This is a genomic window from Roseateles sp. GW821-FHT09G09, assembly GCF_059415965.1.
The window spans coordinates 962,545-1,019,721 of record NZ_JBWKOG010000001.1; the positions used below are offsets into that span (position 1 = coordinate 962,545).

Annotated in this window: 48 protein-coding genes (2 of these 48 cut by a window edge); 24 read left to right on the plus strand and 24 right to left on the minus strand. The window is 69.0% G+C overall.

Annotation, left to right across the window (positions count from 1 at the left end):
• From AC07O8_RS04185 to AC07O8_RS04195, 3 genes are all read left to right on the plus strand, one after another.
• On the plus strand, positions 1-327 hold the 3' portion of the coding sequence (locus AC07O8_RS04185; RefSeq protein ID WP_495046824.1) for an SET domain-containing protein. The gene continues 219 nt to the left of window position 1, outside the view; 327 of the gene's 546 nt are visible here — the last part of the coding sequence; its start codon lies beyond the left edge, outside the window; the stop codon is at positions 325-327.
• A 155-nt stretch (positions 328-482) separates the two neighbouring features.
• Positions 483-1,334 carry a biotin--[acetyl-CoA-carboxylase] ligase gene (locus AC07O8_RS04190; RefSeq protein ID WP_495046825.1) on the plus strand — a complete coding sequence of 284 codons (852 nt, stop codon included), beginning with the start codon at positions 483-485 and terminating at the stop codon, positions 1,332-1,334.
• A 6-nt stretch (positions 1,335-1,340) separates the two neighbouring features.
• Positions 1,341-2,033: a hypothetical protein gene (locus tag AC07O8_RS04195; RefSeq protein WP_495046826.1), complete on the plus strand. Its 693-nt coding sequence runs from the start codon at positions 1,341-1,343 to the stop codon at positions 2,031-2,033.
• Positions 2,034-2,338: 305 nt separating this feature from the next.
• Here AC07O8_RS04195 and AC07O8_RS04200 read toward each other — a convergent pair whose 3' ends face one another.
• The 5 genes from AC07O8_RS04200 to tkt form a co-directional block, all read right to left on the minus strand.
• Positions 2,339-4,123, minus strand: coding sequence for a S8 family peptidase (locus AC07O8_RS04200; RefSeq protein WP_495046827.1), 1,785 nt, complete (start codon positions 4,121-4,123; stop codon positions 2,339-2,341).
• A gap of 218 nt (positions 4,124-4,341) precedes the next feature.
• Positions 4,342-5,340 carry a type I glyceraldehyde-3-phosphate dehydrogenase gene (gene gap, locus AC07O8_RS04205; protein ID WP_495046828.1) on the minus strand — a complete coding sequence of 333 codons (999 nt, stop codon included), beginning with the start codon at positions 5,338-5,340 and terminating at the stop codon, positions 4,342-4,344.
• Positions 5,341-5,599: 259 nt separating this feature from the next.
• Complete coding sequence (locus AC07O8_RS04210; protein WP_495046829.1) at positions 5,600-6,682, minus strand: hypothetical protein; 1,083 nt, start codon at positions 6,680-6,682, stop codon at positions 5,600-5,602.
• Between the two features lie 8 nt (positions 6,683-6,690).
• Positions 6,691-7,701, minus strand: a complete 1,011-nt coding sequence (locus AC07O8_RS04215; RefSeq protein WP_495046830.1) for a hypothetical protein — start codon at positions 7,699-7,701, stop codon at positions 6,691-6,693.
• Positions 7,702-7,952: 251 nt separating this feature from the next.
• Positions 7,953-10,013, minus strand: coding sequence for a transketolase (gene tkt, locus AC07O8_RS04220; RefSeq protein ID WP_495046831.1), 2,061 nt, complete (start codon positions 10,011-10,013; stop codon positions 7,953-7,955).
• A 150-nt stretch (positions 10,014-10,163) separates the two neighbouring features.
• On the opposite strand from tkt, the gene murU reads away from it, so the two are divergent.
• Positions 10,164-10,856, plus strand: a complete 693-nt coding sequence (gene murU / locus AC07O8_RS04225) for an N-acetylmuramate alpha-1-phosphate uridylyltransferase MurU (protein ID WP_495046832.1) — start codon at positions 10,164-10,166, stop codon at positions 10,854-10,856.
• A gap of 47 nt (positions 10,857-10,903) precedes the next feature.
• Here murU and AC07O8_RS04230 read toward each other — a convergent pair whose 3' ends face one another.
• On the minus strand, positions 10,904-11,224 hold the full coding sequence (locus AC07O8_RS04230; RefSeq protein ID WP_495046833.1) for a hypothetical protein: 321 nt from the start codon (positions 11,222-11,224) through the stop codon (positions 10,904-10,906).
• A gap of 657 nt (positions 11,225-11,881) precedes the next feature.
• On the opposite strand from AC07O8_RS04230, the gene AC07O8_RS04235 reads away from it, so the two are divergent.
• Together AC07O8_RS04235 and AC07O8_RS04240 are read left to right on the plus strand one after the other, a co-directional pair.
• Positions 11,882-12,253 (plus strand): hypothetical protein, encoded by a 372-nt coding sequence (locus tag AC07O8_RS04235; protein WP_495046834.1) that lies wholly within the window; start codon positions 11,882-11,884, stop codon positions 12,251-12,253.
• Positions 12,254-12,590: 337 nt separating this feature from the next.
• Complete coding sequence (locus AC07O8_RS04240) at positions 12,591-13,772, plus strand: ATP-binding protein (RefSeq protein WP_495046835.1); 1,182 nt, start codon at positions 12,591-12,593, stop codon at positions 13,770-13,772.
• 90 nt (positions 13,773-13,862) lie between these two features.
• Here the strand turns inward: AC07O8_RS04240 and AC07O8_RS04245 are convergent, their stop codons facing one another.
• From AC07O8_RS04245 to AC07O8_RS04260, 4 genes are all read right to left on the minus strand, one after another.
• Entirely contained in the window at positions 13,863-14,999 is a 1,137-nt protein-coding gene (locus AC07O8_RS04245) for a YbdK family carboxylate-amine ligase (RefSeq protein WP_495046836.1), read from the minus strand.
• Positions 14,996-16,237 carry a cation:proton antiporter gene (locus tag AC07O8_RS04250; RefSeq protein ID WP_495046837.1) on the minus strand — a complete coding sequence of 414 codons (1,242 nt, stop codon included), beginning with the start codon at positions 16,235-16,237 and terminating at the stop codon, positions 14,996-14,998. The genes AC07O8_RS04245 and AC07O8_RS04250 overlap by 4 nt, the downstream gene beginning before the upstream one ends.
• 256 nt (positions 16,238-16,493) lie before the next feature.
• Positions 16,494-19,967: a two-component regulator propeller domain-containing protein gene (locus AC07O8_RS04255; RefSeq protein ID WP_495046838.1), complete on the minus strand. Its 3,474-nt coding sequence runs from the start codon at positions 19,965-19,967 to the stop codon at positions 16,494-16,496.
• Between the two features lie 325 nt (positions 19,968-20,292).
• Entirely contained in the window at positions 20,293-21,273 is a 981-nt protein-coding gene (locus tag AC07O8_RS04260; protein ID WP_495046839.1) for a potassium channel beta subunit family protein, read from the minus strand.
• Between the two features lie 288 nt (positions 21,274-21,561).
• On the opposite strand from AC07O8_RS04260, the gene AC07O8_RS04265 reads away from it, so the two are divergent.
• From AC07O8_RS04265 to AC07O8_RS04275, 3 genes are all read left to right on the plus strand, one after another.
• Positions 21,562-23,337, plus strand: a complete 1,776-nt coding sequence (locus tag AC07O8_RS04265; protein WP_495046840.1) for an alkaline phosphatase D family protein — start codon at positions 21,562-21,564, stop codon at positions 23,335-23,337.
• Positions 23,338-23,752: 415 nt separating this feature from the next.
• Positions 23,753-25,027, plus strand: coding sequence for an FAD-dependent monooxygenase (locus AC07O8_RS04270; RefSeq protein WP_495046841.1), 1,275 nt, complete (start codon positions 23,753-23,755; stop codon positions 25,025-25,027).
• 25 nt (positions 25,028-25,052) lie between these two features.
• A complete protein-coding gene (locus tag AC07O8_RS04275) occupies positions 25,053-26,294 on the plus strand; it encodes an MFS transporter (RefSeq protein ID WP_495046842.1) in 1,242 nt (413 codons plus the stop codon).
• A gap of 20 nt (positions 26,295-26,314) precedes the next feature.
• Here AC07O8_RS04275 and AC07O8_RS04280 read toward each other — a convergent pair whose 3' ends face one another.
• A complete protein-coding gene (locus AC07O8_RS04280; protein ID WP_495046843.1) occupies positions 26,315-26,530 on the minus strand; it encodes a hypothetical protein in 216 nt (71 codons plus the stop codon).
• Between the two features lie 210 nt (positions 26,531-26,740).
• Between AC07O8_RS04280 and AC07O8_RS04285 the strand changes: the two genes are divergently transcribed.
• The 6 genes from AC07O8_RS04285 to AC07O8_RS04310 all read left to right on the plus strand — a co-directional run bounded on the left by AC07O8_RS04285 (position 26,741) and on the right by AC07O8_RS04310 (position 34,136).
• On the plus strand, positions 26,741-27,733 hold the full coding sequence (locus AC07O8_RS04285) for a Fic family protein (protein WP_495046844.1): 993 nt from the start codon (positions 26,741-26,743) through the stop codon (positions 27,731-27,733).
• A 238-nt stretch (positions 27,734-27,971) separates the two neighbouring features.
• Positions 27,972-29,204, plus strand: a complete 1,233-nt coding sequence (locus AC07O8_RS04290; RefSeq protein ID WP_297523857.1) for an ABC transporter substrate-binding protein — start codon at positions 27,972-27,974, stop codon at positions 29,202-29,204.
• Between the two features lie 97 nt (positions 29,205-29,301).
• The gene (locus tag AC07O8_RS04295; RefSeq protein WP_297523856.1) at positions 29,302-30,177 is read left to right on the plus strand and encodes a branched-chain amino acid ABC transporter permease; all 876 of its coding nucleotides are present in this window, start codon (positions 29,302-29,304) and stop codon (positions 30,175-30,177) included.
• 5 nt (positions 30,178-30,182) lie between these two features.
• Positions 30,183-32,138 (plus strand): branched-chain amino acid ABC transporter ATP-binding protein/permease, encoded by a 1,956-nt coding sequence (locus AC07O8_RS04300; protein ID WP_495046845.1) that lies wholly within the window; start codon positions 30,183-30,185, stop codon positions 32,136-32,138.
• Positions 32,139-32,184: 46 nt separating this feature from the next.
• A complete protein-coding gene (locus AC07O8_RS04305; protein WP_495046846.1) occupies positions 32,185-32,907 on the plus strand; it encodes an ABC transporter ATP-binding protein in 723 nt (240 codons plus the stop codon).
• Between the two features lie 161 nt (positions 32,908-33,068).
• A complete protein-coding gene (locus AC07O8_RS04310) occupies positions 33,069-34,136 on the plus strand; it encodes a histidine kinase (RefSeq protein ID WP_495046847.1) in 1,068 nt (355 codons plus the stop codon).
• A 44-nt stretch (positions 34,137-34,180) separates the two neighbouring features.
• Here the strand turns inward: AC07O8_RS04310 and AC07O8_RS04315 are convergent, their stop codons facing one another.
• Positions 34,181-34,951 carry an SDR family NAD(P)-dependent oxidoreductase gene (locus AC07O8_RS04315; RefSeq protein WP_495046848.1) on the minus strand — a complete coding sequence of 257 codons (771 nt, stop codon included), beginning with the start codon at positions 34,949-34,951 and terminating at the stop codon, positions 34,181-34,183.
• Positions 34,952-35,118: 167 nt separating this feature from the next.
• On the opposite strand from AC07O8_RS04315, the gene AC07O8_RS04320 reads away from it, so the two are divergent.
• The 5 genes from AC07O8_RS04320 to AC07O8_RS04340 all read left to right on the plus strand — a co-directional run bounded on the left by AC07O8_RS04320 (position 35,119) and on the right by AC07O8_RS04340 (position 38,807).
• On the plus strand, positions 35,119-36,099 hold the full coding sequence (locus tag AC07O8_RS04320) for a LysR family transcriptional regulator (RefSeq protein WP_495046973.1): 981 nt from the start codon (positions 35,119-35,121) through the stop codon (positions 36,097-36,099).
• A 31-nt stretch (positions 36,100-36,130) separates the two neighbouring features.
• A complete protein-coding gene (locus AC07O8_RS04325; protein WP_495046849.1) occupies positions 36,131-37,744 on the plus strand; it encodes a diguanylate cyclase in 1,614 nt (537 codons plus the stop codon).
• 51 nt (positions 37,745-37,795) lie between these two features.
• Positions 37,796-38,200, plus strand: a complete 405-nt coding sequence (locus tag AC07O8_RS04330) for a hypothetical protein (RefSeq protein ID WP_495046850.1) — start codon at positions 37,796-37,798, stop codon at positions 38,198-38,200.
• A gap of 12 nt (positions 38,201-38,212) precedes the next feature.
• The gene (locus AC07O8_RS04335) at positions 38,213-38,461 is read left to right on the plus strand and encodes a hypothetical protein (protein WP_495046851.1); all 249 of its coding nucleotides are present in this window, start codon (positions 38,213-38,215) and stop codon (positions 38,459-38,461) included.
• A 196-nt stretch (positions 38,462-38,657) separates the two neighbouring features.
• Positions 38,658-38,807, plus strand: a complete 150-nt coding sequence (locus AC07O8_RS04340; RefSeq protein WP_495046852.1) for a hypothetical protein — start codon at positions 38,658-38,660, stop codon at positions 38,805-38,807.
• A 318-nt stretch (positions 38,808-39,125) separates the two neighbouring features.
• Here the strand turns inward: AC07O8_RS04340 and AC07O8_RS04345 are convergent, their stop codons facing one another.
• From AC07O8_RS04345 to AC07O8_RS04355, 3 genes are all read right to left on the minus strand, one after another.
• Positions 39,126-40,418, minus strand: coding sequence for an RNA polymerase sigma factor (locus AC07O8_RS04345; RefSeq protein ID WP_495046853.1), 1,293 nt, complete (start codon positions 40,416-40,418; stop codon positions 39,126-39,128).
• A gap of 30 nt (positions 40,419-40,448) precedes the next feature.
• Complete coding sequence (locus AC07O8_RS04350) at positions 40,449-40,859, minus strand: VOC family protein (protein WP_495046854.1); 411 nt, start codon at positions 40,857-40,859, stop codon at positions 40,449-40,451.
• Positions 40,860-40,968: 109 nt separating this feature from the next.
• The gene (locus AC07O8_RS04355) at positions 40,969-41,334 is read right to left on the minus strand and encodes a YciI family protein (RefSeq protein WP_495046855.1); all 366 of its coding nucleotides are present in this window, start codon (positions 41,332-41,334) and stop codon (positions 40,969-40,971) included.
• A 187-nt stretch (positions 41,335-41,521) separates the two neighbouring features.
• On the opposite strand from AC07O8_RS04355, the gene AC07O8_RS04360 reads away from it, so the two are divergent.
• The 3 genes from AC07O8_RS04360 (at position 41,522) to AC07O8_RS04370 (ending at position 45,168) form a co-directional block, all read left to right on the plus strand.
• Positions 41,522-42,661, plus strand: coding sequence for a sensor histidine kinase (locus AC07O8_RS04360; RefSeq protein WP_495046856.1), 1,140 nt, complete (start codon positions 41,522-41,524; stop codon positions 42,659-42,661).
• 59 nt (positions 42,662-42,720) lie between these two features.
• Entirely contained in the window at positions 42,721-43,530 is an 810-nt protein-coding gene (locus AC07O8_RS04365) for a LytR/AlgR family response regulator transcription factor (protein WP_495046857.1), read from the plus strand.
• Positions 43,531-43,674: 144 nt separating this feature from the next.
• Positions 43,675-45,168 (plus strand): hypothetical protein, encoded by a 1,494-nt coding sequence (locus tag AC07O8_RS04370; RefSeq protein WP_495046858.1) that lies wholly within the window; start codon positions 43,675-43,677, stop codon positions 45,166-45,168.
• A gap of 39 nt (positions 45,169-45,207) precedes the next feature.
• On the opposite strand, the gene AC07O8_RS04375 is transcribed toward AC07O8_RS04370, so the two are convergent.
• The gene (locus tag AC07O8_RS04375) at positions 45,208-46,455 is read right to left on the minus strand and encodes a nucleoside recognition domain-containing protein (protein WP_495046859.1); all 1,248 of its coding nucleotides are present in this window, start codon (positions 46,453-46,455) and stop codon (positions 45,208-45,210) included.
• 238 nt (positions 46,456-46,693) lie between these two features.
• Between AC07O8_RS04375 and AC07O8_RS04380 the strand changes: the two genes are divergently transcribed.
• Positions 46,694-48,226, plus strand: a complete 1,533-nt coding sequence (locus tag AC07O8_RS04380; protein ID WP_495046860.1) for a hypothetical protein — start codon at positions 46,694-46,696, stop codon at positions 48,224-48,226.
• Here the strand turns inward: AC07O8_RS04380 and AC07O8_RS04385 are convergent.
• From AC07O8_RS04385 to AC07O8_RS04420, 8 genes are all read right to left on the minus strand, one after another.
• Positions 48,168-49,160 (minus strand): HD domain-containing phosphohydrolase, encoded by a 993-nt coding sequence (locus AC07O8_RS04385; protein ID WP_495046861.1) that lies wholly within the window; start codon positions 49,158-49,160, stop codon positions 48,168-48,170. The genes AC07O8_RS04380 and AC07O8_RS04385 overlap by 59 nt on opposite strands.
• Positions 49,161-49,164: 4 nt before the next feature.
• Entirely contained in the window at positions 49,165-52,248 is a 3,084-nt protein-coding gene (locus tag AC07O8_RS04390; RefSeq protein WP_495046862.1) for an MHYT domain-containing protein, read from the minus strand.
• Between the two features lie 193 nt (positions 52,249-52,441).
• Positions 52,442-53,224, minus strand: coding sequence for a MetQ/NlpA family ABC transporter substrate-binding protein (locus AC07O8_RS04395; protein ID WP_495046863.1), 783 nt, complete (start codon positions 53,222-53,224; stop codon positions 52,442-52,444).
• Positions 53,225-53,298: 74 nt separating this feature from the next.
• On the minus strand, positions 53,299-53,985 hold the full coding sequence (locus tag AC07O8_RS04400; RefSeq protein ID WP_495046864.1) for a methionine ABC transporter permease: 687 nt from the start codon (positions 53,983-53,985) through the stop codon (positions 53,299-53,301).
• Complete coding sequence (locus AC07O8_RS04405; RefSeq protein WP_495046865.1) at positions 53,982-54,989, minus strand: methionine ABC transporter ATP-binding protein; 1,008 nt, start codon at positions 54,987-54,989, stop codon at positions 53,982-53,984. Before AC07O8_RS04405 ends, AC07O8_RS04400 begins: the two co-directional genes overlap by 4 nt.
• A 355-nt stretch (positions 54,990-55,344) precedes the next feature.
• Positions 55,345-55,932, minus strand: coding sequence for a hypothetical protein (locus AC07O8_RS04410; RefSeq protein ID WP_495046866.1), 588 nt, complete (start codon positions 55,930-55,932; stop codon positions 55,345-55,347).
• A gap of 89 nt (positions 55,933-56,021) precedes the next feature.
• Positions 56,022-56,909 (minus strand): carbon-nitrogen hydrolase family protein, encoded by an 888-nt coding sequence (locus tag AC07O8_RS04415; protein WP_495046867.1) that lies wholly within the window; start codon positions 56,907-56,909, stop codon positions 56,022-56,024.
• A protein-coding gene (locus AC07O8_RS04420) for a YhdP family protein (RefSeq protein WP_495046868.1) crosses the window boundary here: on the minus strand, positions 56,906-57,177 show its 3' end. It continues 3,997 nt past the right edge of the window; the window shows 272 of its 4,269 coding nt (coding positions 3,998-4,269); its start codon lies off the right edge, out of view — the gene reads right to left on this strand; it ends in the stop codon at positions 56,906-56,908. Before AC07O8_RS04420 ends, AC07O8_RS04415 begins: the two co-directional genes overlap by 4 nt.

Below are 57,177 nucleotides of genomic sequence, written 5' to 3' on the forward strand. Positions count from 1 at the left end.
CGTCGCCATCCGCACGATCCGTCGCAACCGGACCATACCTTCTACTTTCACCTTGAGACCGGCGGGGTCATCGACGCGGCCGTCGGCGGCAACCAGGCGCGCTGGATCAACCACGCCTGCAGCCCCAACTGCGAGGCCCAGGAGGTCGACGGCCGGGTGTTCATCCATGCGTTGACGGACATTTCCCCTGGCGAGGAGCTGTTCTACGACTATGGTCTGGTGATCGACGAACGCTATACGCCCAAGCTGAAGAAGCGGTTCGAATGCCGGTGCGGCACGCCGGGATGCCGGGGCACCATGCTGGCGCCCAAGGAGCGCAAGCGCTGAACGGCGGGGGGGACCCTGTCAGGTCCTACAGCCACCGATTCATGGTGCGGGCCCCCGGACGGGGGCCATCTCCCTCTAGACTCCGGCCATTCACGACCACCGGGCCGACCCGCCCGGGAAGACCAAGACGAGATCGCAGGATCACATTCGCGGCGATGCAAGAACATCAGAACTGGGGCGCAGAGGCCCTGTGGCAAGACCTGGAGCCGTTGCTGCCGGGGCTCAGCATCGAGGTGCTGGCGCGGGTCGAATCGACCAACGCCACGCTGATCGAGCGCGTGCGCCGCGACGAAGGCACCGTGGCCGCGGGACGTGCCGGCGATCGACCCTACGGGCGCCGTCAGCATGACCTGCATCCTTGCCTGCTGATCGCGGAACACCAGACCCACGGCCGCGGCCGGCAGGGCCGGGCGTGGCACAGCACGGCCGGCGCGTCGCTGACCTTCTCGCTGTCGATGCCGGTGGAGGTCGCGGACTGGTCCGGCCTGTCGCTGGTCGTCGGCGCGGCGATCGCCGAGGCGCTCGACCCCGAGGGCAGCCGCCTCGGCCTGAAGTGGCCCAACGACCTGTGGCTGGACGAACGCAAGCTGGGCGGCATCCTGATCGAGACCGTGCCGGCCGGGAGTTCGCGCATGGCGGTGGTCGGCGTGGGCCTGAACGTGTCGGACCGCGCGAAGGTCGCGGAGTCGCAGCTCAACACCGGCTTCGCCTGCCTGCAGGAACTGATTCCCGATGTGACGCCGCCGCAGGCGCTGGCACGGCTGGCGCCGGTGCTGGTGAAGGCGCTGGCGGCATTCCCGCAGACCGGATTCGGCGCCTGGCGCGAGCGTTTCGCGCGGCGTGACCTGCTGCAGGGCAAGGCGATCACCGCCGGCGTCCTGGAAGGCACGGGCGCGGGCGTCAGCGATCGCGGCGAACTGCTGATCGACACCCCGCAGGGCCGCCAGACGGTCAGCGGCGGCGAGGTCAGCGTGCGACTCGGCGGCACATCCGCCGGACAGGGGTAAGCCACGATGCTGCGCGCCGCGGTCGTCCTGCTCTTCGTCGTCAACGTGCTGGTGTTCGCTTGGAACAAGGGGTGGATCGCCGGCGTGGCGCCCGCCACGCCGCGGCTGGACCAGCAGGTCAACCCGGAGCGGCTGTCGCTGCTCAACCAGAAGGCCGTCACGCAGCTCGCGGCGCGGTCCTGCCTGGAACTGGGGCCGCTGATCGGCGATGAGCTGCTCAAGCGCGCCAACGCGGCGCTGACGAACGCCGGGATCCCGGCGGCGTCGATCGAGACCACGGCCGTCAACACCGGCGGCGTGTGGGCGCTGGCCACCATCAAGATGCCGAGCAAGGACTTCCGCGAACGCAAGGAAGACACCTACCGCAGCGCCAAGATCGCGTTCGAACCCTTGCAGGGCTTCCCCGACGAACAGCCGACGCTGGTGCTCAGCAAGCACGACAGCGAGGCCGCGGCGCTGGCGGCGCTCGACGGGATGACCAAGCGCAACTACAAGGGCCTGCGCGTGATGCGGCTGCAGGAGCCGCTGCAGCAGACGACGCTGCGCGTGGCCCGCCTGGATGGCACGCAATCCGGAAAACTGAACGCGCTGGCCAATCCGCCTTGGGGCGAGAAGCGCAAGGACTGCTCGGTGGAGGCGCCGGCGGCGTCATCCGCCGCCAGCGCCGCGAACGGCTCAGGCTCGGGCGCGAGCCGCTGACGACAAGACCTGACCCTTCCTCCCCGCTTCTGCCGCTTCTTCCGCTTGCAGGAGCGCTCCGCCCTTCTTACTCCCTCTCCCGCCTGCGGGAGAGGGCAGGGGTGAGGGCCAGCGGCCGAGGAAGTACTGAAGCCTTGTCGCTTCTCCCCGCTGGCGGGAGACCGCCCACCTGACCCGTTCGGGGCGTTGGCCGCCGAGGCATGAGGCCCCGGAGGCAAGCTCCGAAACCTCACGCCTCACCGTCCCCAACCAGTTCCGTACTGCCCCGGTTTTGCTACCGAGGACTTCTTCAGGTTCTGGCTCGATTACTCCGAGCGGCTCTTGACCAGACGCGGCTTCGGCCAACGCAACGCCACGATCGCCAGCACCAGCGCGGCCAGCCAGAAGCCGCTCATCGCACCACCACCGCCGCCACCCGACGAGGTGTTAGTGGGCGTGGTCGGCGTCGTGGGCGTCGTCGGCGTGGTGACAGGCGTCACCGCCGCCACCGCCGCATTCGCATCCAGCATGCCGGCACCGCAGGTGGCCGTCGTGCAGTTGCACTCGAGTTGCGGCTGCGTGCTGTTGCCGGCCACGCACTGCGCGACGCCGGCAGCAGGCGCCGGGAACGCACGCGCCGACGACTGCAGCGCCGCCTTGATCCGCGTCGGCGTCAGCGTCGGATCCACCTGCAGCATCAGCGCGATCGTGCCGCTGACCAGCGGCGTCGAGAAGCTCGTGCCGGTGCCGCTGAAGTTGAAGGCGTTGTTGTTCGCGACCGGGGTCGTGGTGCCGCTGTTGCTGGTGGACAGGATCGGATACAGGCAGGGGCTGCCGGGCGTCGTGTTGACGCAGTTGCCACCCGGCGCGCTGATCGTCACCTGCGGGCCGAGGTTGGAGAAGCCGACCTTGGTCCCCGCATGGCGCACACCGGCGACCGCGATCACGTTGGCGCAGTTGGCCGGCGTGCCGACGGCGATGCCGCCCTCCTTGGTCGGGTCGTCGTTCTCGACGCCGTTGCCGGCCGCCACGACGACGGAAACGCCGTTGTTGTACGCCGCGGTGATCGCGTCCTGGTAGGTCGGGGTGCAAGCCCCGTCGCCGCCCAGGCTCATGTTGATGACCTTGGCCGGGTTGCTGTTGGTGGGCAGGCCGGGCACGGCGACACCCGCCGCCCAGCGCATGCCCGCGGCGATGTCGGACGCCCAGCCGCCGCACTTGCCCAGCACGCGCACCGGCAGGATCTTGGCGCCGTAGGCCAGGCCGGCCATGCCTTGCCCGTTGTTGGTGAGCGCCGCGATCAGGCCCGACACGCGCGTGCCGTGCCAGGAACTGGAGCCGATGTCGTCGGCGGTGCAGCCGCTCAGTCGGCCGCCGTCGATGTCGGACTGATCGACCCAGTCGCCCGGGTCGCTCGGATCACTGTCGGGACCGTTGCCGTCATTGGCGGCGGCGACCGAGTTCGCGTCGCTCCGGTTGCCGAAGCCGATGAGGTCGTAGCCGGCGACGAATTGGCCGGCCAGGTCCGGATGGTCCATGCGCACGCCGGTGTCCAGCACCGCGACGACGACGCCGCTGCCGGTCGACTTGTCCCAGGCCGCCGGCGCGTTGATCGACGAGAGCACCGTCGAATCCGGAGCCTTGAGGTACCACTGGCCCGCAGTGACGCCCTTGCTGGCGGCGGTCGCATAGAACTCGTCATTGGGCGTGGAATAGTGCTTCCACCAGCGGTCGACCTCGACCGACTCGACGTCGCCGTCCGCGGCCAGTCGCTTGGCGAGTTCCGCCGAGCTCATGCCGCTGGCGGTGTAGACGTGGGTGCGGTCGTCCAGGCTGCGGCGCGCCTGCAGCGAGGCGGCATGCCTCAGGCCGAGCGTCGTGCCGCGCACCTGCGCGATGTCCTTCGCTTCGGAGGGGGTGGCGCGCGCCGCGAGCGGTCGCGCCTTGACGGCATCCGCCTGGGCCTTGAAGCGCACGATCACGCGCGCGAAGTCGGGTTGCTGGTCCGGCTTCAGGGCGGCGCCGGTGGCCGCGCCGGCGCTGCCGGCTCCGAACAACCCGATCAGGGCCAGGGCAGCGGCGATGCGCTTCGGCAAACACAGCACGGACATGCGGAAACTCCACAAAACTGAGCTAGCCAGTTTATGGGTGAGGCCGCTAAGAAATTGCTAATGACATGACACATTTGCTGCGAGGCCTCACCTCTTAAGGGGGATTCCTCACGCAAACATCGGTCATCGGCCCACCAAGTGGTGACTGTTCGTATCGAGGGCGTTCCAGGAACGAAAAAGCCCCGCCGGGGCGGGGCTTCGAAGGGGGAAGGAGCCGCTTACTTGGCGACGACCTTGACCATCTCGAGCACCTTGTTCGAGTAGCCCCACTCGTTGTCGTACCAGGACACCAGCTTGACGAAGGTGCCGTCCAGGGCGATGCCGGCGTCGGCGTCGAAGATCGAGGTGCGCGGGTCGCCGCGGAAGTCGGTGGCGACGACCTTGTCCTCGGTGTAGCCCAGCACGCCCTTCAGGGCGCCTTCGCTCTGGGCCTTCATCTCGGCGCAGATCTCGGCGTAGGTGGCGTTGTTGTTGAGCTCGACGGTCAGGTCGACGACCGAGACGTCGGAGGTCGGCACGCGGAAGGACATGCCGGTCAGCTTCTTGTTCAGCTCGGGGATCACCACGCCCACGGCCTTGGCGGCGCCGGTCGAGGACGGGATGATGTTCTCGAGGATGCCGCGGCCGCCGCGCCAGTCCTTGTTGGACGGGCCGTCGACGGTCTTCTGCGTGGCGGTGGTGGCGTGCACGGTGGTCATCAGGCCGCGCTTGATGCCCCACTTGTCGTTCAGCACCTTGGCCAGCGGGGCCAGGCAGTTGGTGGTGCAGCTGGCGTTGGAGATGATGGCCTGGCCGGCGTAGGTCTTGTCGTTGACGCCGTAGACGAACATCGGGGTATCGTCCTTGGACGGGGCCGACATGATCACCTTCTTGGCGCCGGCGGTCAGATGCTTCTCGCCGGTTTCCTTGGTCAGGAACAGTCCGGTGGCTTCGACGACGATGTCGGCGCCGACTTCGTTCCACTTCAGCTCGGCGGGATCCTTGACCTGGGTCAGGCGGATGCGCTGGCCGTTGACGATCAGCGTGTTGCCGTCGACCGCGACCTCGCCGTCGAAGCGGCCATGGACGCTGTCGTACTTCAGCATGTAGGCCAGGTAATCGGGCTCGAGCAGGTCGTTGATGGCGACGATCTGGATGTCCTTGAAGTTCGCCACGGCGGCGCGGAACACCATGCGGCCGATGCGACCGAACCCGTTGATACCGATCTTGATGGTCATGAGGAAAGTCTCCTGCGAGTGAAATGAATCGATGACGTCATGGGCGCGCCGCCCAGCCAGTGGGCGTCGTGCCTCGGAGGTGTTCTGTCCGGCGCCGCGCGGGGCTGCCACCACAGGCAGGTGGCGGCGGCAGGCGGGGTCGCCGGGAACCTTCGATTTGAACAGATAGTCGCGGACACTCGGTTCGAACGGGTTACCGGGTTTCATGACCCGGCACCACGCGGTTACAGGACGCCGACGCGGGCGCGCGGTGCGGCGGTCAGGGCGCCGCGGCGTTCGTCGCGGCGCTTGGCGTGAGGGACGTGGTCGCCGCGGGCTGCAGGCTCAGCGTGCCGCAGGCGATATCGATCTTCACCATGCGGCCCAGCAGCCGCTCGAAGCGCTCGGGCGTGAGGTCCATCTGCAGGCCGGCGAGCCAGCTGAGGAACTCCGCCCGGTTGCGGTCGTGCTCGCCGATCTCGCCGACGTGATTGGCCACGGCCGGCTTGCCCAGCTTCCACGCGACGGTGAAGGGGCAGTGCATCGTGTTGAAGTCGAACTCCACCTGCTGCTGACGGATGTCCTTGATGTTGGACAGGAACTCGCCGAGCGTGACCTGGTCCTTGAAGACGGCGCGGCCCGCATCGTTGCGGCGGTAGACCATCTGCTGGAGGAAGCTCACCGGCCGGGCGTCCGGCGCCAGGCAGGGCAGGCGGTACTCGCGGATGCGATCGATGAAGGCGTCCTGCGTGTTGCCGCCGGCGGAGCTGTACAGCACCTCGACCTGCGGCGGCTGGTCGGGCGCGGTGAAGGTCATCCGGGTCAGCACGTTGCTGACGGTCTTGCGATCGAACTTCGAGGCGCCGACCTCGAGCTTCTCGGCGGGCGTGCGCAGGCACTCGCGCATGGCGCGCAGGCGTGCGGGGTCCTCTTCCTCGACGGGATGGGACCAGCGGACCGGCACGGCCTCCTGAGGGCGGAACAGGAAGGTCTGGACCGCGCGGACCGGCGGCTGGCCGGCGGCCTGGCAGGGCAGCCGGTAGGCGGCGACATGGGCGCGCACCGCGTTGAGGAGGCGCTCGTCGCCGAAGCGGGCGAGGACCTCGACCTCCGGCGCCTGGTCGGGCGCCGAGAAGGCGAGGGCCACGCGCACGGTGCCGCTGAGATTCAGCCGGCGCGGCTCCGCGGGGTACTCCAGCGCGGCGGGCCCCTGCAGGCAGCGCAGCGGACTGGTGGCGGGGTCGGCGGGCGCGGCGCTGATGTCGCCTTGCTGGGCGTGGGCGGGAGCGCCCGCGAGGAGTGCGGCCAGCAGGCCGAGCGCACCGAGCGCGCCGATGGCGCCGGCGAAGGAATGGTGTTTCATGCGCAGGGTCAGGTCTTGGCTTGGAGATCGAGTTCGCCGCACGGCACGCGGATTTGCAGGGTCTCGCCGAACAGCGCGCGGGCCTGCTTCGGCGACGAGAAGTTCAGGTTCTGCCGGGATAGCCAGTCGATGAAGATCGCCCGGTCGGCCTTCTTTTCACCGTCGGTGACCTCGTTGGGAAGGGCAGGGCCGTACGCCGTGTAGTTCACGTTGAACGGGCAGGCCATCGTGTTGAAGTCGAAGCGCACGCCGTCGGCCTGCGGGTTCTGGGTCATGCCGAGGAAGTCGACGAGGTTCAGCTGCTCGACCTTGAGGACCCGGCGTTGCACACCGGGTGGATACAGCTGGAAGGACTGCCGGAGCACGACGGGGGGATCGCCGGCCTTGCGGCAGGACATGCGGGACCCGCTGGCCCACGCCACGACGGTGTCGATGGCAAACGGCACGGCCTGCGCATGCAGGACCTTGACCTCCGGCGGCTGTTCGCCGTCGCCGGCGAAGGTCATCGTGATGACGACGTTGTTGACCTCGCGGCCGGCGTTCAGCGTGTTGAAGACCATGTCCTGCTTCGGACGCGTGTAGCAGAGGTCGGACCGTCCGCGCAGCGTGGGCTCATCGGGTGCCAGCGGCAACGGCGCCTTCTGGGAGTTGGAGAACTCGAATTCCTGGACGGCGCTGACCGTGCCGTCGGCCGGCTTCAGGCAGGGCAGGCGGTAGCGATCCACATACCGCGTGACGACGTCGAGCATGTCCTCGCGCAGCGAGTTGGTCAGCAGCTGGACCTCGGGCGCCTGATTCGGCGAGACGAACTTGAGCTTGATGCGGGCGAAGCCACCGGTGCGATCGTAGTTGCCGCGCGCGGGGAACTTCGGCGGCTGCTCGGGCCGCTGCAGACAACTGAGCGATTGCGCGGGCGACGGCGGGCTGATGTCCGTCGCGCCGGTCGTGGCCATCGCGCCGCTGGCGATCGCCAATGAAAATGCGGCGCCGATTGCGCGCGCGAAGAGATGCCGTGTCATCGTGCTCCCTCGTTTCGAGTCTTGTCCCTGAGCCGAGGGCGATTGAGCGCGCCGACGGGCGTCGCGCAGTCTATGCGGGGACGCGGTCGAATCGAGGCCCCCTTCGGAGGGGGGGGGCGCAGACGGAGACTGCCAATGTCGCCGACGTTGGCGGCATCGACGCCGGGGAGCCGGACGTGAAAAGAGGTGCACGAGGCACCTCTTCACGTCGTGCTGGAAAAGCCCAGCGCGAATCACGTGCGAAACGTCGCTCAGCCCTTCAGGCGCGCCTTGCCCAGCACCACCTTGACGGTGTCGGCGACGTTCTCCGGCGTGAAGCCGAAGTGCTTGAACAGCACGTTGGCCGGGGCCGATTCGCCGTAGGTGTCCAGGCCGACGACGGCGGACACGCCGTACTTCCACCACAGGTCGGTCACGCCGGCCTCGATGGCGACGCGCGGCAGGCCTTCCGGCAGCACGCTCTTCTTGTACTTCGCGTCCTGGCGGTCGAACAGGCTCGTGCAAGGCATCGAGACCACGCGCACCGGGATGCCGGCCACGGCCAGCTGCTGCTGCGCCGCGATGGCCAGCTGCACTTCCGAGCCGGTGGCGATCAGCACGGCTTGCGCCTTCTTCTTCAGGCCGACGTCGGCCGGCTCGCTCAGCACGTAGCCGCCGGTGGTGATGGCGTCGACGGCCTCGCCCGACTTCTTCAGGTAGGGCAGGTTCTGGCGGCTCAGCGCGAGCACGCTGGGGCGCTGGCTGTTGGCCAGGGCCAGGGTCCAGGCCACCGCGGTCTCGGCGGTGTCGGCGGGACGCCAGACGTCCAGGCCGGGGATCAGTCTCAGGCTGGAGACGTGCTCGACGGACTGGTGGGTGGGGCCGTCTTCGCCCAGGCCGATGGAGTCATGCGTGAACACGTGGATCACGCGCTGCTTCATCAGCGCGGCCATGCGGATGGCGTTGCGGCTGTAGTCGCTGAAGGTCAGGAAGGTGCCGCCGTAGGGGATAAAACCGCCGTGCAGCGCGACGCCGTTCATGATCGCGGCCATGCCGAACTCGCGCACGCCGTAGTTGATGTGGCGGCCGCCGTTGGAGCTGCCGTCCTCTTCCAGGCGGAAGGCGGGCGTGCTCTTGGTGTTGGTCAGGTTGGAGCCGGTCAGGTCGGCCGAGCCGCCCAGCAGCTCGGGCATCGCGGCAGTGAAGGCTTCGAGCGCGATCTGGCTGGCCTTGCGGGAGGCGACGGTCTCGGCCTTCTCATGCGCGCCGATGACGGCCTGCGCGGCGATGTCGGCGAAGTTGGGAGGGAGCACACCGGCGATGCGGCGCGAGAACTCCGCCGCCAGTTCCGGGAACTGCGTCGCGTAGGCGTCGAACTTGTCGTCCCAGGCCTTTTCGAAGCCGGCGCCGGCGGCCTTGGCGTCCCAGTCGGCGTAGACCTCGGCGGGCAGCACGAAGGGCTCGTGCGACCAGCCCATCGCTTCGCGGGTCAGCTTGATTTCCTCGGCGCCGAGCGGCTCGCCGTGGGCCTTGGAGGTGTTGGCGCGGTTCGGGCTGCCCTTGCCGATGTGGGTCTTCGCGATGATCAGCGAGGGCTTGTCCTTGCTGGTCTTGGCCAGTGCGATGGCGGCGTCGACGGCGTCGACGTCATGGCCGTCGACCGGGCCGACGACGTTCCAGCCGTAGGCGGCGAAGCGCTTGGCGGTGTCGTCGCCGAACCAGGGACCGACCTGGCCGTCGATGGAGATGCCGTTGTCGTCGTAGATCGCGATCAGCTTGTTCAACTTCCACGAGCCGGCCAGCGAGCAGGCTTCATGGCTGATGCCTTCCATCAGGCAGCCGTCGCCGAGGAAGGCGTAGGTGTGATGGTCGACGATGGTGTGGCCGTCGCGGTTGAATTCCTTGGCGAGCTGCTTCTCGGCCAGCGCGAAGCCGACGGCGTTGGTGATGCCCTGGCCGAGCGGGCCGGTGGTGGTCTCGACGCCGGGGGTGATGCCGACTTCCGGGTGGCCCGGGGTCTTGGAGTGCATCTGGCGGAAGGCCTTGAGCTCCGAGATCGGCAGGTCGTAGCCGGTCAGGTGCAGCAGGGCGTAGATCAGCATCGAGCCGTGGCCGTTGGACAGCACGAAGCGGTCGCGGTCGGCCCACTGCGGGTTGGCCGGGTTGTGGCGCAGGTGGCGCTTCCACAGCGCGACGCCGATCTCGGCCATGCCCATGGGGGCGCCCGGGTGGCCGGAGTTGGCCTGCTGGACGGCGTCCATCGCCAGGGCACGGATGGCGTTGGCCATCTGGGTGGTGTTCGGGGTGACGACGGCGGCAGCGGTCTCGGCCATGGTGGTGGTCTCGGGCAGTTGGGGCAAACCCGGCATTCTAGTGATGCCGCCGGGAAGCGGCTTCAGCGTTCGCGACTCGGGTGGAAAAGTGCGCGGGGAAGGGCTGGAGAGCGCCCTCTACACTCGCGGCCTCATTTCCTGGATTGATCGATGCGAGCCATGATCCTCGCGGCCGGGCGCGGCGAGCGCATGCGGCCGCTGACCGACCACACGCCCAAGCCCTTGCTCAAGGTGCGGGGCAAGCCGCTGATCGAGTGGCACATCGAGGCCTTCGCGCGGGCGGGCATCGGGGACATCGTGATCAACACGGCGTGGCTGCACGAGCAGTTCGAGGCGAAGCTGGGCGACGGCGCGCGGTTCGGCGTGACGCTGCATTACAGCCACGAGGGCGAGCGCTACGGCCGCGCGCTGGAGACGGGCGGCGGCATTGCGACGGCGCTGGATCTGCTGTGCGCGGACGGCGACGACGCCTTCTGGGCGGTGTCGGCGGACATCTTCATTCCCGACTTCGCGTTCGACCCGGCGCAGGCCGCGGCCTTTGCAGCGAGCCCGCTGCTCGCGCATCTGTGGTTCGTGCCGAAGCAGCTGCGGCATCCGACGGGCGACTTCGGCATCGACGCGGGAGGTTTCGCCACGATAGATGGAGACCTCGAGGTCTACAGCAACATTGGCCTGTACAAGCGCGCGTTCTTCGACGGCGTGCAGCCAGGTCAGCACCAGCGCATCCGCGCGAGCCTCGACCGCGCGATCCACGCGCGAGCGGTGACGGCGGAGCTCTACACGGGGCCGTGGGCGAATGTGGGATCGCCGGAGCAGTTGGAAGCGCTTAACGCCAAGGGCTGACAACGAGCGGCCCGTTTGAGATCGCAGATTGCGATCTCAAACAGAGTTCATTCCATGAGCTTTCTGAGACCGGTCTGGAAGGCGACGGTGAGCACACCGATGATGAAAGCGCCGAGGAAGCTGGTATCCAGGATGAACTTGAAGGCGACCAGCATCAGCAGAGGCGCGACCAGCAAACCGCGCACAGGTCCGAGCAGCAGCAGGCCGGCGATCACGACCACCCCCGACACGACGCTGGCGACCACGCAGCGACCGAAGGTCGCTTCATGCGCGCCGACGATCTTTGCGGCGAACCAGATGCAGCCAATGCTGGCGATGGTCGAGACGACCATGGAAAACAGGCTGAAGGTGGCGAAGAGGGTGCTCATGGTGGGGGCGTTCTGACAGGCCGGAATTCGAAGCGCGCGAGTCTAGATGCGGTGCACGGACTCGGGAGACACCCTGAAGAGGGAAGCCGCTGCGGAAAATCGAGCGGAGGCCTTCCACGTTTTGAGATCGCAGATTGCGATCTCAAACGATGAGACTCAGAAACAAGTAACCCGCCGTTTTGCACGTCTGCTTGCGCAGAACCCTGGCCGAAAACCAGGACGTGTGGCGGGTGTGTTGGGATGAAGTCTACGCGGCAACTTCGGGATGAAGCAAGTGCCGTGTGGCGAGGTTGACGACGACCTGACAAGACCCGGCACCTCGGTGGGAAACGCTCCCCCAGGCATCCCCCAAGCAACCCCACGATGGCGGAATCGCCGGAGCACTTTGATTTTTATCAGAGAGTGATTCGTCGACCGGTTGCACGATGGACTCCGGTGTTTCAAACCCACCTTGCTGACCCCGCCCTCGCGTTCAATGCGAGGGCGACGTCCATGTCATTTCGATCATGGGCGAGATGGACCATTCCGCGAGGGTGGTCACACGGCGAAAGCAAGGTGGTTTGAACATCTCGCCCACCCCTTCGATTCGATCGACCGCACGTCGCGACTTGGCAGTCGAAGCCGGTGGTTTCCAAAGTTCTTCGGAGTCTTACGAACATGGGAACCCTGCATCAAACGCGTATCAAAGAAGCACGCGGCCCGATCCGAGACCGCCGCCCGCTGGCGGACTGCGACCTCGGCTCGCTCATCCGCCTCCAGAACGAGTGGGGCATGAGCGACGCGCAGCTCTTCGGCCTGCGCCTCGGCGCCGATGCGGTCTGCCTGCGCACCGACGTGTCCGTCGCCTCGGCCATCGCCAACCTGCGCAACACGCTGGTGTCCGCAGCGGCGACGCTCTCGATGGTCGAGGACAACTGCGTGGAGGGCGATCCCTCCCGCCACGTGGTGGAGAGCGTGCGCCAGTCTCTGCGCGAAGGCCTCGGGATGCTCGGCATCGTCGGCCGCGCAGTCGACGAGGTGCCTGTTTGAGATCGCAGATTGCGATCTCAGAGCAGAGCGCAGCTAGAGCAAAGCCGCCCACGATCTCAGGCCAATGACATGGCCCGAGATCGTGGGCGGCTTCTTTGGCGGCATGCACATGACTGAGATCAAGGCGTGCGCTTCAAGTTGGTGCGCGCGTGGATAACAAGACCTGACCCTCTTCCCACCTAGGAAGGAAACGCCAGACGTCTTTGATAAAGATCAGACTGCGATCAGATCGATGCGCAGAGCATGCGGACTCGTGACTCCAATTGCGGCTCGACAAATCAGAGCGGCGGTTGGAGATCCCGTTCAGCCTCGTTGAATCGATCTGGAGAAGTAGCCCGTGTCCATCTTTCATCGCACTGCGCTGGCGCAAGAGCTGGCAACCCATATCCTTGACGACGACCTTGCGCCCGCACGGTCCGGTCTCTTTCTCGGCGCTCGTCGCCGCACCGGGAAGTCCACGTTCCTGCAGCAGGACCTCTGTCCCGAGCTGAAGCGCCGCGGCGCCATCGTCATCTACGCTGACCTCTGGGAGGAGCGCGACCAGGACCCCGGTGATGTCATCATTGAAGCCATCCGCGAAGAACTCGCTCGGCATGAAGGCGTCGTCTTGCGCTTTGCGCGTTCGGCCGGCATGGAGCGAGTGAACATGGGGGGTGTCGCCTTCACCATGGATCGGGTCGGCCTCGGCAAGCAGGTGTCGTTGGCGAGGGCATTGGCCATGCTCTCAGATGAATGCCAACGAATGATCGTGCTTATCGTCGATGAGGCTCAGCATGCGATCACGACGGACAAGGGCAGCAACGCCCTCTATGCATTGAAGGCCGCTCGGGACAAGTTGAACATGGGGCCGCACCACGGCCTTCGGATCGTGGCGACCGGATCGAATCGCGACAAGCTGGCCATGCTGGTGGAATGGAAGGATCAGGCATTCTTTTGCGCTCCGATGAAGGAGTTTCCGCCGCTCGGAGCCGACTATCTGCACTGGATCTGCGCGCGTGCACCGTCGTCCGCGGCGTTGACGGTGGGAACCTTGTCCACGCTCTTCGAGCGTTCGGGCCACCGACCTGAATGGATGCAGGTCGGCCTGAACGCGCTTGCTCTGCGAGACAACTGGACCCCGGAAGAGGCCGCAGCGGTGTTTGCCGAGGCCATCGAGTCAAGGGCCGATTCGCGCATTCAGAATCTGCTGGCGCTGATCGGACTGCTCAGTCCGCTTCAGTCGGCGGTGCTCCGCGTGCTGGCCGCACAGGGCCGGCGTTTCGTACCGTTCTGGAACCGTACCTTGGAGACCTTTCGACTGGTGATTGAGCAGGACGACGGTAATGATGTCGACGAACCGATCAACGTCGAGACCGTTCAACAGGCCCTGGATGCGCTCAAGGACAAGGGATTTCTCTGGCGCTCCGTTCACGGCGTCTATGCCCTGGAGGAGTTCGGCATCCGCGAGGCACTGGAGGAAGGCCGCCTGCTGACGGAGTCGACGCAGCGTGTCACGTTGATGGGGCGCCAAGCTGCCTGAAGCGAACGGGGGCTTGGATGCCACGCATTCACTCCGTGGGTGGCAACCTTGCGGCGAGCTTCTACGCGAAGGTCGCCGCGGTCGGCTCGATCACCGCGCCGAGCCCACCGGTCGCCCCGCCCAGCGCTCGCACTGCTGCCGCACCAGCTCGTTCAGCAGTTGTTCCTTCTCCACGACCCCGCGCGCCCATGTCGCGTCGTTGCCCTGCCAGCGCATTTCCTCGCGGACATACCGCAGCGCCGGCTCCGCCTTCAGCGCGACCGCATGCGGCTCCAGCGCATGCAGCGTGACATTCAGGTCCTCGCGCAAGCTGCGGTGCTCGCCGCTCTTCGGATCGACGAAGGTGCCGTCCAGCCCGAACCGGCACGCCTGGAAGCGGTTGAAGGTGTAGGGCAGGTAGTCGTCCTCGTGCAGCGCGAACGGCTTGTCGTGCGAGATCCACCGCGCCAGGCACTGGATCAGCGCCGCCAGCGCCGAGGCCTTCTCGATCGTCAGCGGCGTGTCGAGCACCCGCACCTCGATCGTCCCGAACTCGGGCTTGGGCCGGATGTCCCAGTAGAAGTCCTTCATGCTCTTCACGACGCCCGTGTGGGTCATCTTCTCGAAGAACACCAGGAAGTCGTCCCAGGTCAGCACGAAGGGCGCACGTCCCGACAGCGGGAACGCGAACACCGAGTTCAAGCGCGCCGAATGGAAGCCGGTGTCATTGCCCTGCACATAGGGCGACGACGCCGACAGCGCGATCAGATGCGGGATGAAGCGCGACAGGCCGTGCAGCAGCCGCAGCGCGTGGTCCGGGCCTTCGCAGCCGATGTGCACGTGCTGTCCGAACACCGTGAACTGCTTGCTCAGGTAGCCGTAGAGGGACGAAATCTCCTGGAAGCGCGGCTTGTCGAAGATGCGCTGCTTGCTCCAGTGCTGGTACGGGTGCGTGCCGCCGCCGGACAGGCCCAGGTTGAGCCGGTCGGCGCTGCGGACCAGCGCATCGCGCGTGGTGGTCAGCTGCTCCAGCACCTGCTCGTAGTTCGTGCAGACGTTGGTGCAGAGCTCGATCATGCTGTCCGTGATCTCGGGCGTGACGTCGCCCGGCACGGTCTCGCCCTTCATCACCCGCAGCAGGTCCTTCGATCCCGGCATCAGGTCGTAGTCGTGGCGGTTGACGATCTGGAGCTCGAGCTCCACGCCCATCGTCAGGGGCTTGGAGATGGCAAAAGGTTCGAGGCTCATTTCTTCGCAGCCTCCTTGACTGTCGTTTCAGGGTGATGTTCACCAGCGAGGCGCAGGCCCCATTGCACGGCGATCGGTCCCACGAGTTCCATCAAGGCGATCGTGGACAGGATGACCGGTGCCAGCATCGCCGCGACCGGCGGATGATGCAGTTGCACCTCGCTGAACAGGACCAGCATCGTGCCGGACACCGGACTCAGGCACACCGCCAGCGCGATGCCCTGGCGGGCGTCGATGCCGCTGAGGCGCGCCATGCTGGTCAGGGCCAGCGCCTTGGCCACCAGGCGCAGCAGCAGCAGCGCCAGCGCCAGCACGGCGCCCATCGCCAGGGCCTGCAGCGTCCACGCGGAACCGACCGCGACGAACAGCATCAGCACCAGCACCCCGCCCGCCGTGCCGAAGTGGCGCGGCCACACCCAGGGGCGTTCGGTGGTGTTGCGCAGGATCATGCCGGCCAGCAGCGGCACCAGCAGCGTCGACAGGTTCAGCACCCGCGCCACGCTCAGCGCCACCAGCACCAGGCCGAGCAGCATCAGCACCGAGTTCTCGTTGCGCAGGTCCAGCCGGCGCATCAGGTTGGCGGTGAGCCGCGCCAGCAGCGCGGCGACGATGATCGAGCCGACGAAGGCATAGAGCGGCTGCGCGACGGCTTCCAGCCAGTCGCCCTTCTGGTCCAACGCCAGCCAGCCCAGCAGCAGCTTGTGGGCGAGCACGCCGTAGATGGTGTTCAGCGAGGTCAGCGCGAGCATGCGCTCGCTCACCTGTCCGGCGGCGCGCAGTTCCGCGCCGACGCGGCCGACCACCGCGGCGCTCGACGCCATCGTGAGGATCGCGCAGCTGAACGACACCAGCGGGCTCACGCCCAGCAGCGTCAGTCCGAAGCCGACGACGACGAAGGACGCGACCGCCTCTGCCGCGCTGGCGCCCAGCAGCGCCTTGTTGTTGCGCAGCCAGCGCAGGTTCACGCGCGAGCCCATCTCGAACAGCAGCAGCGCGAGCGCGAGATCGACCACGAGCCGCAGCCGCGCGTCCAGCGCGCCGTTGGCGAAGATGCCGTGACCCAACGCCGCCAGCACCATGCCGACGACGCTGTAGCCGACGACGCGAGGCAGGCCGAGCCGGCGGTTGACGAATTCGCCGAGCACGCCGGCGGCCACCATGGTCAGCGAGGCCCAGAACAGCCAGTCGGGCCGGGGCGGCCAGCTGCTGAACTGCAGGAAGTTCGCAAAGTCGTTCATCAAGACGAAGGTTCTCCTCGATCCGTGGACGGCGGCCAGGTCGGAACCGGTGGGCCGGGGAAGCCCCCGATCATCGGGCCAATCCGGTCGCCGTGGCGGCGATGACGGACAGGCTCTGGCAGCCTTTACTGGTCGGCTTTACCGATTGCCGGTCAACGGCCATCGGGTGGGAGCGTCAATTGCCGTCTCCGCGCCGGTCTGGTCGCACGTCGGGCAATCGGCGGACCGGCGTGGCCGGGCGCCCCGTGCCGCAGGGTCAGGACTTGCCGGCGTCGTGAGTCCGCGCAGGGGCGGCTTCTGGTTCAGCCGGCGGCGAGGAGCGAACGACCGTCAGGTCGCCGCTCGCCAGCCAGTCTGCCATCGATTCGCGCGAGTGTCGGCGCAGTGCGCCCTCGAGGTCCGGGACATCCGCCCTCGGCGGCACGCCGACGACGCCTTCCCAGCCGTTGCGCCCGCCGCGCTTGACCGCGTAGAGCGCCTCGTCGGCGAGCGCGATCGTGGCCGCCCAATCCATCGCCCGCGGAAACGCCGGCGCGAGCGGGAAGGCCGCGAATCCCACCGAGCAGGTGACGTCCACGCGCCGGCCCTCGCCGAGGTCGAAAGGCGCACCGCTGACCTGCAGGCGCGCCCGCTCGGCGAGTTCCGCCGCATGCGCCCGCGAGGTGTCGCGCGCGACGATGAGGAACTCCTCGCCGCCCCAGCGGACGAGATAGTCCGCCTCGCGGAACACGGCGGTCAGCCGCTCCCGCATCTGCTGCAGCACCGCGTCGCCGGCCGCGTGGCCGAGGCGGTCGTTCAGCGCCTTGAAATGGTCGAGGTCGAGCAGGAAGAAGATCAGGTCGCCGTCTTCCGGCGGCGCCGCGCCGTCGCCGTTTCCGTCTCCGTTCGCGCTTCCGCGCGCCTGCTCATGGCGGCGCACCGCCAGCGCCACGTCCGCGTCGATGTGCTGCGTCAGGAACCGCCGGTTGCGCAGCCCCGTCAGCGGGTCGGACAGGCTGGACTCCTCCAGCGCGACCGTCTTCGCCTGCAGGTCGAGCGAGAGCCGCTCGAGCTCGGCCGTCCGCGCCCGCACCTTGATCTCCAGCGCCATCTGCGAGCGCCGCAGGTAGGAGGTCCGCAGGGCGACCAGCAGGTAGACCAGCGCGATCAGCGTCGCGCCGCCGAGCGTGCGCGCCCACCAGGTCTGCCACCAGTCCGGCAGCACGCGCACCGGGATGTCGAGCTCCAGCGGGCTCCACACGCCGTTGCGGTTGGTGCCGCGCACGCGCAGCCGGTACCTGCCCGGATCGAGGTTGGTGTAGACCGCCACGCGCAGGTCGGCGCCGGTGCTGATCCACTCCGGATCGAAGCCCTCCAGCTGGTAGGCGTAACGGTTGCGTTCGGGCTCGCTGAAGTCGAGCGCGGCGAACTCGACGCTGAAGCTGCGGTTGTCGGCGCCGAGGGTCAGTCCGTTCTCCGGCAGCTTGCCGGCGGGCAGGCGCTGGCCGTCCACGCGCAGTTCCGTCGTGACCAGCGCGGGTTGATAGGCCCAGGCCTCGAAGCGCTCCGGCGTCACGACGAGCACGCCCTTGCTGCCGCCGAACAGCAGCCGGCCGTCCCGCGTCTTCAGGTAGGCGCGGAACCAGCCGGTGCCGATGTCGACGCCGTCGGCGTTGGTCAGCTCGTAGTAGTTGTCCTTGGCCGGGTCGTAGACGAAGTTCTGCGACCAGATGCGTCCCTCGCCGTCCTCGAGGAGGTTGGCGCCGAACGAGCGGCCGATCACGCCGTGTTTCTCGCTGATGCGGTCGAACTCCGCGTCGCGGCCGTCCCAGCGGGTCAGCAGATGCAGCCCCGCCGCGGTGTCGACCCACAGGCGCTGCTTCGAATCGACCAGCAGGCCGACGATGGAATGGTGGCTCATGTCGCGGCCCGGACGGGCGCGGGCGACGACCAGTTCCGTGCCGCCGGGAGGCAGGCGGTACAGGCCCTTCTCGGTGCCGACCCACAGGCCGCCGTCCGCGGTCTCGGACAGCGCATTGACGTCGCCGGTCAGCGGCTGGCCGCCTTCCTGCCGGAGCCGCATCGGAACGGCCTGGGCGGCCTGGGCGGCCTGCGCCGCTGGTGTCGCCGGAGCCGTCTGCGTCGCCGCTGCCGCCGGTGTCGCCGCTGCCGCCGGCGCGGCCGGTGCTGCATGGGCGGATGCTGCCGGCGGCAAGCGGTAGAGCCCGTCCTGCGTGCCGATCCACAGCGTGCCGTCGCGGCCCGCGAGCAGCCGCCGCGCCCGGCCCGTGCCGGCCTGGATGACGCGCAGCAGCTGACGCTCGCGCGTGTACTGGTGCAGGCCGCCGTCGCTGCCGAGCCAGATCGTCCCGTCCTTCATCTGGACGAGGCTGGAGATGCGGCCGCCCGACAGACCGCCGCGCTGCCCCGGCGCGGGGCGCAGGGTGGCGGTCGAGCGCAGCTGCTCGTCGAGCACGGTCACGCCGCTCTCGTTGCTGCCCAGCCAGATCTCGCCGCTGTCGAGCTGCACCATCGCGCGGGTGCTCGGGTCGATCAGCTGCGCCTGCTTGCCGGGATCGCGGCCGCGCACCCAGGTGCTGGTGTTCGACGGGTTGTGGCGCTGCAGGCCGCCGCCGTAGCCGCCGGTCCAGATCCAGCCGGCGCGGTCGCGCATCAGCGCGCGGACTTCGTTGCCGCCCAGGCTGCCGCGGTTCAGCGGGTCGTGCTTCATGGTCCGCAGCAGCTCGCCGCTGGCGACGGCGCGCAGTTCGAGCCCGCCGTTGCGGCCGAGCCAGAGGTGGCGGTCGTCCAGCGCGACGAAGGTGTTGACGGAGCCGTTCACCGCGTCCTCGGCGCGTTCGAGCATCGCGCCCTCGCCGGTCTTCGGATCGATCAGGGCGAGGTCGCCCTGCTGCGTGCCCGCCCAGACCCGGCCGTCGGGCGCGACGAAGAGGCTCAGCACGATCTTGCCGGCAAGACCTGGCTGGCCCGGCGTCGAGAACACCGGTTCGAAGCGGTCGGCGCCGGCGCGCTTGCGCGCCAGGCCCTTCCAGGTGCCGACCCACAGCGCGCCGTCACCGTCGATGGCCAGCGACTGGACGCGGTCGTCGGGCAGGCCGCCAGGCAGTCCCTGGCGGAAATGCTGGAAGCGGCCCTCGACCGGGTCGTAGCGGTCCAGCCCGTGGCCGATGGTGCCGATCCACAGCTGGCCGTCGCGGTCCTCGGCCAGCGCGCGGATCGTGCCGGCGGAGACCGCGCTGCGCGGCAGCTGCGGGTTGGCGTCGGAACGGAAGAGGGACAGCTTCTCGGTCTGCGGGTCGTAGGCGGCCAGGCCGTCGGCTTCGGTGCCGATCCACAGCCGGCCGTCGCGTGCGACGAGCAGGGCGCGGATGAAACCGAGGCTGCGGGCCGACCGCACGCCGTTCTCGATCGGCGCGCCCGGCTGGCGGAAGTGATAACCGTCGAAGCGCACCAGCCCGGCGCCCGTGCCGATCCACAGGAAACCGGCACGGTCCTGCGCGACCGCGGAGATGACGTTCAGCGGCACCGGGGCGTCGATGCCGACGGTCTCGAAACGCGGCTCGGCGAGCAGCGACACTTCCGGCAGTGAGGGGCGGTCGGAACGGTCGGGGCGAGGCTCTTGCGGCAACGCCGCGACGCCGCGCGGCGCGATCGCCATGGCAGCAGCCAGGACCAGCACGACGGCGGCAAACAGACTCGGCAGCAGGGGAACGGCACGTCGTCGCAGCATCGCGCGGGATGCTAGCCCGCCTCCCGGCGGGAGTGCGGCACGGGCGCGACAACCCGGCCCCGTCAATGAGGGGCTTGGCGGGCGGTCTGCGGACAAACCCCGAGGGGGACTGCACAGGCCGCTGGCCCTCACCCCCTGCCCTCTCCCGCAAGCGGGAGAGGGAGTTCTCCGTTCCGCTCAGTGCACGCTCGCTCCCTCTCCCGCTCTCCCGCGCTACCGCAAGCGGGAGAGGGAGTTCTCCGTTCAGCTCGGTGCGCGCTCGCTCCCTCTCCCGCTTGCGGGAGAGGGCAGGGGTGAGGGCTGCGGTCGCGGCAGGGCGGCTGGCCTACTTCGCGAGAGGCAGCGTGATCGCGTCGATGCGGGCCAGGATCTCCGGCGTCAGCTTCGGCGTCACGTCCAGGGCGCCCAGGTTGTCCTGCAGCTGCGACAGCCTGCTCGCGCCGAGGATCACCGTCGACACGCGCGGGTTGCGATTGATCCAGGCGATGGCCAGCTGCGCCAGCGTGCATCCCAGCTCATCGGCGATCTTGCCGAGCTCGCCGACCGCCGCGTTGCGCTGCGGCTCCTGCAGCTGCTCGCGCAGCCAAGACATGCTCTCCAGCGCGCCGCGGCTGCCTTCGGGAATGCCGTTGCGGTACTTCCCGGTCAGCAGGCCGGACGCCAGCGGGCTCCACGTGGTCAGTCCCAGACCGATGTCCTCGTACAGGCGGGCGTAGTCCTTCTCCACGCGCTGGCGGTGGAACAGGTGGTACTGCGGCTGCTCCATCACCGGCTTGTGCAGGTGGTGGCGCTCGGCGATCTCCCAGGCGGCGCGGATCTCGTCGGCGCTCCACTCGCTGGTGCCCCAGTACAGCGCCTTGCCCTGCGTGATCATGTCGCTCATCGCGCGCACGGTCTCCTCGATGGGCGTGTGCGGATCGGGACGGTGGCAGTAGACGAGATCGATCTCGTCCAGCCCGAAGCGCTTCAGCGAGCCGTCGATGGCCTGCATCAGGTACTTGCGGTTCAGCGTGTCCTTGTAGTTGATCGTGGTGCCCGACTTGTCGATGCCCCAGTAGAACTTCGTCGACACGACGTAGGTGTGGCGGCCCCAGCCCAGCTGCCGGAAGACCTGGCCCATGATCTCCTCGCTCTTGCCGAGCGCGTAGGCCTCGGCGTTGTCGAAGAAGTTGATGCCGGCGTCGCGCGCCGCGGCCATCAGTTCGACGGCCGAGCCGGTGTCCACCTGGTTGTGATACGTCACCCAGGAGCCCAGGGACAGTTCGGACACCTGCAGGCCGCTGCGGCCGAGTCGACGGTATTGCATGCTTTTCTCCGTGATTGCTTCTCTCAGCGTTTTCTCCGAGTTTCCTCGGAGGCGCGCCAGCGTAGCGGAGGCCGGCGCGGCTGTCAGGCGGCACGTCGAATGCCCCGCCGACGTGGGGAGGCCACTGACGCTCCTCTGACGCCCCTCTGCGGTCCATCTGCGGCCCCTCTGAGGTTCATCCGCCGCCGCCCTGTCGTCGTGATGTCACCGTGAACACGAACACTGTGCCGCGCACTTGCGACTGCACGTGCTTCATCCACATTTCGCCAGCTCACCGCTCGCCCGACCATGACCAAGAAGCCCCTGCTGAACCTGATCAAGAAAGACGACGCGGCTTCCGCCGAGACCGTCGACCACACCCGCCGTCATCTGGTGCGCTGCGCGCTGGCCGCGGGCGCCTTGGCGGGCCTGCCGCTGGCGGGCTGCGGCGGGGACGGCGGCGGCGATGCGCCGCAGGTCGCGGTCGTCTTCAGCCACGGCGTGGCCAGCGGCGATCCGCTGAGCGATCGCGTGATCCTGTGGACCCGGGTGCTGGCGCAGGACAGCGCCGACGTGCGCGACGTCCCGGTGAGCTGGGAAGTCGCGAGCGACGCGAACTTCGCCTCCGTCGTGGCCAAGGGCGAGGCGACGGCGCGCGCCTCGAGCGATTTCTGCGTGAAGGTCGACGCCGCCGGCCTGCAGGCCGGCGTGCGCTACTGGTACCGCTTCAAGGCCTACGCGGCGACCTCGACCGTCGGTCGCGCGAAGACCTTGCCGGCCGCCAACGTCGGGCAGGTGCGGCTCGCGGTGTTCTCGTGCTCGAACTATCCGACCGGCTACTTCAACGTCTACGCCGAGGCGGCCAAGCGCGCCGAGACCGACAGCTATGACGTCGCCGTCCACCTGGGCGACTACATCTACGAGTACGGCCCCGGCCAGTACGCGAGCGGCAGCGCGCAGGCGCTGGGCCGCGTTGTCGAGCCGCAGAAGGAGATCGTCGCGCTGGCCGACTACCGCCGACGCTACGCGCAGTACCGCGCCGACGCCGACCTGCAGAAGCTGCACGCCGCGCTGCCGATGATCGCCGTGTGGGACGACCACGAGGTTGCGAACGACGCCTGGAAGGACGGTGCCGAGAACCACCAGCCGGCCACCGAAGGCGACTACGCGGTGCGCCGCGCCGCCGCCGTCCAGGCCTGGCACGAATGGTTGCCGGTGCGCGACGGCAGCGATCCGCTGACCACCTACCGCAGCTTCAACTTCGGCGCGCTGATGTCGCTGCACATGCTGGACACGCGGGTCCTGGCGCGCGACAAGCAGCTCAGCTACACCGACTACCTCACCGCCACCGGCCTGGACAGCGCGAAGTTCCAGGCCGACATGGCCCGCACCGACCGCACGCTGATGGGCGCGACGCAGAGCCAGTGGCTGCAGGCGCAGATGCAGGCGTCGACGGCGACCTGGCAGGTGCTGGGCCAGCAGGTGCTGATGGGCCGGATGAACATCCCGGCGCCCATCCTGTTCGAGGCCAACGCGCCGGGCACCGGCGTGTCGGTGTCGCAGTATGCGGCGATCGTCGCCAAGGCGCAGAGCAATCCAGCCAGTCTCACCCCGCAGGAACAGGCGGTGCTGAACGCCCCCAGCATTCCTTACAACCTCGACGCCTGGGACGGCTACCCAGTGGCGCGCGAGACGCTGCTGGGCAGCGCCCGCCAACTGGACAAGAACCTGGTCGTGCTGGCCGGCGACACGCACAACGCGTGGGCGAACGACCTGCTGGATGCGTCGAACCGCCAGGTCGGCGTCGAGTTCGCGACCTCGTCGGTGACCTCGCCGGGCTTCGAGGAGTACCTGCCCAAGGAGAACCCGCAGCAGCTCGCCGGCGCGCTGACGCAGCTGATCGGACCGCTGGTGTATGCGGACACCTCGCGCCGCGGCTACATGACGGTGACCGCGACGGCGACCGAGTGCCGCTGCGACTGGATCTTCGTCAGCACCATCCTGAGCCGCGACTACACCGCGACCGTGGCGCAATCGCTGCGCACGCTGCCCGGCGCGGGTGGGCGCAAGCTGGTCGCGGTCTGACGGACCGACTGGAGTCCGCGTCGCCCGTACTGCGATAGACCGCAGCCCTCACCCCCGCCCTCTCCCGCAAGCGGGAGAGGGAGTCCGACAGGCTCGACTCGTGGCGCTGGCTCCTCTTGCCCCCTCTCCCGCTTGCGGGAGAGGGAGTCCGACCGGCGCTCGTCTTGCCCCCTCTCCCGCTTGCGGGAGAGCAACCGTGTCAAGCGTCTACGGCAGCAGAAGCGCTGTGGCCCTCTTGCTCCCTCTCCCGCTTGCGGGAGAGGGCTGGGGTGAGGGCCAGCGGCGGTGGCAGTGCAGAAGCCTTCTCGCTTGGCGTGCGGGTCGCACGCGCCTCTCGGTCCCAAGAGAGCCGGCGCTATAGTCGTCCGCAGCTGGTTGCCCGACGCAGCCGGCATCAGTCCCCCGGGTCGACGTCATGTCCCAGCCTCCAGTCTCCGATGCCACTTCCGCCGCGGTCCCCGATGCCTTCGACGCCTCCTTCGACGGCAACGCGCCGTCGCTGCGCCTCGCGGTGATCGGCGCGGGCCCGGCGGGCCTGGCGCTGGCGCTGCTCGCCGCGCGTTACCTGCCGCAGGCGCAGATCAGCCTCTTCGACGCCCGGCCGCTGGAGCGCGACGTCTCCGGCGACCCGCGCACCATCGCCTTGTCGCTCGGCAGCGTGCAACTGCTGCAGCGCCTGCGCGTGTGGCCCGCGGCCCTGGCGCAGCCGATCCGCGAAGTCCATGTGAGCCAGGCGCCGCCGACGCTCTCCAGCCCGTGGTTCGGCCCGTCGGGCGAGCCCGAGGTCCACCTCACCGCCGCCGAGCAGTCGGTGCCGCAACTCGGCGCCGTGCTGGCCTACGGGCAACTCGTGGCGCCGCTGCAGGCGGCCTGGCAGCGGGCCAGCGCGCTGGAACCGAAGCGCCTGGTCAGCCGCTTCGGCCAGGCGGTGGACGGCATCAAGCAGGACCGGCCCGACGAGGTCGAGATCGACGCCGGCATCGCCGAGCGCTTCGACCTGGCGGTGGTCGCGGAAGGCGGCGTGTTCGCCGATCAGGCCCGCAAGTCGCTCGCGCACGACTACCAGCAGAACGCCTGGGTGGGCACGGTGACGCTGTCGCCGGACAGCCCGGCGGGCGTGGCCTATGAGCGCTTCACGCGGCGCGGTCCGCTGGCGCTGCTGCCCTTGCCGGATCGCGACGGCCAGCGCCGCGCCGCGCTGGTGTGGTGCCAGCCGCAGGACGAGGACGAGGTCGCCGGCCTGACCGACGCGCAACGGCTGACGGTGATCCAGCAGCAGTTGCCGGACCGCGTCGGCCGCCTGCAGGGCATCGGTCCGTTGAAGTGTTTTCCGCTGGGCCTGAACGCCGAGCGCACGCTGGTCGAAGGCCGGCGCATCCGCATCGGCAACGCCGCGCAGACGCTGCATCCGGTCGCGGGGCAGGGCCTGAACCTCGGCCTGCGCGACGCCTTCGCGCTGGTCGAGGCGCTGCGGCGCGATCCGCGCATCGACACGGCATTGCGCCGCGTCGAGTGGCAGCGCGCGCCGGACCGCTGGGCGACCATTCTCACGACCGATTTCCTGGCGCGCACCTTCGCCTGGCGCTGGCCGGGGCTGCCGGCGGCGCGAGGGCTGGGCCTCGCCGCGCTGCAGGCCTTGCCGCCGCTCAAGCGCGCCTTGGCCGGGCAGATGATGTTCGGTCGACGATGAGCCACCACGGACCGTTCCCCTTCCCATGAGCAGTGCCCCCGGGGCGGCGAGTTCCACCTCCCTCCACGACTACGCCGAACCCGGCACCACCGCCTACCGCCGCATCGCGTTCGCCTTGTTCCTGGCGGGCTTCACGACCTTCTCGCTGCTCTACAGCGTGCAGCCGCTGCTGCCGCTGTTCGCGGCCGAGTTCAAGGTCGGCGCGGCGGCCAGCGCCTTGTCGCTGTCGCTGGCGACGGGCGCGCTGGCGTTCGCGATCCTGTGCGCGGGCGCGCTGTCCGAGAGCATGGATCGCAAGCGGCTGATGTTCGCGTCGATGGCGATGGCCGCGGTGCTGAACCTGATCGCCTCGGTGGTGCCGAGCTGGCACGGCATGCTGGTCGCGCGGGCCGTCGAGGGCCTGGTGCTCGGCGGCGTGCCGGCGGTGGCGATGGCCTACCTCGCCGAGGAGATCCACCCCAAGGGTCTGGGCCGCGCGATGGGCCAGTACGTCGGCGGCACGGCCTTCGGCGGGATGATGGGCCGCGTCGGCGTGAGCGTGCTGAGCGACGCCTTCGGCTGGCGGCCGGCGCTCTTCGTCGTCAGCGTGCTGGGACTGGCGGCGGCGATCGGCTTCTGGTTCCTGCTGCCGCCCTCCAAGCACTTCGTGCGCCGGACCGGCGTGAAGCTCTCCGAGCATGTGGCCGCGTGGCGCGGGCATCTGACGCATCCGATGCTGCCGCTGCTGTTCGCGATGGGCTTCCTGATGATGGGCATGTTCGTCGCGGTCTACAACTACGCCGGCTTCCGGCTGATGCGTCCGCCGTTCTCGCTCAGCCAGAGCGCGATCGGCCTGATCTTCTGCGCCTACCTCTTCGGCATCGCCGCGTCGGCGACGGCGGGGGGACTGTCCGACCGCTTCGGCCGCGCGCCGGCGCTGCTGTCGGGCATCGGGCTGGCGGTCACCGGCGTGCTGCTCACGCTGGCGACCTGGCTGCCGGCGGTGATCCTGGGGATCGTGCTGCTGACGATCGGCTTCTTCGTCGCGCACTCGGTCAGCAGCGCCTGGGTCGGCGCGCTCGGCGGGCGCAGCAAGGGGCATGCGGCGTCGCTCTACCTGCTTGCGTATTACATCGGGTCCAGCACGCTGGGCGCGATGGGCGGCTGGTTCTGGGACCACAGCGGCTGGGGCGCGCTGGCGGGCTATGCGCTGGTCGTGCTGGCGATCGCCGCGCTGGCCGCCCGCAGCCTGCGTCACCGCGCGGCTGCGGGCAGCGCTCGCCGGTAAGCGGCGAGCGCCCGGTCGGATCAGCCGAAGGTGCCGGCGCCCGCGCCGGCGCCCGTCTGGAACTCGACCGCCGCGCCGGACTCGTTGTGGTCCCGGATCGCGTCCCAGGCCATGTCCAGCAGTTTGCCGCCGGCCCAGCCTCGGATGATGCTGCCGACCAGACACGAAGGATCGACGACGCCGCCGCCGCCGACCAGATGCATCTGCCTCAAGTCCAGTTCATGGATGTCATTCATGTCGCTGCTCACTTTCCTTCAACAGGATCAAAAACACCCTGCAGGAGGTGACCTGCAGGCCGGATCCCCTGAGTCGCGCAACGGCGAAGGACGGCATGACAGCTCCGGGCAGGCGCCCGTGTCGAGGCCGGTGCGGTCGGCAACTTCAGGTCATTTCCCGCCGGGCGCGAATCCGAAGAATGCGGGCTCTCAGGATTCCCGAGACGCCCCATGCAGAACGATGCCGCCCTTGCCCGATCCGCGCCCACCGTCCCTCGATTCCCGGAAGAGGACCGCCACTTCGCGCTGCCCGCGGACGCGCGTCCGGCCGCGCCCTTCCGCGATGAATTCCTCGATCCCGAGCCCGGACTGTCTCCGATGCGGGCCGGTCGGTGTGCCTTCATCCAGGCACTGGCCCGTCCGCTGGACCGTGCGTTCCTCGCCGAGTTCCTCGTCGACTTCACCTGGGCGTCGTCCTTGCTGGAGGGCAGCAGCTACTCGGTCCTCGACACGGCCACGCTGCTCGAATGCGGAGAACGCAACCCGGCCAAGCCGATGGACGAGGCGGTGCTCGCGCTCAACCACCAGCGGGTCGCCGAGCACCTCTGGTCGCACCGCGAGTGGAGCGTCGACAACGTCTGCAAGATGCATGCGCTGCTGACCGACGACCACGGCCTGGCGGAGGTCTGCGACTCCGATCACTTCCTGCCGGTCGAGCAGCGCGGCAGGCCCCGCGAGTTCCAGGACATCCGGCTGCGTCAGTCGGCCTACCTGCCGCCCTTCCGTCCGGGGACGGGTCACGCGACCTCGCTGCTCGGGCAGGTGATGGCCGTCGCCCGCACCTTGCACCCCGTGCAGGCGGCGTTCTACCTGCTGACCCGCGTGGCCTACATCCAGTCCTTCGCCAACGGCAACAAGCGGACCGCGCGCATCGCCGCCAATCTGCCCTTGCTCGAGTCGGGGATGCTGCCGCTCTCCTACGTGGACGTCGACAAGGCCGAATACCTCCGCGGCATGGTGGCGTTCTATGAGCTCGGCAGCGCCCGGGTCATCGAACGGACCTTCCTCCGCGCGTATGCCAAGTCGGTCGTGCGCGCGAGCCGCGTGCCCGACGCCATGCGCGCGGAAGGCTTCGACGCCGACGCGGTCAGCGACCATCTGGCCGAGTCCATCATCTCGGGTCGGCGCCCCCCGGACAGGCATGCGGCAGCCTTCCTCGCCTGAGCGTGGCGACGCTCGACCATGCACCGCGATGGCGCGCCGCGTCGACACGTCCACCTAGCTGACACGACGCTGAACACCCCGATCGGGGTTTCCGAGTAAGTAGTGGCATGCGTGCAATTCGACACGCTTGATGCACCATGCGCCGAGAAGGCTGACGCCGGGCGTCGGGCTGCTGTTGAGCCGCGCTCCAGGGTTGGCATTCCGACCCCTCATGCACAAAGACCATTCGGAGACAAACATGAAGTTCAGCGCGCGTTGGATCACCGCTACCGCACTGGCCGCCGCCAGCTTCGCCGCCCTCGCGGCCGACCCCATCAAGATCGGCGTCTCGGGCCCCTTCACCGGCGGCTCGTCGTCGATGGGCGTCAGCATGCGCGACGGTGTGCGATTGGCGGCCCAGGAAATCAACAAGAACGGCGGGGTCCTGGGTCGCCAGATCCAGCTCGTCGAACGCGACGACGAGGCCAAGAACGAACGCGGCGTCCAGATCGCCCAGGAGCTGATCAACCGCGAGAAGGTCGCCGCCACCGTCGGCTTCATCAACACCGGTGTCGCCCTGGCCGCGCAGCGCTTCTACCAGGACGCCAAGATCCCGGTGATGAACAACGTGGCCACCGGCTCCGTCATCACCCAGCAGTTCAAGGACGCGCCGGACAACTACGTCTTCCGCAACGCCGCCCACGACAGCATCCAGGCGCCGATGATCGTCGAGGAGGCCGTCACCCGCCGCGGCTTCAAGAAGGTCGCCATCCTGGCCGACTCGACCAACTACGGCCAGCTCGGCCGCGCCGACCTGGAGAAGGCGCTGGAGCTCAAGGGCATCAAGCCGGTGGCCGTCGAGAAGTTCAACATCAAGGACGTCGACATGACGGCCCAGCTGCTCAAGGCCAAGGAGGCCGGCGCCGAGGCCATCCTGACCTACGGCATCGGCCCCGAGCTCGCGCAGATCGCCAACGGCATGACCAAGCTCGGCTGGAAGGTGCCGATGGTCGGCAGCTGGACGCTGTCGATGGCCAACTACATCGACAACGCCGGCCCCGGCGGCGAAGGCGCGCGCATGCCGCAGACCTTCATCCAGGAGCCGACCACGCCCAAGCGCCAGGCCTTCATCGTCAACTACCTGAAGACGTTCAATCCGAAGAACAGCCGCATCGACTCGCCGGTGTCGGCCGCGCAGGGCTACGACTCGATCTACCTGCTGGCCGCCGCGATCAAGCAGGCCGGCGGCACCGACGGTCCCAAGGTCAAGGCCGCGCTGGAAGACCTGAAGACCCCCGTCGAAGGCGTCGTGACGACCTACAACAAGCCGTTCACGAAGACCGACCACGAGGCCATCACCGCCAACATCCCGGTGTTCGGCGAAGTGAAGGGCCAGCGCGTGGTCTACGCCTACGAGGCCGACTTCAAGGCGGCCTCCGAGGTCAAGGTCAAGGACGTCAACGCCAAGGGCGCGATGCCGCAGAAGAAGTGATCCCCGGACGGCCGCGGCGCCGGTGGGCGCGCGGCCGTTCTTCCGGGAGCCTTCGTCGCGACGGCTCCTCCGACTTCCCAGCAGTTCCGGACTCCGTATGCAGATCCTGACCCAACTGGTGTTCAGCGGCATCGCGCTCGGCATGATCTACGCGGTCATCGCCTTCGGCTACCAGCTGACCTTCTCGACTTCCGACACCCTCAACTTCGGCCAGGGCGACGCGCTGATGCTCGGCGCGCTGGTCGGGCTGACCCTCGTCGGCCACGGCGTCAACTACTGGCTCATGATCCCGATCGTGTGCCTGTTCGGCGCGCTGCAGGGCGCCTTCGTCGAGCGCATCGGCGTGCGGCCCGCCATCAAGATCAAGTCGGAGTTCGGCTGGATCATGTCCACCATCGCGCTGGGCATCATCTTCAAGAACGTGGCCGAGAACGTCTGGGGCCGCGACGACCTGAAGTTCCCCTCGCCGCTGCCGGAGGCGCCGATCCAGTTCCTCGGCGCCAACGTGCTGCCGATGGAGATCCTGGTCGTGGGCGGCGCGCTGGCGATGATGCTGGCGGTGGAGCTCTTCAACCGGCGCTCGATCTACGGCCGCGCCGTGGTCGCGACCTTCAACGACCGCGACGCCGCCAAGCTGATGGGCATCAACACGGGGCTGGTGATCACCTTCTCGTACGCGCTGTCGTCGCTGACGGCGGCCTTCGCCGGCGTGCTGATCGCGCCGCTGACGCTGACCGGCGCCACCATGGGCGCGGTGCTCGGCCTGAAGGCCTTCGCCGTGGCCATCATCGGCGGGCTGACCTCGGGCATGGGCATCATCGTCGGCGGGATCATCCTGGGCATCGCCGAGACGACCACCGGCTTCTACCTGTCCACCGGCTACAAGGACGTGCCGGGCCTCGTGCTGCTGCTGATCGTGCTGGCGTTCAAGCCGGCCGGCCTGTTCGGCAAGACCGCGATCAAGAAGGTCTGAGCCTCATGCGTGCCACTGCAAAGATCAATCCGAAGAAACTGGTGGCCGGCGCGATCGCGCTGGTCGCGCTGCTCGCCTTCCCGCTGGTATCCGGCAATCCGTATTACATCCACCTGGTCGAGACGATCCTGATCTACGCGATCGTGCTGTTCGGGCTGGACATCGTCGTGGGCTACACCGGGCAGGTGTCGCTCGGCCATGCGGGGCTGTTCGGCGTCGGCGCCTACACGGCCGGCGTGCTGGTCATGAAGTTCGGGCTGCCGATCTACGTGACGCTGCCGGCGGCGATCGCGGTGACGGCGGGCTTCGGCGCGCTGCTGGCGCTGCCCGCGCTGCGCGTCACCGGGCCTTACCTGGCGATGGTGACGCTGGCCTTCGGCACCATCATCCAGATCCTCATCAACGAGATGGACTTCCTGACGAACGGGCCGATGGGCATCACGCTCACCAAGCCCCAGCTGATGGGCCACACGATGACGGAGGACGAGTACTACTGGCTCGTCGTGGCGATGCTGATCGCGTCGCTGGTGTTCGTGCACCGCGTGCTGCGCTCGCACCTGGGCCGCGCGTTCGAGGCGCTGCGCGGCAGTCCGGTGGCGTCGGACTGCATGGGCGTCTCGGTCTACCGCTACAAGGTCTACGCGTTCGTGATCAGCGCCGGCCTGGCCGGCCTGGCCGGCGCGCTGTACGCCTACTCCGAGCAGTACATCTCGCCCAACACCTACAACTTCGAGCTGACGGTCTTCTTCCTGCTGGCCATCATCATGGGCGGCCGCAAGACCCGCACCGGCGCGCTGCTGGGCGCGGCGATCGTCGTGGTGCTGCCCAAGCTGCTGGACGACCTGGAGCTGTTCCGCTACGTGTCGGTGATCTTCGCGATCGTCGTGACCGCCGTCACCGTGGTGGCCTACCGCCGCGGCAAGGTCGACCTCAAGCAGGCGGCGATCCCGGTGGTCGGCAGCATCGCGCTGGCGGGGCTGTCCTTCGTGCTGCAGTCGATGACGGACTGGCGCCTGTCGATCTTCGGCCTGATCACGCTGTTCGTCGTGTACTACCTGCAGGACGGGATCGTCGGCTTCGTGCGCAGCGCGCTGCACATCAAGGCCAAGCCGGTGGGCGAGGGCGGTCCGGTCGCGGAGAAGCCGTCCGACGCGATCTCCCGCGCCGCGGGCGCGGTGGCGGGCGGCAACGACGACGGGATCCTCATCGACGCGCGCGGCGTGCTGATGCAGTTCGGCGGCCTGAAGGCGCTGAACAACGTCGACCTGCAGGTGCGGCGCGGCACCATCCACGGCCTGATCGGGCCGAACGGCTCGGGCAAGAGCACGATGATGAACGTGCTCACCGGCATCTACGTGCCGACGGCGGGCGAGCTGAAGTTCCTCGACCGCTCGCTGGTCGGGCGGACCTCCGCGGACATCGCGCTGTCGGGCATCGCGCGGACCTTCCAGAACGTGCAGCTGTTCGGCGAGATGAGCGCGCTGCACAACGTGATGGTGGCGCTGCATCACAGCTTCGGCAGCAACCTGGTGCAGGTGGCGCTGCATGCGTCGCGCTACACCGAGGAGGACGCGAAGGCGCGGGCCCGGGCCTTGAGCCTGCTGGAATTCGTCGGCCTGGCGGACCTGGCGTTCGAGGAGGCGCGCAACCTGCCGTACGGCAAGCAGCGCCTGCTGGAGATCGCCCGGGCGCTGGCGCTGGATCCGCGGCTGCTGCTGCTGGACGAGCCGGCGGCGGGGCTGACCGCGCCCGACATCAAGGAGCTGATGCGCATCATCGGCAAGATCCGCGACCACGGCATCACGGTGATCCTGATCGAGCACCACATGGACGTGGTGATGGGCATCTGCGACGTGGTGTCGGTGCTCGACTTCGGCCAGAAGATCGCGGAGGGCAAGCCGGCGCAGGTGCAGGCCGATCCCAAGGTGATCGAGGCCTACCTGGGCGGCCAGGCGGCATGAGCGCGCAGCCGGGCGGAAAGCTGAACGGGAAGCGGAACGGACTGAGATGCTGAAGATCGATCAACTGCATGCCGGCTACGGCAAGGTCGAGGTGCTGCACGGCATCTCGGTGGAAGTGCCCAAGGGCAAGGTGGTGACGCTGATCGGCTCGAACGGGGCCGGCAAGACGACGACGATGCGCGCGGTGTCGGGGATGATCGCGCCGAGCTCGGGGCAGATCACGCTCAACGGCAAGCGCATCGACGGGCTGGAGTCGTACCACATCGCCCGGCTGGGGCTGGCGCATTCGCCGGAAGGTCGGCGCGTCTTCGCGACGATGAGCGTCACCGACAACCTGCGCCTGGGCGCCTTCCCGCGCTACACCGGCGCGCGGCCCAAGGGCGACGTGGAGGCCGACCTGGAGAAGGCGATGGAGCTGTTCCCGCGCCTGAAGGAGCGGCGCCAGCAGCTCGCCGGCACGCTGTCCGGCGGCGAGCAGCAGATGCTCGCGATGGCGCGGGCGACGATGCTGAATCCGGAAGTCGTGCTGCTGGACGAACCGTCGATGGGCCTGGCGCCCATCCTCGTCGACGAGGTGTTCCGCATCATCGCGCGGCTGAAGTCCGAAGGCGTGACCATGCTGCTGGTGGAGCAGTTCGCCGCGGCGGCGCTGGCGGTGGCCGACTACGGCTACGTGCTGGAGAACGGTCGCATCTCGCTGCACGGTCCCGCGGAAAAGCTGCGCACGGATCCGGCGGTGAAGGCGGCGTATCTGGGCGGGGGGCACTGAGGAAGGAAAGACGGGCGACGTGATGTGAATCCGTAGCCCGCCTACTTGAACCAGTCGGAATCACGGGCCTCTCGACCGCGAATGGGCAGGTGTCGTCCGCGCCTCGCTTGCATAGAGTGACTGCATCGCCCCATCGGGCTTCAAGCAGTCGAGGTGCAGTGATGACCACTGATTCCCATCGCGAGCCGGATCGCCCGCCGGTGGAGGCTTGGCAGGCGCAAGGCCTCTATCCGTTCTCCCGCGATCCCGAGACCTCCGTCGAGTTGCTGGAACGCCAGCTCTTCGATCAGGCGGCCTGGCATCTGTCCCGCTTCCATCCGGTGTTCCGGACCTTGGCGCCGGCGGCGATCGCGCTGCAGTTCCGTGTGCTGAGGCAGGCCGTCGAATGCGGCCCGGAAGAACTTCAGGTCCTGCTGACCGAGGTGCTGAATCTGCCGATCGAAGAGCGCCAGATGCTGGCCGAGCTGCTCAAGGACGTCTCGCTGTCGTCGGTGATCCGGGAGTCCCACGTCGTCACTCAGCGACTTCAACTGCTGGACGGATTGGAGACCCTGCTCTTCGATGAAACGATCCAGCCGCATGTCAGGGAGCGCGGGGAACTGCACCCCATCGTGTCCCGCAATCCCTGGCTGTTCGGTGACGAGTTCGCGCTGTCGGTCGACAACCGGTCGTTGACGGAGGTGCTGCGTAAGCACCGCGAGCTGCTGGGAACGGACGTCGCGATCGATGAGCCGCTCCCGATGCCGGGCGAGAAGCGCTCGATCATCGACCTCATGTTCTCCCGCGCGACGAGGCGGCACCAGCCGTCGACGCTGGAGCACCTCGTGGTGGAATTGAAGGCGCCGCACATCGCGATCGGGCGCAAGGAGATCAACCAGATCTCCGGCTATGCGCTGGACGTCACGGGCGACGAGCGTTTCCTGTCGGTGAAGGTCAAGTGGTCGTTCTGGCTGGTGGGTCGGGACATCCAGGAAGGCTCGCGGAATCTCGCGAAGCTGCAGGAGGAACTGCACCTGCGCAGCCCGTTCAACTACTCCGTCCACGTCGTGACCTGGGCGCAGCTGATCGACGAGAACCGTGCCCGCCTCCAGTTCCTCCAGGAAACCCTGGACTACAAGGCCAGCCGGCAGGCAGGACTGAAGCACCTGCAGCGCCGTTATCCCGACTGCCTGGGCGAAGTGGTCCAGCGCGCGCGTGAGCCGCAGGCGACCTATGCACGCGCTGGATGATCCGCGGCGGAGGAGCGGCATCGCCGCCGCCTCCGCTCACGGCATCAGACGAACATCCCGCCCGAGGCCTCCACGCGCTGCGCGTTGATCCAGCCGCTGTCGTCGGACAGCAGCGAGGCGACGACCGGGCCGATGTCGTTTGGCAGGCCGGCGCGGCCGAGCGCCGTCACCGAGGCGATGAAACCGTTCACTTCCTTGCTGTCGCGCACCGCGCCGCCGCCGAAGTCGGTCTCGATCGCGCCGGGGGCCAGGGTGTTCACGCGGATGCCGCGCGCGCCGAACTCCTTGGCCATGTAGCGGGTCATCACCTCGACGCCGCCCTTCATCACCGCGTACGCGCCGTAGCCGGGGATCGTGAAACGCGCCAGGCCGCTCGACACGTTCAGCACGCTGCCGCCGTCGTTGATCAGCGGCAGCAGCGTCTGCGTCAGGAAGAACGGGCCCTTCAGGTGCACGCGCATCAGGTCGTCGAACTGGGCTTCGGTCGTGTCGGCGATCGGGGTATGGACGCCCATGCCGGCGTTGTTGACCAGGTGGTCGAAACGATCGCGCTGCCAGTGCTGCTTCAGCGTCTGCTTCAGCGCCTCGGCGAAAGCGGGGAAGGCGCCGCTGTCGCCGACGTCCAGCTGCAGCGGCGCCGCGCGGCCGCCGAGCGCGCGGATCTCTTCGACCACGGCCTGCGCCTCGCCCTCCTGGCTGCGGTAGGTGACGATGCTGTCGATGCCGCGGCGGGCGAGATGGATGGCTGCATTGCGGCCCAGGCCGCGGCTGCCGCCGGTGATCAGCGCGATCTTGGGAGAGGTTGACGTCGTCATGGTGAGCTCCTGTGGGGATGGGTGAATCGGATGCAGGAACTTTATTGATCGACGGATGACGTATAAACCAGCTAAGTCTGATTTGACCGTTCGTCCAGGGTGAACAAATGAGCGACGCCAACGTCCTTTCCTCACCGACCTCGACCTCGACCTCGACCTCGACCTCGATGCCCGCGCCGGCCTCCGGGCCGTCCTCGGCGCCGGTCGCGCCGCCCGCGTCCATCGACACGCTCCAGGTCTTCGTCCGCGTGGCGGAACTGGCCAGCTTCACGCAGGCGGCGCAGAGCCTCGGCCTGCCGAAGGCGAGTGCGTCGACGGCCGTCCAGCGGCTGGAGGCCAGCCTGGGGACGCGGCTCTTCCACCGCACGACGCGACGCGTGCAGCTGACGCAGGACGGCCAGGCCTGCTACGAGCGCTGCAAGGATCTGCTGGCCGACCTGGACGACATGCAGACGATGTTCCAGCCGGCGGCCAGCGGGCTGCGCGGCCGGCTGCGGGTCGACATGCCGATGCGGGTGGCGCATGACATCGTCGTGCCGCGCCTGCCGGAGTTCCTCGCGGCGCATCCCGGATTGGAGTTGGAACTCAGCAGCACGGACCGGCGCGTGGACCTCGTGCGCGAGGGCTTCGACTGCGTGCTGCGCGTGGGACCGCTGAGCGACTCGAGCCTCGTCGCGCGGCCGCTGGGCGGGATGGAGATGGCCAACCTGGCGAGCGCCGGGTACCTCGCGACGTTCGGGACGCCGCTGTCGCTGGAGGACCTCGCGCACCATCGGCTCGTCCAGTACGCCACGACGCTCGGTCAACGCTGTCCCGGTTTCGAGTGGTGCGACGCGTCCGGCGCGACGCGCTTCGAGCCCATGGCGGGGGCGCTCACGGTGAGCGACTCCGGCTCGTACACGGCAGCTTGTCTCGCGGGACTGGGCATCACGCAGGTGCCGCGCCACGGCTTCGAGACGGAGGTGCTGGACGGTCGCCTGGTCGAGGTGCTCCCGCAGTTCCGGCCCGCGCCGATGCCGGTCCACCTGCTCTATGCGCACCGCCGGCAACTCCCGCGGCGCGTCCAGGCCTTCATGCAATGGCTGTCGGACCTGATGGCGCCGCGCCTGTTGCCGCTATCCTCTGCCTCTCCGGCCCCGACGGCCTGAACCGCCGATCACCTTGCGTTCCGATCCCCTCTTGGACCCGCACTCCGCCCTCTCCCAGCAAGCCCGCGCCGCGCTGCAGGCCGGCGACGCCGTCGCCGCGCAGGCGCCCGGCGAAGAGTGGCTGCTGCTGGCGCTGGAGGAGGGGGACGACGCGCAGCGCGCGCAGGCGCTGCTGCACCTGGCGCGTTGCGACCGCGTGCTGCACCGGCCCGGTGACGCACGGGAGCGGAGCGAGCTGGCGGCGCGGCTGTTCCGGCAGCAGGGCGATGCGATCGGCGAGGCCGGCGCGCTGTCGGTGCTCGCGCACAGCGCGTCGACGGCCGGTCACCACGAGGAAGCGATCGAGGCGGCGCTGCTCGGCCTGCGCCTGGCGCAATCGCGCGGCGACGGCGCGGCGCTGGTGGTGGCACTGCAGGACCTCGGCGCCTGCCACGTGTGGGCGCGCAATTTCGACAAGGCCGCCGAAGTGCTGCGTCAGGCCGCCGATGCGGCCAACGCGTGCAAGCCCCGGCTCAGCCCCCTGATCGCCTGCCTGTGGCTGGCGCTGGGGTCACTCCTTGCCTACGCGGGCGAGCGCGAGCAGCGCGGCCAGTTGCCGCCGCTGGGGCCGCTGGAGGGCCACCTGATCAACGCGCGGCATCTGTTGTCCGAGGGTGATGCCGAGACGCAGTGCTGGTGGACGCTGATGCAGACGATGGCGCAGATCTGGAAGGGCGCCACGGCCTACGCGCAGCCGGAGCTGCAGCAGACGCTGGCGCAGTTGCCGGAGCAGGAACGCCACTGGCTCGTCGCGCTGGCGGGCTGGGTGCAGGCGGAACTCGCCTGGGCGCGTCGACTGTGGCCGCAGGCGCGGCGCGCGGCGGCGCAGACGGTGACGGCGGCGGACGCCGTGCAACACGAGCCGCTGGCGCAGCTCGGCGAGTTGATCGCCAGCCAGATCGAGGAACAGCAAGGGCAGCCGCAACGCGCGCTGCAACGGATGCGCGCCCTGCGTGAGCGCGAGGCCCGCGTGCGCATCGCCAGCCTCGCGAGCCGCGAGGCGACGGTGCAATGGCAGCTCGACGCGCGCCGCAGCGAGCGCGACCGTGCGCAACTCGCGGACGAAGCGTTGCGGCTGGAGAAGCTGTCGATGGAGGATCCGCTGACGGAGCTCGCGAATCGCCGCAGCTTCGAGGATCACGCGCGGGCGCAGCTCGCGGGTGGCGGTGTGGTGAGCCTGGCGCTGATCGACGTCGACCATTTCAAGCAGGTCAACGACCGGCACTCGCACCTGGTCGGCGACCAGGTGCTGAGCCAGATCGCGCGCCTGATGCGGCAGCACGTGCGGGAGCACGACGTCGCCGCGCGCCTGGCCGGCGACGAGTTCGTGCTGCTGCTGCGCGGCGCGACGGAAGAGATCGCGCAGCAGGCCTGCCGGCGGCTCGACGAGGCGGTGCGCAAGCACGACTGGAGCACGGTGTCCGAGGGCCTGCAGGTGAGCATCAGCATCGGCGCCGCGCAACGCCAGGAGGGCGACACGCTGGAGACGCTGATGGCGCGCAGCGACGCCGCGATGTACGCCGCCAAACGCGAGCGCAAGAGCGCCGCGATGGCGGGGACGTGGCTCACCGACGAGAGCGAAGGCGAGGGCGATTCGCCGGATTGAGCGCCGCGCCCTTCCTTCTGATCAAGGCCCCAATGTCAAAAGCGGTTTCTGATGATCAACTCAGCCGATGAATTTGTCCGCTTGAGGACCAGCGAGCTTCGCGAAGAGTATCTCCGGGCGGCGGAGGGTGAGGCGTCGCTCTCCGTTTGGATGGAGGTCATCGCGCGCTTTCCGGACATGCGGGAATGGGTGGCCCTGAACAGGACTGTGCCGCTGGAAGTGCTCGACGTTCTGGCGAGCGACGCGAGCGCGTCCGTGCGGGCTGCGGTGGCTGACAAGCGCAAACTCAGCCCGGCCCTCTTCCAATTGCTCGCCTCGGACGTGGACGAAGTCGTACGGCAGCGGATCGCGTACAACAAGAAGGCTCCGCCGCATCTTCTCGATCGCTTGGCGGAAGATCCATCCCCGCTGGTCCGCGAAGCTGCGCGCATGCGCCTCGGACGAGTGGACGCGTAACTGAGAAACCAAATGGCGCACGCTCTGCCATCCGGCTTCGAGATCGCGAAGTTCAGCGATCTGGACTACGAAGGAATGACCGTGGAGGTCCGGTACCGCGGCGTGCCGGTCGCACAGTTGAATCATGACAATGGGAATGACCGTCAGGAGGTGGAGATCCCGACCCGTTTCTCCCCGGAGGATGAGCGGTTCCGCTTCGCGCTGAATGACTTCATCGAAGCATTGGAAGCAGCACGCGACTTGCTCGCGACACTCGAATAGAGGCTGCAGGACGGCAGAGTCGGTGGCCGGGCCTCTCCGGTCAAGGAGCCCCCCTCGAGCGTTTCGATCAGATACGCAAGAACCTGCGTGGCGCTGCGTGGCGATTCGCCGAATGCGGGCTGGGGGTCGAAGTCGACCCCCTCTGAACTGAGCCAAGAATGAACGTCTCTCCTGCAATTTGCCGTTAGGAGACTTCATGACTCTGCTGACGGACGCCGCGGCCCACGACACGCCGCCACTGCCCCTACCCACTTCGCCCACCCTGGATCGAGTGTCGAATGCCTTCGATGTGATTCCGGGGCCGTACTCCATCACGGCCCGGCGTCAGCTCGAGGCCATCAACTGACTGATCCGCCTTCGTGAGGAGGGGCGCTTCACGCCTCCGCCGCCCGGGGCAGGCAAGGGGTTCCTCCGATACGACGCACCCGAACGCATGCTGGAGATCTACTCGAAGCATCGTCAACTCTTGGAGGAGCCGCGGGGAGGCGGCGATGTCGTGGCGTGGACTCGGGAAACCCGCGATGAAGACCGTTGTCGTTGACTCGAACGTGGCGCTGGGATGGCACTCGCGATCGAGAAGAACGCAGCGCTCGCCACGGCGGACAGGGGGCTGCGCGCCGCTGCGGAACTCGCCGGTGTTGAAGTGTGCTGACCCGCAGGGGCCTCAGTGCCCTTGCTCCCTTGCCCGCTTGAGCAACAGCTCCCGCTCCCGCTCATTGCCCGTCATCGCGGCGGCGCGTTCGAATTCCTCTTTCGCCTCGGCGTTGCGGCCGAGCTTGGACAGCAGGTCCGCGCGCACGCTCGGCAGCCAGTGGTACTGCTTCAGCGAGGGCTCTTCCCGCAGGCGGTCGACGATCTCCAGACCGACCGCGGGTCCGAAGGCCATCGCCAGCGCGACGGCGCGATTCAGTTCCACCACTGGCGACGGCTGCCGCACCGCGAGCGCCTCGTAGAGCGCGGCGATGCGCGGCCATTCGGTGTCCTCGGCGCGACGCGCCCGCGCGTGGCAGGCGGCGATGGCCGCCTGCAGCGCGTAGGGCCCCAGGCCTTGGCCGTCTTCCAGTTCGGCGGCCAGGCGATCCGCCTCTTCCAGCGCCGTCAGGCCGCGTTCGATCGCCGCCGCATCCCACGCCGAGCGGTCCTGCTCCAGCAGCAGCACCGGCTGCCCCTGCGCATCCACCCGCGCCGCCGCGCGTGAGGACTGCAGCTCCATCAGCGCCAGCAGGCCCAGCACCTCGCCCTCGCGCGGCGCCAGCTTCACCAGCATGCGCGCCAGCCGCAGCGCCTCGTCGCACAGGTCCTGCCGGATCCAGCGCTCGCCGCTGGTGGCCGCATAGCCCTCGTTGAAGATCAGGTAGAGCACTTCCAGCACGGCGGCCAGCCGCTCGGTCAGGGCCTCGCCGCGCGGCAGCTCGAACGGGACGTGCGCCTCGCCCAAGGTGCGCTTCGCGCGGACCAGCCGCTGCGCCACCGTCGGCTCCGACTGCAGATACGCGCGGGCGATCTCGCCCGTCGTCAGGCCGGCCACCATCTTCAGCGTCAGCGCCACGCGCGCTTCCAGGCTCAGCACCGGGTGGCAGGCGCAGAACATCAATCGCAGCACGTCGTCGCCGATCTCGCGCGCCGCGCGGTCGTCGTCCAGGCTGTCGACGAAGTCCGGCACGATCATCGCCTCGCGCGCGTCCAGCTCATGGCCGAGCTGTTCGAGCTTGTCGCCGCTCAGCTTCACGTGACGCAGACGGTCCAGCGCGCGATGCTTGGCCGTGGTCATCAGCCAGGCGGCGGGCTTGTCCGGCAGTCCCTGCCGGGGCCAGGTCTCCAGCGCGGCGACCAGCGCATCCTGCGCCAGCTCCTCCGCCAGCGGCACGTCGCGCGTCAGCCGCGACAGGGCGCCGATGATCTTGGCGGACTCCTGCCGCCAGACGGTCGTGATCGCGCGATGGGTCTCGTCGTTCATGCGCGCGATCGTACGCGCGCGCGCCCGGTCTCAGGCGCCGGGGAACTGCGTGATGTCCATGTGCATCAGCTCCCAGATGTGGCCGTCCGGATCCGCGTACGCCTGCGAGTACATGAAGCCCATGTCCTGCGGCGCGCGCGGCACGGTGCCGCCGGCGGCCAAGGCCTTGGCGATCAGCTCGTCGACTTGCGCCTTGCTCTCGCAGGACAGGCAGGTCAGCACCTCGGTCGTCGCATGCGCGTCCGAGATCTTGCGCGGCGTGAAGGTCTGGAAGAACTCCTCGACCAGCAGCATCGCGTAGATGTCGTCCGAGATGATCATCGACAGCGCCTGCTCGTTGGAGAACTGCGGATTGAATTCGTAACCCATGGCCGCGTAGAAGCGCTTGCTGCGCTCCACGTCCTTGACGGGCAGGTTCACGAAGATTTGCTGGTGGCGCATGAGGAAGCTCCAGGGTCGGGGTGGGGGGAATGCGGTGGGTGTCCACACTCCCACGACGCGCAGGCCCCGCCGGTTTCGACAGGCCGCGGCGCGGCCCTCGAAAAAAGCCTCAGGCCTTCGACTCCGCGTAGCACGGCACCATCGAGCGGACCTCGACGGTGCACCACTCCGCCGCCGGGCATTCCCGGGCGATCGCCAGCGCTTCCTCACGGGTCTTCACGTTCAGCCAGAAGAAGCCGCCGACCATCTCCTTGGCCTCGGCGAACGGGCCGTCGACCGTCGTCATGCGGCCGTCGCGTTTCGCGACGCGGGTCGATCCGTTCACCGACTGCAGCGACTGGGCCGCGTGCAGCAAGCCCTTCGCCTGGAGCTGGTCGGCGTAGGCGGTCATGCGGTCGTAGGCCTCGCGGCCTTCTTCCGGCGTGCGCGCCTCGCGCTGGCCGACAGGTTCGTTGATCAGCAGGATGTAGCTCATGCGGGTCTCCGTGGAATGCGTGCCATTGGACACCACACGCCCCCTCCGCTGTCAAAGGTCAGGGCGGAGGTCCCGCCAGTCCCGCCAGCCGCGCCACCCACGCCGCCCGCCGTCCATCCGCCCGACGCGCTGTCGATCCGTCGTTTCCCCGGCCGGGCGGCCGCGACGGCTCCCTACACTGCGCCGCATGACTTCCGCCCCGTCCCGGCCGATCTGGCGCGATACCCGTCGACTGCGCGCTTCCTGGCACGCCTGGCTCAGCAACGACGTCCAGCCCAGCGGCCCGGGATGGCTGCAGTGGGTCTGGACGCTGCTGTTCTCCTGCGCGCTGGCCCTGGGCTTCACCGTGCTGGGCTTCCTCCTGAACGCCCGCACCGCCCGCTGGACCGATCCCGCGCTCTGGGCCTGGTGGTACTGGAAGAACCTCATCGTCTGCGTGGTCATCGGGCTGATCATCCAGGGGCTGTTCACGGTCCTGGTGCCGCTCTTGGGCGGCCGCGCCCGCCTCCGCGGCTGGGCGGACTGGAAGCGCACCGTGTTCTTCTCCGGCGTCCCGCTGCTGGGCGTGCTGAGCGGCTGGGTGCCGGGCATGTGGCTGGCGGGCCTGTCGAACTGGGCCCGGATGGACTGGTCCCAGGGCGGCAAGATCATCGGCCTCACGGCCGCGCTCTCGTTGTGCATCACCTTCGTGCTGCACCACTGGTTCGCGTCGAAGAACCGGCAGCTCAACGCCGAGCGCCGCGCCACCGAAGCCCAGCTGCGGCTGCTGCAGGGCCAGATCGAGCCGCACTTCCTGTTCAACACGCTGGCCAACGTCCACTCGCTGATCGACTACGACGCGCCCAAGGCCAAGGAGATGCTGGGCGCCTTCACCGCCTACCTGCGGGCGTCGCTCGGCGGCCTGCGGCGCGAGACGGGGCCGCTGGACGATGAACTGTCCCTCGCCACCGCCTACCTCACGGTGCTGCAGACGCGGATGGAAGACCGTCTGCGTGTCGAGATCCACGCCACCCCCGAAGCCCGCCTCGTCCCGCTGCCGCCGATGCTGCTGCAGCCGCTGGTGGAGAACGCGGTCCACCATGGGCTGGAGCCCAAGATCGAGGGCGGCACCGTCCGCGTCGACGCCGCGCTCGGCGCCGGCTTCCTGGTGATCGAGGTGCGCGACGACGGCGTCGGTCCGGGCGCCTCGCGCCGCGCCGGCAACGGCATCGCGCTGGCCAACCTGCGCGAGCGCCTGATGACGCATTACGGCGACCGCGCCTCGCTGACCCTCGAACCCGCCGAGCCCGGCTGCCTCGTCACGCTGCGCGTGCCGCTGGATGTCTGAGCGCCTCGGCGCCTGAACGCCGGATCCCCTTCTTCTTCTTCTTCCCCCCCCCACCGACCATGACCGCACCCACCGCGCTGATCGCCGACGACGAACCCCACCTGGCCCGCGCCCTCGCGGCGCAACTGGCGGCCGTCTGGCCGGAACTCGAGATCGTCCACATCGCCCGCAACGGGCAGGAGGCCGCCGAGCAGATCGCGGCGCTGCAGCCGGACCTGGCCTTCCTCGACATCCAGATGCCGGGGCTCACCGGGCTCGAGGTGGCCGAGGGCATCGAGGGCGCGACGCGGGTCGTCTTCGTCACCGCCTACGACCAGTACGCGGTGCAGGCCTTCGAGCAGGAGGCGATCGACTACGTGCTCAAGCCGGTCGAGGCGGAGCGGCTCGCGCGCACGGTCGAGCGGATCCGCCGGGCCCTGGCGAAGACGGCAGCGGGGGCCGCTGGCGATGACGGCCATGACGGTGTGGACGGCGTGGACGCGCGGCTGCTCGCCGCGTTGCAGCGCCTGCACGCGCCGGGCGGCATGACGACGAAGCCGACCGGGCTGCTGCGCTGGGTGCGCGCGACGCAGGGCGACCTGATGCACCAGGTGCCCGTCGACGAGGTGCTCTTCTTCCGCGCCGACGACAAGTACACCTGCGTCCAGACGGCGACGACCGAATACCTGATCCGCACGCCGATCCACGAGCTTGCCGCGCAGCTCGACGGCGAGCGCTTCTGGCAGGTGCACCGCTCGACGATCGTGAACCTGGACCATGTGAGCGGCACCCGCCGCGACGAGCTGAGCCGGCTGTTCGTGCGCGTGCGCGGCCATGCGAGCGAGCTGCCCGTGAGCCGGGCCTACGTGCACCTGTTCAAGTCGATGTAGGCGAACGGGCGCCCTCGCGTGGAGCGAGGCCCCCGGCGACTTCCCTCTTCTTTTCCGGTTGAACACCCGCTGGAGCGCGTCACACCAACGCCTGTCCACCGCCGGTGGATGCCGCCGCGGCGGCTGTCGTTGGAAGAGGTTGTGATGAAGAGAGCGAAACGATCGGGGGCCGTCGGACGGCGTGCCAAGGCGATGCATGCCTTGTCCGCAGGGTGGATCGCCCTGGCGGGTGCTTCGGTATCGGCCATGGAGGGAGAGACGGCGGCGCCGCCGCCTTCGCCTCCCGCCGGGCTCGTCCATCTGCTGGTCAACGAGCGCTGTTCGGCGACGCTGATCACGAGCCGGGCCGCGGTGACATCGGCCGCTTGTGTTCTGGAAGCCGCCGACACGACGAGCGGGCCGGCTCCCAGGGTCGATTTCTGGCGGGCCGTCGATGCGGAGAAGCGGCGTACTCCGGGACGCGTGATCGCCTTCATGCCGGACACGCAGACCTCGACCGAAAGGGCCATGACCGGTGTCGGCGACCTGGCCCTCGTCCTGTTCGACGAGGACTTGCTGAAGCCCGGCGATCCGGATCCCGTGCTCGCCATCCCCACCTACCGGTCGGAGTTCCTGCTGATGTCGTCGCCCGTGGGCAGGCTTGCCGGATATCTGGGATCGACTTTGTCGGACGATGACTTGAAGCGGATCACGCCAGTCAAGGTGTACGCGCGCGAGGATCTGCTGCCGCGCGAACCATCGGCAGGGGAGGTGATGGACGAGTTCGGCGCCGTGCTGCGTTCTTTCCCGGTCGCACAGGCGAAAGAGCCGGGGGTGTATGGCAAGACCTTGTCCGAGCTCGTGAAGGCGGATCTGCAGATGGACTTCTCCAGCGAGGAGTTGGCCGACTTCGTGATGCCCGCGCCAACGCTGCTCAGCTTCTTCGGCGAAGTGGGGACGCGCAAGACCAAGCCCGGGGAATGGGGCGCGGGCATCTTCGCGCGGCATGGCGACAGCGAGATGTTGGTCGGCCTGGTCGGCAAGGGGCCCTATCAGATCCGACTGTCCAACTACTGGCCATGGATCTTCAAGAAGCTCCTGCTGAACAGCCATCAGCATGATGCGTTCTCGATCGCTGGCCGGGTCCTCGGGCTGGCGGGCGGACGAGGGCGTCTGACCTCCACCCACACGTGCACGCAGGTCGGTCAGGTGTATGCGGATGAGACGGCGATCGACCGCGAGCGCGGGACCGTGCCGTTCTTCCGGCTCATGAAACCTTCGTTCCGCCAACTCGGAAACGGCAGCTATCGTGCGGCCGAGTGCGAGTCGTACGTCAATGCCGACGCACCGGGTTCTGCCTGGGAGCCGCTGGGGAACCGGCTGCCATCTGCGACGGAGGGGCGCCGCGATGTGTTCAGTTGGCTGTTCAACGGCGGATTCGCAGGGCGCGGGACGTCCCCCCTCGGGGCCTACCACGCCCATGTGAACCGCTCCAACGCCAAGCGGGAGTTCTTCCGGCTGAAGGCGACCCAGATGGACGGCGCTCTCGCCCCGCTGCCGCTGGATGGCCGCAGCGACACGCACTGGGACTACATCGGCGAGCAACTGCCGCAGGCGCGTGAGATGCGCCTCCTGGAAGCGCCCGGCACTGCGCAGTGAGCGCCTGGGAGCCGGGCGGCTCCTCCAGGAGGCGCTGCCTCACTTGAAGAACCAGTACCCCACCAGGATGGCGCCCACCAGGCCGACGACGTCGGCCAGCAGCCCGCAGGTCAGCGCGTAGCGGGTCTTCTTGATGTTGACGCTGCCGAAGTAGACGGCCAGCACGTAGAAGGTGGTCTCGGTCGAGCCCTGGATGATCGCGGCGAGCTTGCCCTCGAAGCTGTCCACGCCGTAGGTCTTGAGCACGTCCACCATCAGCCCGCGCGCGCCGCTGCCCGACAGCGTCTTCATCAGCCCGACCGGCAGCGCCGGCACGAAGTCCGTCGGCAGGCCCATCGCGGCCACGCCGGCGGCGATGCCCTGCACCACGAACTCCATGCAGCCCGTCGTGCGGAACACCGAGATCGCCACCAGGATCGCGATCAGGTAGGGAATGATCTGGATCGCGACGCCGAAGCCCTCCTTGGCCCCTTCGACGAAGGACTCGTAGACGTTGATGCGGCGCCAGGCGCCGACGGCGATGAACATCACGATGATGCTCAGGATCACGCCGCTGCCCAGCAGGCCGATGTACTGCGACATCACCTCCGGCGGATAGCTGTGCAGCCAGCCGAAGACCGCCGCCATGATCGCGATGAAGCCGCCGACGAACACCAGCACCGGCGCGCTGAACAGGTTGATGCGCTGCACCCAGGCCACCGCGATCAGCCCGGACATGAACGAGATGAAGGTCGCCACCAGCGTGGGCAGGAAGATGTCCGCCGCGTTGAAGCCGACCAGCCCCTGATCCACCGCCATCGCCTGGCGGATCGCGATCACCGAGGTGGGGATCAGCGTGATGCCGGCGGTGTTCAGCACCAGGAACATGATCATCGCGTTGCTGGCCGTGTCCTTGCGCGGGTTGAGCTCCTGCAGCTCCTTCATCGCCTTCAGGCCCAGCGGCGTGGCGGCGTTGTCCAGGCCGAGCATGTTGGCCGAGAAGTTCATGACCATCGAGCCGCCCGCCGGGTGGCCGCGCGGCACCTCCGGGAAGATGCGGCCGAAGAACGGCCCCATGGCGCGCGCGAACAGCTGGATCACGCCGGCGTTCTCGCCGACCTTCATCAGGCCCAGCCACAGGCTCATCACGCCGACCAGGCCGAGCGAGATGTCGAAGCCGGTCTTGGCCGTGTCGAAGATGCCGGTCAGCACCTGCGTGAAGATGGTCAGGTCGCCCTGGAACAGCCGCGCCAGCGCGACCGCGAAGCCGATCAGGAAGAACCCGATCCAGATGAAGTTGAGCACCATGGGGGCGGATTATTCCGGCCCTGCGCGCGGCGGGCCGCGGTCCCTGGGGATTGCGAGCATCACCTTGTGAACGCGGGTCATAACCGGACGCTGCGCGCATGCAACGACTCCGACCCGCCAGGCACGCGCCATTGCGGTGAGCCGGGGCCGGCGTGGCGCCCGCTCCAGGTCATTGAGCCGCCCGGGGCGCTTGCGAAGAATGGTCCGGCCCGTCCAGGTGGAGGGGTTGGAGTGCCTCATGACTGATCGCGTTTCCCGTTCGCTTCCGACACGTTGCCGCGCGCTGCTCGCCGCGCTGCCGATGGCCGGCGCCGGCCTTGCCGCCGCCGACACGCTGCCGTACTGGCTGTTCGGCGATGAGCAATGTTCGGCGACGCTGATCACGCCGCGCGTGGCGGTCACCTCCGACTACTGCCCCGGCGATGTCCGTCGCCAGCGGTCCGCCATGCGCCAACGATCCACCGGCCAATCCTTCCCCGGACGCCTGCTGGTGCATCGGCCGCCACCGGCCGGGCCGGGCACTGGCGACCCGCCCCAGGGGGTCAGCCGATCCCTGGCCTTGTTCGTGTTCGACCCACCGGGGCCCGACACGTACGGCGTGGTCCCCGAGCCGGTGCTCAGTTACCACGATGAGTCCCGGTTGCTCCGGAATCCCCGCGCCGATCGTTTCACCGAGCTGGGCGGCTATGTGCAGCCGCGCGGCCCATCGACCAGCGTCGTGCCGCCGCGGGAGGTCGAATGGATCACCGATTACCTGGCGTTGTCGCCGACGGGGAGCGCGTCCGAGCGGGGGGACAAACCCATGGTGCATCGCACGGTGAGCGCCATGCGGGCGGCGGCCCCGTCGCGCTTCGAGCTGGACGGCCAGGCGCTGCCCCCCGACGACGGGCCGGGTCCGGATGTCCTTGGCCGCGTGTTGCGAAGCCGGCTGAACGGGCATGTCGTGCCCGACGCGGTGGCCGAAGACATGTTGCTGGCGACCGTGGGCGACGCCGACGATGGATTGACCCGGCTCTGGAGCGAGACGGCCCGGCGACAGCGACCCGACGCACCGCGGCTCATACAGCCGTTCGGCGGCAGCGCGCGTGGGGTCGGCCTGCTGGCGTCAGCATCGGCGGGGCCGGGCTGGGGGCTGGTGGGCGTCGTCACGGACTCCTCCGGGATTCATGTGCGCCTGAGTGCTTTCCTGCCCGCCATTTACCGCGTCCTTCTGGAACAGGGGCTGAGAGACGACGCGAAACGGTTGGCGCGCAGGCTGCTCGTGCAGGACGCGACCGCTGTCATCGGCAACGTGCGCTACCACGACAATCCCCACAGCGGGCACATCGAGTTCTTCCGTCTCGTGGCCTTGCCCGCCGACGGCCTTTCCGCCCCCTTCCCGACCGATGGGCGTGACGACGAGCATTGGGAATACCTCGGCACGGCGCTGCCCAGCAGCCGGGAAGTCCTCGCGCCCTTGCGCGTCTGGCAGGCGCAGGAGATGCACCCGCCGATCGGGAAGCGATACGTGCGCTTCAACGGCATCACGCGGCAGGTGGAGTACTTCCGGCTGAAAGCGCATGACGGCGACGGTCGGGCGCCGGTGCTGCCGTCGCTCGGCGCCAGCGACGCGCATTGGACTTACGAGGGCACGGACCTCCAGGTCCGCGGCTATCCGTTCGCGGTGTGGACACCGCCGGCGCCCACCACGCCCACGACGCCCACGACGCCCGTCATCCCTCTTCCAGGAACCGCTCCCGCACTTCCAGGACTTTCGGCAGCACGCCGATGAAGAGCTCCACCAGCGCCGGGTCGAAGTGCCGGCCCGCCTGCGCGCGCAGGTGCTCGACCGCCTGCTCGATCGGCCACGCCGGCTTGTAGGGCCGGACGCTGGTCAGCGCGTCGAAGACGTCGGCGATGGCGACGATGCGGCCTTCCTGCGGGATCGCCTCGCCGGCCAGGCCTTCGGGATAACCGCTGCCGTCCCACTTCTCGTGGTGCGCCAGCGCGACCCGGCGCGCCAGGCCCAGCAGTCCGGTCGTCTGGTCGCCGAGGATCTCGGCGCCGATGGCCGGGTGGCGGCGCATCACCGTCCATTCGGCTTCGGTGAGCGGTCCCGGCTTCTGCAGGATCGCATCGGGAATGCCGAGCTTGCCCACGTCGTGCATCGGCGCGGCGTGCAGCAGGTCGTCGGCCTCGAGATCGGTCCAGCCGGCGGCCAGCGCCAGCAATTGGGCGTAGTGGCTCATCCGCACCACGTGCCAGCCGGTCTCGTTGTCCTTGTACTCGGCCGCGCGGCCCAGCCGCTGCACGATCTGCAGCCGTGTCTCGCGCAGCTCGTCGGCGCGCACCAGCGACAGGTGGGTCCGCACCCGCGCGCGCACCACCGGCGGGCTCACCGGCTTGGCGATGTAGTCGACCGCGCCGGCCTCGAAGCCCTCGGTCTCGTCGCGCGAGTCGGCCAGCGCGGTGACGAAGATCACCGGCGTGCGCTTCGTCGCCGGTTGCGACTTCAGCACCCGGCAGACGTCGAGGCCCGACAGGCCGGGCATCATGATGTCCAGCAGGATCAGCTGCGGCGATTCGGTCTTCGCGAGTTCCAGCGCCTTCTGCCCGTCGCGCGCGAACAGCAGGCGGTAGTCGTCCTGCAGCACATGCCGCAGCACCTGCAGGTTGGCGGGCTCGTCGTCGACGAGCAGCAGCTTGGGACGGTGGTCGGCGGTCACGGCCTCATCCTCGCGCGCCTGTGGCTGCAGCGGAGGCCATGCCCAGCTGCGTGCGCAGCGACTGGAGCAGCAGCAACGCCGCGTCGAAGTCGAAGTCATCGAGCGCCCGCGCCAGCGGCGCGACACGGTCGACGCCGAAGGCGGCCCGCAGCCCGGCCAGCGACTCGTCGTCGAGCTCGCTGCGCTTGAGCGCCGCGGCCAGCCGGTCGATCAGGGTCTTCTTCTCGCGCAGGACCTGCGCCACGGCGACCGCGGCCGCCGACGGCTCCGCCATCGGCATCGGCGCGCTCGCGGCGAAACCGGACGGCGTGCCGTCGAGGTCCGCGACCGCGTCCAGCGTGTCCTGCAGCGCCATCGCCAGCGTGTCCACCAGCGCCATCAGGTCCTCCTGCTTGCCGAGCCGCAACGCCGACTCGACCGGCTGCGCGGCCGCGAGCAGTCCCGGCATCGCCAGGCTGCCGGCCACGCCGCGCCAGCGGTGCACCAGCCCGCGCATCTCGATCCATTGCCGGCCCTGCGTCAGCTGATGCAGCCGCGCGACGCCCTCGCGCTGTTCCTCGGCGAAACGGCGCAGGCCGCGCTGCCAGGCCGTCACGCTGCCCCAGAGCCGCAGGCCCTGCTGCCAGTCCAGCGGTCCCGCCGTCGCGTCGGCGATGCGGGCGTCGGTCGCATGGCGCGTCGCCGGCACCGGGCCGGCCGAGGACGGCGAGCGGCCCGGCGTCAGGCCCAGCACCCGGGCGATCTCGGCGAACAGACGCGCGGGCTCCACCGGCTTGACCGCGAAACCGTCCATGCCGGCCGCCAGCGCCGCCTGGCGGTCTTCCTCCAGCACGCTGGCGGTCAGCGCGACCACCGGCGTGTGGCCGCGGCCCTGCGCATGCTCGAAGTTGCGGATCCGGCGCGTCGCGCCCAGGCCGTCCAGGCCCGGCATGTGGACGTCCATCAGCACCGCGTCGAAACGCTCGTCGGAGAAGGCCTTCAGCGCCTGCAGCCCGTCCGAGGCCAGCGTGACCTGATGGCCTTCGCGGCCCAGGATGAGCTGCAGCAGCTCGCCGTTCTGCGCGACGTCGTCCGCCACCAGCAGACGCAGCGGCGGCAGCGTGACGGCGACCTCGGCCGCGTCGGACTCGGCGCGCGTGGCGTCGCCCGCCGGCAGCGGCAGCCAGACGTGGAAGGTGCTGCCCTGGTCGAGCTCGCTGTCGACGGTGATGCGGCCGCCCATGCGCTCGACCAGCTGGCGCGAGATCGTCGTGCCCAGGCCGGTGCCGCCGAAGCGGCGCGTCGTCGAGGCGTCGGCCTGCGCGAAGGCGTCGAAGATGCGGTCCAGCCGGTCGGGGGCGATGCCGATGCCGGTGTCGATGACGGCCAGGTGGATCTGTCCGGACTCCTGGCGCATGCGCAGCGTGACGACGCCGCGCTCGGTGAACTTGATGGCGTTGCCGACCAGGTTCAGCAGCACCTGCTGCACGCGCAGCGGGTCGCCCTTGAAGAAGCGCGGCTCGGCGCTCGGGTAGTCGAGGTACAGCGCCAGGTTCTTGCGCTGCGCCAGCAGGCGCAGCGAGTTCAGCGCCTGCTCGCAGACGGTGCGCAGCGAGAAGTCGGCGACCTCCAGCTCCATCGCGCCCTTGTCGAGCTTGGCGGTGTCCAGGATGTCGTTGAGCAGCGCCAGCAGCGAGCGCGCCGAACCGCGCACGGTCGTCAGGTGGCGGCGCTGCGAGTCGGTCAGCGTGGTGTCCAGCAGCAGCTCGGTGAAGCCCAGGATGGCGTTCATCGGCGTGCGGATCTCGTGGCTCATGTTGGCCAGGAAGGCGCTCTTGGCCGCGGCGGCGGATTCGGCGCGCTCCTTGGCTTCCTCGAGCTGGCGTTGCAGGCGCTTGGGTTCGGTGATGTCGAGGATCGCGCCGTCGATCCACTTGGGCGCGCCGCTGGCGTCGCGCACCGCGCGGCCGCGCTCGGAGACCCAGCGCTCGCCGGCCTCGCGGGTGTGGACCCGGTACTCGAGCGAATAGGGCGTGTCGGCCGCGACCGCCGTCTCGACCGCCGCGTTCACGCGCTCCTGGTCGTGGCGGTGGATCAGCGCGGCGAAGTGCTGGCGGCCGTCCAGGAAGTCCTGCGCGGACCAGCCCGTCAACTCCTCGACGGCGTCGTTGATCAGCAGCATCGACCAGTCCGCGTCCAGGCGGCAGCGGAAGGTCACGCCGGGGCTGTTGGCGATGACGGTGCGGTACTTGGTCTCGCTGTCGCGCAGCGCCTGCTCCATCGCGAGCATGCGACGCCGCTCTGCCATCAGGTCGGTGTTGAGCCGGCGCAGCGCCAGCAGACCGTTGGCGCCGGCGGTGATCGCGCTGATCGCCAGCGCCATCACGGTCACGGCCAGCGCGAGCCAGCCCGCGTTCTCGATGCTGCTGTTGCAGGGGCCGTCGCCCAGGCCGACGAAACGCGCCGCGCCCATCGCCGTGTAATGCATGCCCGCGATGGCGCAACCCATCACGACGCCGCCGAGCAGGATCGCCCAGTGGCGGTGGATCCGGCCGGCCAGGCCGAAGCGGATCCACAGCGCCAGCATCGCCAGCAGCACCGCCACGACGATGGAGGCGCCGAACCAGACCGGGTCGTAGCGCAGCGCGATGGTCATCTCCATCGCCGCCATGCCGGTGTAGTGCATCGCGCCGATGCCCGCGCCGACCAGCACGCCGCCGACGATCAGGCGCCAGACCTCGAGCTGATGGCGGGCCAGCAGCGCGAGCGCGACCCAGGACGCGATCAGCCCCGGGACCATCGAGAGCGCGGTGATGTGGGCGTCGAAGCCGACCTGCGCGCAGAGCTGGAAGGCCAGCATGCCGATGAAGTGCATCGACCAGATGCCGCCGCCCAGGGCCAGCGCGCCGGTGGCGAGGATGGCCTGGCGGCGCCAGCCCTTGGCCGGCTTGGCCACGCCCGCGACCTGCAAGGCCAGCGCCGAGGTCAGCGAGGCGACGACGAGCGACAGCAGCACCAGGGGCCAGTCGTAGCGGCCGGTGAGCAGCAGCGTCGGGGCGCCGTCGCGGAACAGGAAGAACTGCGGCAGGACCGCGAAGAGTTCGGACACGGAGGGGGCAGGCCTTGCGCTCGCGCGAGCGCACAACCCAGGCGTGGGAGGAGTCCGCCATGGTGCCAAGAAGCGGCGTTCGCCATACGGCACAAATGCGCGGCATCCCGCCCGCAAATGAAAGCGCCCCGCGTGTGCGGGGCGCCAGATGGCGTTTATCGCCCAAACCGGCCGACCGCGGTCGGCGCCGGTCTCAGAACGCGGGAACGACCGCGCCCTTGTACTGCGTCTGGATGAAGCGCTTGACGGCGTCCGACTGCAGCGCGGCGGCCAGCTTCTTCACCGCCGGGGCGTTCTGGTTGTCGTCCCGCGTGACCAGCCAGTTGGCGTAGGGCGACTCGCCGCCCTCGATGGCCAGCGCGTCCTTGGACGGATTCAGTTTCGCTTCCAGGGCGTAGTTCGTGTTGATCAGCGCCAGGTCGACCTGCGGCAGGATGCGCGGCAGCGTGGCGGCCTCGATCTCGCGGAACTTCAGCTTCTTCGGGTTGTCGGCGATGTCCTTGGTCGTGGACAGGATGTTGGCCTTGTCCTTGAGCTTGATCACGCCGGCCTTGTCCAGCAGCAGCAGCGCGCGGCCGCCGTTGGTCGGGTCGTTGGGGATCGCGACGGTGCCGCCTTCAGGCAGCGCGGCCAGGGTCTTGTGCTTGGTCGAGTAGGCGCCGAACGGTTCCACATGCACGGCCGCGACGGCGACCAGGTGCGTGCCCTTGCCCTTGTTGAACTCGTTCAGGTAGGGCTTGTGCTGGAAGAAGTTGGCGTCCAGGCGCTTCTCGGCGACCTGCACATTGGGCTGGACGTAGTCGGTGAAGACCTTGACCTCGAGCGCCACGCCCTGCTTGGCCAGTTCGGGCTTGATGAGGTTGAGGATCTCGGCGTGCGGCACCGCGGTGGCGGCGACGGTCAGCTTCTCGGCGACGGCAGTGCCGGCGGCCGCCAGCGACAGGGCCGCGACGGCGGCGGTGAACAGCTTCTTCATGGGGACGAACTCCTCTGGGGGACGGTGCCGCGCGCCTGCTTGGGGCGCCCGGCGATGGAAGGGGGAGGCGGGGTCTAACGATGGGACACGCGGGTCACGAGCCAGTCGCCGACCATCTGCAGCAGCTGGACGAGCAGCAGCAGCAGCACGACGGTCACGACCATGACCTCGGTCTGGAAGCGTTGGTAGCCGAAGCGGATGGCGAGGTCGCCCAGGCCGCCGCCGCCGATGACACCGGACATCGCCGTGTAGCCGACCAGCGTGATGGCGGTGACGGTGAGCGCGGAGACGATGCCCGGGAGCGCCTCCGGCAGCAGGCCTTGCCACACGATCTGGCGGGTGCTGGCGCCCATCGCGAGGCCGGCTTCGACGATGCCGCGGTCGACGCCGCGCAAGGCGGTCTCGACCAGGCGCGCGAGGAAGGGCGTCGCGCCGACAACGAGCGGCGGGATCGCACCGGCCACGCCCAGCGAGGTACCGGTGACCAGCAGCGTGAACGGGATCAGCACGATCAGCAGGATGACGAAGGGCAGCGAGCGCAGCACGTTCACGACCAGGGACAGCAGCGTGTACACCTTGGGCGAGGACACCAGCCGGTCGCGGTCGAACAGGTAGAGCGCGATGCCCAGCGGCAGGCCGAGCAGCGCGGTGAACAGCAGCGAGCCGCCCAGCATCAGCAGCGTGTCGCCGCCGGCGGTGGCGATCTCGGGCCAGTCGATGGCCCGGAGCGTGTCCAGCAGGGCAGGGGTGGCGAGGCTCATGCGCGCAGCTCCTCGACCTGCACGCCGCGCTCGGCCAGCAACTGGCGCGCGGCGGCGCGGTCGCCGCCGCTGACGGCGATCGTCAATTGCCCGTAGGGCTGCTTCTTGATGCGGTCGATGCGGCCGGCCAGGATGCCGAAGTCCAGGTTCGCGTGGCGGGCGACCTCGCCCAGCAGGGGCTCGTAAGTGCGTTCGCCGAAGAAGGTCAGTCGCCAGAGGCTGCCCGCGACATGGGCGTAGTCGTCGCGCTGCTCGCCTTCGTCGACATGCTCGGACGCGAGGACGAAGCGCCTCGCGGTTCCCGAGCGCGGGTGGAGGAAGACCTGCGCCACCGGGCCCTGCTCGACGATGCGGCCGGCTTCGAGCACCGCGACGCGGTCGCAGACGCGACGGACCACGTCCATCTCGTGCGTGATCAGGACGATGGTCAGCTTCAGCTCGTCGTTGAGCTCGGCCAGCAGGTCCAGGATGGCGCGGGTGGTTTCGGGGTCGAGGGCGCTGGTGGCTTCGTCGCATAGCAGCACCTGCGGGTCCAGCGCCAGCGCCCGGGCGATGCCGACGCGCTGCTTCTGGCCGCCGGACAACTGCGCGGGGTACTTGTCGGCCTGGTCGGCAAGACCGACCCGCGCCAGCAGCGCTTGCACGCGCGGGGCGATCCGGGCGGCCTCCCAGCCGGCGATGCGCAGCGGCCAGGCGACGTTCTGCGCCACGGTGCGCGAGCTCAGCAGATTGAAGTGCTGGAAGATCATCGCGATCTTCTGCCGGGCGGCGCGAAGACCGGCGGCGTCGAGTGTCTGAAGATCCTGGCCCGCCACGACCACCCGGCCGGAGTCCGGGCGCTCCAGCAGGTTGATCACCCGCAGCAGCGTGCTCTTGCCTGCCCCGGATGCGCCGATGATTCCGAACACCTCGCCCGATTCGATCTTCAGGTCCACGCCCTGGAGCGCCGGAACGCGGCGACCCTCGACGTCATACGATTTGTGCAGGTCTTGAAGTTCGATCACGGGAAGAAGAAGGACGCTAGCGGCAGGTGACACCCGTTGCCGTCGTGCGCCTCTTTGGGGCGGAAACCGTGATGCTTAGGGATTACCCGGCGTTTGGCAAGCAATCAATGCTTATATGCATATGCCCAGGTGGGGAATCTGCTGAATTCGAATAACGACAAGCGCGCCTTCTTCACGCCGAACCCCGGTCGGACTCCCTCTCCCGCACCGCGGGAGAGGGTGGGGGTGAGGGCCAGCGGACGTGGCAGTCAACGACATCCGCACCCGGGCAAGGGTCAGTTCTTGCGTGAGGCTGCTGGCCCTCACCCCTGCCCTCTCCCGCAGGCGGGAGAGGGAGTCAGAGAGCGAGGACTGCTCAGGCGGGAAGGGAGAGCGATGCGAGCTCTCTCACGAGATCCGCAATGTTGTTGCGCAGCGCCGACTCCGTGGCGATGCGCAGTTGCTCAGTCGGATTCAGGCTGTCGTCGATGCCGGCCTTCTGCGTCGTGCGCAGCGTGCGCTGGTACAGCACCTTGCCGCCGCCAGCGGCACGTTCCGTCAAGGTGTAGCGGACGGAGAGGGCAACCTCCGGCAGCACCGGCACGTTCGGCTGCGCCAAGGCCAGCACCTCGACCTGCAACTGGTAGCGGCCGGTGTCGGGAACGTCCGGCATCAGACCCAACCGCCGCAGCGACTCCTGGTAGGTCTGGTTCAGCGTCATCGCGTTGATTCGGCTGCCCCACCAGCGCGAGGTCTCCTGGCCGCCGGTGACCGGCAGCAGGTCGATGTTGCGGCGAAGCTGCGGGCTCAGCCACGAGCGCAGCTGCAGCGACTCCATGTCGGTCAGCGAGGACTCCAGCGGACGGGCCGGCGTGCCGCATCCCGCCAGCAGCGCGCAGGCGCAGGCCGCGGCAGCCAGCGAGGCCAGCGCGGAACGGGAGGGAGCGGGGCGACGGTCGATCATGCCGGGCATCTTGCCTCCGCGAGCCGGGCATCGATCGCCCGAAGTGGACCGCTTTCGAGGCTCAGTGTCGGGGGCTCATGGCCCGGGGCTCAGAGCCGCCGATGCTGCAGCGCCGGCAGTTGCTCGCGCACCTGCGCGATGCGCGCCGGATCGATCTTGGCCACCGCCAGGCCTTCGCCCTCGGGCACGCAGGCCAGGACCTCGCCCCAGGGGTCGACGATCATGCTGTGGCCCCAGGTGCGGCGGCCGTTCTCGTGCGTGCCGCCCTGCGCGGCCGCGATGACGTAGGCCTGGTTCTCGACCGCGCGGGCGCGCAGCAGCAGTTCCCAATGGGCCTGACCCGTCGTGAAGGTGAAAGCCGCCGGGACGCTGATCAGGTCGAGCGGGCGCTCGCCGCTGAAGCTCATCGCGCGGTACAGCTCGGGGAAGCGCAGGTCGTAGCAGATGGACAGGCCCACGCGCAGCGCGGGACCGCCAGGGATCTCCGCGTCGACGGTCACCGGTGTCTCGCCGGCCTCCAGCACGCGGGCCTCGTCGTAGCGCTCGCGGCCGTTGTCGTAGCAGAAGAGGTGGAGCTTGTCGTAGCGCGCCGTCAGCGAGCCGTCCGGCGCGAAGACGCAGGTGGTGTTGCGCACCCGCTCCGCGGGCTCCGGCGCGCCGGCGATCGCCATCGGCAGCGTGCCGCCGAGGATCCACACGCCGTGCTCGCGCGCCGCGCGGCTGAGCGCGCCCTGGATGGGCGCGTCGAAGTCGCCGGGCCGCTCGGCGAATGGCAGCTTGTCGGTGTCCTTGTGGCCCATCAGGCAGAAGTACTCCGGCAGCGACACCAACGCGGCGCCTTGCCGGGCGGCCTCGCCGATCCAGTGGCGGGCGCGCTCGAGGTTCTCTTCCAGCCGGGTGACGGAGACCATCTGGATCGCGGCGACGGTGACCGGCGCGGCGCCTGGCAACCCGGTGGTGTGGGATGGCGTGCTCATGGGGCGGACTCTCCTTGCGCGGTGGCCGTGCTGTTGTAGCTGCCCTGCGGCTGGGCGCGGCGCGGCAACTGCTCGATGCGCGGATCGGACCATGTGCCGGTGACGCGGAATTCCTCGCTGCTGGCGGCGGCGAGCGGCTTGCGCAGCAGCCACTGCGCCAGGAAGGCGCCCAGCCCGATGGCGGGGTTCACCGCCGCATAGGCGAGCGCGGCGCCGCCGGCGTTGATCTCGGGCAGGACCAGCACGTGCAGGTCCTGCGTCTCGGCGG

Bases quoted from the DNA above. Each gene is read 5' to 3' on its own strand.
- AC07O8_RS04190 (WP_495046825.1), top strand. From the start codon at position 483: ATGCAAGAACATCAGAACTGGGGCGCAGAGGCCCTGTGGCAAGACCTG.
- AC07O8_RS04195 (WP_495046826.1), top strand. From the start codon at position 1,341: ATGCTGCGCGCCGCGGTCGTCCTGCTCTTCGTCGTCAACGTGCTGGTG.
- AC07O8_RS04200 (WP_495046827.1), bottom strand. From the start codon at position 4,123: ATGTCCGTGCTGTGTTTGCCGAAGCGCATCGCCGCTGCCCTGGCCCTG.
- gap (WP_495046828.1), bottom strand. From the start codon at position 5,340: ATGACCATCAAGATCGGTATCAACGGGTTCGGTCGCATCGGCCGCATG.
- AC07O8_RS04210 (WP_495046829.1), bottom strand. From the start codon at position 6,682: ATGAAACACCATTCCTTCGCCGGCGCCATCGGCGCGCTCGGTGCGCTC.
- AC07O8_RS04215 (WP_495046830.1), bottom strand. From the start codon at position 7,701: ATGACACGGCATCTCTTCGCGCGCGCAATCGGCGCCGCATTTTCATTG.
- tkt (WP_495046831.1), bottom strand. From the start codon at position 10,013: ATGGCCGAGACCGCTGCCGCCGTCGTCACCCCGAACACCACCCAGATG.
- murU (WP_495046832.1), top strand. From the start codon at position 10,164: ATGCGAGCCATGATCCTCGCGGCCGGGCGCGGCGAGCGCATGCGGCCG.
- AC07O8_RS04230 (WP_495046833.1), bottom strand. From the start codon at position 11,224: ATGAGCACCCTCTTCGCCACCTTCAGCCTGTTTTCCATGGTCGTCTCG.
- AC07O8_RS04235 (WP_495046834.1), top strand. From the start codon at position 11,882: ATGGGAACCCTGCATCAAACGCGTATCAAAGAAGCACGCGGCCCGATC.
- AC07O8_RS04245 (WP_495046836.1), bottom strand. From the start codon at position 14,999: ATGAGCCTCGAACCTTTTGCCATCTCCAAGCCCCTGACGATGGGCGTG.
- AC07O8_RS04250 (WP_495046837.1), bottom strand. From the start codon at position 16,237: ATGAACGACTTTGCGAACTTCCTGCAGTTCAGCAGCTGGCCGCCCCGG.
- AC07O8_RS04255 (WP_495046838.1), bottom strand. From the start codon at position 19,967: ATGCTGCGACGACGTGCCGTTCCCCTGCTGCCGAGTCTGTTTGCCGCC.
- AC07O8_RS04260 (WP_495046839.1), bottom strand. From the start codon at position 21,273: ATGCAATACCGTCGACTCGGCCGCAGCGGCCTGCAGGTGTCCGAACTG.
- AC07O8_RS04265 (WP_495046840.1), top strand. From the start codon at position 21,562: ATGACCAAGAAGCCCCTGCTGAACCTGATCAAGAAAGACGACGCGGCT.
- AC07O8_RS04270 (WP_495046841.1), top strand. From the start codon at position 23,753: ATGTCCCAGCCTCCAGTCTCCGATGCCACTTCCGCCGCGGTCCCCGAT.
- AC07O8_RS04275 (WP_495046842.1), top strand. From the start codon at position 25,053: ATGAGCAGTGCCCCCGGGGCGGCGAGTTCCACCTCCCTCCACGACTAC.
- AC07O8_RS04280 (WP_495046843.1), bottom strand. From the start codon at position 26,530: ATGAATGACATCCATGAACTGGACTTGAGGCAGATGCATCTGGTCGGC.
- AC07O8_RS04285 (WP_495046844.1), top strand. From the start codon at position 26,741: ATGCAGAACGATGCCGCCCTTGCCCGATCCGCGCCCACCGTCCCTCGA.
- AC07O8_RS04290 (WP_297523857.1), top strand. From the start codon at position 27,972: ATGAAGTTCAGCGCGCGTTGGATCACCGCTACCGCACTGGCCGCCGCC.
- AC07O8_RS04295 (WP_297523856.1), top strand. From the start codon at position 29,302: ATGCAGATCCTGACCCAACTGGTGTTCAGCGGCATCGCGCTCGGCATG.
- AC07O8_RS04300 (WP_495046845.1), top strand. From the start codon at position 30,183: ATGCGTGCCACTGCAAAGATCAATCCGAAGAAACTGGTGGCCGGCGCG.
- AC07O8_RS04305 (WP_495046846.1), top strand. From the start codon at position 32,185: ATGCTGAAGATCGATCAACTGCATGCCGGCTACGGCAAGGTCGAGGTG.
- AC07O8_RS04310 (WP_495046847.1), top strand. From the start codon at position 33,069: ATGACCACTGATTCCCATCGCGAGCCGGATCGCCCGCCGGTGGAGGCT.
- AC07O8_RS04315 (WP_495046848.1), bottom strand. From the start codon at position 34,951: ATGACGACGTCAACCTCTCCCAAGATCGCGCTGATCACCGGCGGCAGC.
- AC07O8_RS04320 (WP_495046973.1), top strand. From the start codon at position 35,119: ATGCCCGCGCCGGCCTCCGGGCCGTCCTCGGCGCCGGTCGCGCCGCCC.
- AC07O8_RS04330 (WP_495046850.1), top strand. From the start codon at position 37,796: ATGATCAACTCAGCCGATGAATTTGTCCGCTTGAGGACCAGCGAGCTT.
- AC07O8_RS04335 (WP_495046851.1), top strand. From the start codon at position 38,213: ATGGCGCACGCTCTGCCATCCGGCTTCGAGATCGCGAAGTTCAGCGAT.
- AC07O8_RS04340 (WP_495046852.1), top strand. From the start codon at position 38,658: ATGACTCTGCTGACGGACGCCGCGGCCCACGACACGCCGCCACTGCCC.
- AC07O8_RS04345 (WP_495046853.1), bottom strand. From the start codon at position 40,418: ATGAACGACGAGACCCATCGCGCGATCACGACCGTCTGGCGGCAGGAG.
- AC07O8_RS04350 (WP_495046854.1), bottom strand. From the start codon at position 40,859: ATGCGCCACCAGCAAATCTTCGTGAACCTGCCCGTCAAGGACGTGGAG.
- AC07O8_RS04355 (WP_495046855.1), bottom strand. From the start codon at position 41,334: ATGAGCTACATCCTGCTGATCAACGAACCTGTCGGCCAGCGCGAGGCG.
- AC07O8_RS04360 (WP_495046856.1), top strand. From the start codon at position 41,522: ATGACTTCCGCCCCGTCCCGGCCGATCTGGCGCGATACCCGTCGACTG.
- AC07O8_RS04365 (WP_495046857.1), top strand. From the start codon at position 42,721: ATGACCGCACCCACCGCGCTGATCGCCGACGACGAACCCCACCTGGCC.
- AC07O8_RS04370 (WP_495046858.1), top strand. From the start codon at position 43,675: ATGAAGAGAGCGAAACGATCGGGGGCCGTCGGACGGCGTGCCAAGGCG.
- AC07O8_RS04375 (WP_495046859.1), bottom strand. From the start codon at position 46,455: ATGGTGCTCAACTTCATCTGGATCGGGTTCTTCCTGATCGGCTTCGCG.
- AC07O8_RS04380 (WP_495046860.1), top strand. From the start codon at position 46,694: ATGACTGATCGCGTTTCCCGTTCGCTTCCGACACGTTGCCGCGCGCTG.
- AC07O8_RS04395 (WP_495046863.1), bottom strand. From the start codon at position 53,224: ATGAAGAAGCTGTTCACCGCCGCCGTCGCGGCCCTGTCGCTGGCGGCC.
- AC07O8_RS04400 (WP_495046864.1), bottom strand. From the start codon at position 53,985: ATGAGCCTCGCCACCCCTGCCCTGCTGGACACGCTCCGGGCCATCGAC.
- AC07O8_RS04410 (WP_495046866.1), bottom strand. From the start codon at position 55,932: ATGATCGACCGTCGCCCCGCTCCCTCCCGTTCCGCGCTGGCCTCGCTG.
- AC07O8_RS04415 (WP_495046867.1), bottom strand. From the start codon at position 56,909: ATGAGCACGCCATCCCACACCACCGGGTTGCCAGGCGCCGCGCCGGTC.